Source organism: Delftia sp. DLF01 (assembly GCF_014852125.1).
GTDB lineage: Bacteria > Pseudomonadota > Gammaproteobacteria > Burkholderiales > Burkholderiaceae_C > Comamonas > Comamonas acidovorans.
In genome coordinates this window covers 794,045-848,264 of record NZ_JACVAZ010000003.1, presented here as the reverse complement: position 1 = coordinate 848,264, position 54,220 = coordinate 794,045, and the positions used below count along the sequence as shown (strand labels likewise).

The following is a 54,220-nucleotide window of genomic DNA, read 5'->3' as shown; positions in this document are numbered from 1 at the left end:
CCAGCCGGCCGCGCCTGAAGTCGGCACGGCAGCCAAGCCTGCGCGCGGCCGCAAGATGGTGCAGGTGGGGGACGATGGTCCCTTTGGCCGCACGATCTGATTGCCTGGCCGGCTGACGGCCCATCAAAAAGGCGCGGGTCCCGAAAGGGGCTCCGCGCCTTTTTCATTGCGCCGCTGCGGCGTTGTTATTCCGTGGTCACTCCAGGCGTATCTTTGCGTCGCGGATCAGCGCGGCCCAGTCCGTCTGTTCCTTGAGCAGGTATTGGGCCGCGTCCTGGATGCTGCCGCCCAGGGCCGTGCTGCCCTCGGCCTGCAGTTGCTGCTGCACGGCGGGCTGCTGCAGGGCTGCGTTCACGGCGGTGTTCATCTTCTGCACGATGGCAGCCGGCGTGCCCTTGGGCGCGACGATGAGCTTCCAGTCCACGGCCTCGAAGCCTGCATAGCCCGATTCGGCCACGGTGGGCACCTCGGGCAGGATGGGCAGGCGCTTGGCCGAGGTCACGGCCAGGGCGCGCAGCTTGCCGCCCTTGAGCAGCGGATAGACGGCCTGGGGCGTGCCGAACATGTAGTGCGTCTGCTTGCCCAGCAGGTCGGTCACGGCCGGCGCTGCACCCTTGTAGGGCACGTTGAGCACCTGGATGCCGGCCTTGAAGGCCAGCATCTCGCCGGCCAGGTGGCCTACCGTGCCCGTCGATGCCAGGCCCTGGCGGATGCCGCCCGGGTCGGCCTTGGCGGCCTTGACCAGGTCCTGCACCGACTTCCATGGCGAGTCCTGCGGCACGACCAGCACCGTGGGCTGGGCAGCGACCAGGGCCACGGGGATCAGGTCGGTGCGCGGGTTGAAGGGCATGCTGGGCAGCAGGGCGGGGTTGATGGCGAGGTTGGCGGTCTGGCCCATGCCGAAGGTATAGCCATCCGGCGCGGACTTGGCCACTGCATCCAGGCCGATGTTGCCGCCCGCGCCGGGCTTGTTGTCCACGACCACGGTCCATTTGTTCAGCGTGCCCACGCGCTCGCTGATCTGGCGCGCGACCGCGTCCGTGCCGCCGCCCGGCGTGTAGGGCACGACCATGCGCACGGCGCGTGAGGGCCAGTGGTCAGGCTGGGCCTGGGCCGCCAGCGGGAGCAGGGCGGCAGCCAATGCGGGCAGGGCGCACAGCAGCAACTGGCGGCGCGGGGCGGAACAAGGGCGGGCCTGGGTCTGTGTCAGTGCCTGTGTCCGGTTTTGGGCGGCCGGGTTGCGGTGGATGGCGGGCATGGTGTTGTCTCCGGGAATTTTTGGGAAAAGGCCTCCCCGCCGGGCGCGCGGCAAGCGTCGTCCGGTGTGGGGTGGATGGGGTGCAAGGTTGCAGGGGCGCCGCGCGCCGGGTGGACGGCGGCGCCTTCAGCGGCTCAGCCTGGCTTCAGTGGGAAGCCTTGGCGTGGCTGTCGGTGGCGTCGCCCCGGGCCAGGGCCAGGGCCTGCTCGCTGCTGTAGCCCAGGGCGGTGAGGATCTCCAGGCTGTGCTCGCCCAGGCGCGGTGGCGACAGGCGCACGTCCAGGCGCTTGCCGTCCAGCGTGAAGGGCAGCAGCACGGTCTTGGTCTCGCGGCCATCGGGCAGGGTGATGGGAGCCAGCGCGCCCGTGGCGTTCAGGTGCGGGTCTTCCAGCAGGTCCTGCGGGCGTGCGATGGGCGCGAAGGGCAGGCCGTTCTTCTCGAAGATCTCCGCAATGTGGGCGGCGCTGTGCGGGGCCATCTTCTCGCGCAGCAGCGGCATCAGCCAGCTGCGCGCCAGCACGCGGTCGTTGTTGCTGCCAAGGCGCGGATCGTCGCGCAGCTCGCCCAGGCCGAAGGCGTCGCAGAACAGGCGCCAGGCGCCATCGCTGACCACGGCCAGGAAGATCTGCTCGCCGTCCCGGACTTCGAACACGTCGTAGATGGCCCAGGCCGAGATGCGTGCCGGCATGGGCGCGGCCGGCTTGCCGGTGACGGCGAACTGCATCATGTGCTGGGCGACCAGGAAGATGTTGTTCTCGAACAGCGCGCTTTGCACTTCCTGGCCGCGCCCGGTCTTCTCGCGCTGGGCCAGGGCGGCCATCGCGCCCATGGCGCCGAACATGCCGCCCATGATGTCGTTGACGCTGGCGCCCGCGCGCAGCGGGTCGCCGGGGCGGCCCGTCATGTAGGCCAGGCCGCCCATCATCTGCACCACTTCGTCCAGCGCCGTGCGGTGCTCGTAGGGGCCGGGCAGAAAGCCCTTGTGGCTCACGTAGATGAGACGCTCGAAGCGGTCCTTGAGGCTGTCGTAGTCCAGGCCCAGCTTGCGCATGGTGCCGGGCTTGAAGTTCTCGCAGACCACGTCGGCCGTGGCGATCAGGCGCAGCGCGGCCTGCTTGCCTTCCTCGGTCTGCAGGTCCAGCGTCAGGCTTTTCTTGTTGCGGTTGAACAGCGGGAAAAAGCCCGAGCCCGAGCCCAGCAGCTTGCGCGTGGCATCGCCGTCGCGGCCGTGGCCCACGGGCTCGATCTTGATGACTTCGGCGCCCAGGTCGGCCAGCATCATGCCGCAGGACGGGCCCATGACCATGTGGGTGAACTCGACCACGCGGATGCCTGCGTAGGGCAGTGGCGTGGCCTGGCCTGCGGCCGTGTCGGGGGAGGTGGGTTGGCTCATGGAAAAACGGTGAATGAATATGTGGGTTGTCGCTGCGGCTCAGGCCGGTGCGTAGATGCGGGGCACAAAGCCCTTGGGCAGGCCGGCCAGCGGCGTCATGCCGTGCAGCTCCTCGCCGGGCAGGCCTGCGGCCAGCGGCTGGCGGGCAGCGATCAGGCGATCGATGTCCACGCCGGTGCGGATGCCCATGGCCTCGAACATGAAGACCAGGTCTTCGGTGACCACGTTGCCCGAGGCGCCGGGTGCATAGGGGCAGCCGCCCAGGCCGGCCAGCGAGGCGTCAAAGGTGCGCACGCCTGCCTCGTAGGCGGCCAGGCAGTTGGCCAGGCCCAGGCCGCGCGTATTGTGCATGTGGGCCGCGCCTGCATGTTCGCCCAGCTCGGCGCGCAGCCGTGTGAACAGGCGCCGCACCTGGGCCGGGTTGGCCATGCCCGTGGTGTCGGACAGGCCCGATTCATCGGCGCCCGCCGCCACGCAGGCCAGGGCCAGTGCAATCACTTCGTCCTCCGGCACCAGCCCCTGCAGCGTGCAGCCGAATGCCGTGGAGATGCCCGCCTCGATCAGGGCCTGCGGCGCGATCTCGTCGCGCAGCGCGGCAATGGCCCGCACCTCGTCCACCATCTGCATGGGCGTCTTGCGCACATTGGCCATGGAGTGCGCGGGGCTGGCCGAGACGGGCAGCGTGACCTTGTGGGCGCCGGCGCGCAGCGCGGCCTCGGCGCCGCGCAGATTGGGGGCCAGTGCCATCACGGTGACGCCGGGCAGGGTGATGGCCTGGGCGACCACCTCGGCCGCGTCGGCCATCTGCGGCAGCAGCTTGGGCGAGACGAAGGAGCCGACCTCGATCTCCTGCAGGCCTGCATGGGCCAGCGCGGCGATCCAGGCCAGCTTGTGCGCCGTGGACATGGTGGAGGCCACGGACTGCAGGCCATCGCGCGGGCCGACTTCGCTGATGAGTACGTCAAAACGGTGGGAGGACATGGGCAGTTGCATCCGGTGGTGGGTGTCGATGGTGGCGGATTCACCTGTTGACATCGGGGTTCTGTGTGGTTCTAATAGATAGAACTATATTCTCTCTATTGAAATATTCCCTGCTGCACGCGCCATCGTCAAGCCTGCGTGCCTGGGGTTTTCCCTTGGGTGCCTTTTTATGCCTCGCAAATCAGTGACGGAATCGGTGGCCGACGAGAATGCCGCGCCGGGCGGCGTGGCGGCCGTGGACAGGGCCTTGAGCCTGCTGGCAGCGTTTCGCGACGGCGACGACGGGCTGACGCTGGCCCAGTTGTCGGAGCGCACGCGCCTGTACAAGAGCACCGTGCTGCGGCTGCTGGCCTCGCTGGAGCATGGCGGCTGGGTGCTGCGCATGGATGACGGCCGCTACGCCGTGGGCCCGGCCGTGGCGCGGCTGAACACCGTCTATGCCCGGCATTTCTCGCTGGACAGCGTGGTCATGCCCGTGCTGCGCACCCTGGTGCAGGCCACGGGCGAAAGTGCGGCCTACCACGTGCGCCAGGGCCAGGACCGGCTGTGCCTGTACCGCGTGGATTCGCCCCATCCCGTGCGCGACCATGCGCGCACGGGCGATCTGCTGCCGCTGGGCCAGGGCGCAGGCGGGCGCGTGCTGTCGGCTTTCGATGCCGAGCTGTACGCCGCATCGCGCGGCGGCAGCCGCACGCAACTGGCCCGTGTGCGTGCCGATGGCTACTGCGCCATGGTGGGAGACAGGCACCGCGAGATCGCCGGGATTTCGGCCCCTGTGTTCAAGCGCGATGGGGAATTGGCAGCGGCGCTGACACTGACCATGCCAGCCCACCGCTATGAAGAGCGCCACGCCCGCCATGTGCTGGCGGCGGCGCGGGAACTGGGGCTTTTGCTGCCCTGAGCCAGGCGTGCGCGGTGCGCTGGCTCAGCCCAGGGCCGTGTCCAGCACCATCATCAGCACGAAGCCCAGCATGAGGCCGCCCGTGGCAAAGGCTTCATGGCCCTTGCGGTGCGACTCGGGAATGATTTCGTGGCTGATCACGAACAGCATGGCGCCCGCTGCAAAGCCCAGTCCCCAGGGCAGCATGGCTGCCGAGCCGCTCACGATGGCTGCCCCCAGCACGGCGCCCACGGGCTCCACCAGGCCGGAGGCCATGCCCAGCAACACGGCAAAGCTGCGCTTGTAGCCTGCGGCCAGCAGGGCCACGGCCACCACCAGGCCTTCGGGCACATCCTGTATGGCAATGCCCGTGGCCAGCGCATTGGCGCGCAATCCGTCGTTGCCCGCATAGCCCACGCCGATGGCCAGGCCTTCGGGCAGGTTGTGCAGGGTGATGGCGAAGACGAACAGCCAGGTGCGCTGCAGCTTGCGCGCGCCTTGCGGGTCCAAGCCTTCGCGGCCCTTAATGAAGTGCTCATGGGGCAGGAGCCTGTCCATGAGCATGAGGGCGGCACCGCCCATCAGGATGGCCGAACCTATGACCCCGCCAGCCGCCCAGCTGCCGCCACCGAACAGTTCCTGGGTGCGCACGGCCTCCAGTCCCGGCAGGATCAGCGAGAAGGCGCAGGCGGCCAGCATGACCCCGGCGCCAAAGCCGAACAGGGTGTCCTGCGTGCGTTCGGACAGGCGCTGGGACAGCATCACGGGCACGGTGCCCAGTGCGGTCGCCAGCGCGGCGGCCGAGCCTCCGGCCAGGGCCTGGAAGACCACCGGATGGTTCTGGGCGTAGGCCCAGAACTGGCTGGTGAGCGCCCAGGCGCCGGCCATCATGATGGCCAGGCCTATCCACAGGCGGATGTTGGACCGTACGCTGGTCTTGGAGCGGAAGCGTTGTGGCAGATCCATGCTGGTCGAGGTCAGAGGTTGGCGTTGCGGACCGTTCAGCCGCGTGCGGCGGCGTAGCGGCGGGCCACTTCGGCCCAGTTGACTACGTTGTAGAACGCCGCGATGTATTCAGGGCGGCGGTTCTGGTACTTGAGGTAGTAGGCGTGTTCCCACACGTCCAGGCCCAGGATGGGGGTGGCGCCGGAGCCGATGCCTGCCATCAGCGGGCTGTCCTGGTTGCCGCTGCTTTCCACGGCCAGCTTGCCGTCCTTGCCCACCACCAGCCAGGCCCAGCCGCTGCCAAAGCGTGTGAGCGCGGCCTGGGTGAAGGCGGCCTTGAAGGCATCGAAGCCGCCCAGCTCCCGGTCAATGGCCTGTGCCAGTTCGCCCGAGGGAGCACCGCCGCCGCCCTGGTCCACCGGGGCCATCACGGTCCAGAACAGGCTGTGGTTGGCGTGCCCGCCGCCGTTGTTGCGCACGGCCCCGCGAACGCCTTCGGGCAGCAGGGACAGGTCGGCGATCAGCTGCTCCACGGGCTGGCTGCCGTGCGGCGTGTCCTTGAGCGCGGCATTCAGGTTGTTCACATAGGCCTGATGGTGCTTGGTGTAGTGGATCTCCATGGTCTGCGCATCGATATGGGGCTCCAGCGCGTCGTAGGCGTAGTTCAGGGGAGGCAGGGTGTAGTTGCTCATGTGGTTTCTTTCAGGGACTACGGGGAAAAAATCGGTGCGTTGCGATGTCTGTGCGGCTGCAATCAATGCGCCAGCCGGGGTGGCAGGGCGGTGGCTGTGCAGTCGAAGACGCGGGCCGAGGCCTGAAGCGCCGCATCGATGCGGGGCTGGCTGCCGTGCTGGCGCTGCCACTGCAGCAGGGCTGAATGGGTTTCGCGCATATGGCGCCAGGCGGCGCTGCACACGGCGGCCGCATGGTGGCGCGCATCACCCAGGGCCAGCAGGCCCTGGTGCGCCTCGCACAGGTATTCGATGGCCAGTGCGGGCTGCTGGCGCAATGCCAGCAACTCGGCCAGGTTGTGGTGGGAGACCACCCAGGCGGCCATGCAGTGATCGGCGTGTTCCGCCAGCAGCGGGCCGGCGATGAGGCGCTGCGCCACATGCAGGGCCTTCATCTGCATGGCGAGCGCGCTTTCGATCTGGCCTGCATGGAAATGCCCATGGGCGCGGCGCGCCAGCTGTTCCCATTGATTCAAGGATGCTTCGGAGGGTGCCGGGGCGGGAGAGGGCAGACTGAGGTCAGAGGTTGCTTGCATATCTGCTGGCTCCGAGGTTTTCAGAGGTTCTTTGATATTGATCTGAGAATTGTATTATTCATGAGAATCATTCTCATTCAAAACAAAAATGACCGTATGCAATCCGATGTGTATTTCCTTTCGCGCATCGGCAGGATGCGGATGCCTGGATTCCAGGCGAAAAAAAGCCCCGCAGGCGGCAATGCCTGCGGGGCGGGTCGCAGTCTGGCGGTGACTTAGACCTGGTCGGCCGACAGGCCTGCGGTCTGGCTGAAGCCGCCGTCCACGTAGGTGATCTCGGCCGTCACGCCCGAGGCGAGGTCCGACAGCAGGAAGGCGGCCACATTGCCCACGTCCTCGATGGTCACGTTGCGGCGCAGCGGCGATGCATCGGCCACGCGGCCCAGCAGCTTGCCGAAGTCCTTGATGCCCGAGGCGGCCAGGGTCTTGATGGGACCGGCCGAGATGCCGTTGGCGCGGATGGCGCGGCCGTCTGCCGTGCGGCCCACGGCCTCGGCCAGGTAGCGCACCGAGGCTTCCAGCGATGCCTTGGCCAGGCCCATGGTGTTGTAGTTGGGGATGGAGCGCAGGGCGCCCAGGTACGACAGGGTCAGCAGCGAGGACTTGTCGTTGAGGTAGGGCAGGGCCGCCTTGGCCATCGCGGGGAAGCTGTAGGCGCTGATGTCGTGCGCGATCTTGAAGCCTTCGCGCGACAGGCCGTCCAGGAAGTTGCCGGCGATGGCCTCGCGCGGCGCAAAGCCGATGCTGTGCACGAAGCCGTCGAACTTGCCCCAGGTCGCACCCAGGTCGGCGAACAGCTTGTCGATCTGGGCATCGTCTGCCACGTCGCAGTCAAAGATCAGCTTGGAGTCGAATTCGGCGGCGAACTCGGTGATGCGGTCCTTGAAGCGCTCGCCCACATAGCTGAAGGCCAGCTCCGCGCCCTGTGCATGGCAGGCCTTGGCGATGCCGTAGGCGATGGAGCGGTTGGACAGAACGCCCGTGATCAGCAGTTTTTTACCGGCGAGAAAGCCCATTGTTGTTCTCCAGAGAAAGTGAGTGGAAGTGCGCACCAGCTGGCGGCGACGGCCGGGGCCCGCGTCAGCGTTTGCCAGCGGAAGGGCTGGCTGCGTGGTGCAGAATTGTCGCATGCGCCATTGGATGATTTCTTCGCTGCTGCTGGCCTCGGCGTGTGTGCCGGCCTGGGGCTCGCATGCCTATGCCCTGTGGGGCGAGCCCCGCTATGCCGAGGGCTTCAGCCATTTCGACTATGTCAACGCCAAGGCTCCCAAGGGCGGCGAGCTGCGCCTGGTGAGCAATCTGCGCATCTCCACCTTTGACAAATACAACCCGTTCACCATCAAGGGGTCGTCGCCCGCCTATCTGGCGGAGCTGATGTTCGACACCTTGCTGTGGCCCTCGCTGGACGAGACCGCCACCGGCTACGGATTGCTGGCCGAGGATGTGCAGGCCGCGGCCGACGGCCTGTCCGCCACATTCCGGTTGCGGCCCCAGGCACGCTTTCACAACGGCAAGCCCGTGCTGGCCGCCGATGTCAAGTTCAGCTATGACACGCTGGTGGGCCCGCATGCACTGCCCGGCTATAGAACGCTGTTCTTCGATGTGGCGGGCGTCGACGTACTGGACGAACGCACCGTGCGCTTTCGCTTCAAGCAGCCGAACCGGGAATTGCCGCTGACCGTGGGGGCCATTCCAGTGTTCAGCCGCGACTGGGGCGTGGAAAACGGCAAGGCCAAGCCCTTCGACCAGGTGGTGACGGACACGCCCATCGGCAGCGGGCCCTACAAGATAGGTCCCGTGCGATTCGGCAAGGACATCACCTATGTGCGTGACCCGGACTACTGGGGCCGCGACCTGCCTGTGCGCGTTGGCACGGCCAATTTCGATCGCATCTCCGTCAAGATCTACCGCGACAACACGGCGAGGCTGGAGGCGCTGAAGGCCGGGGAGTTCGACCTCATGCGCTTTTACAGCGCCGGTGACTGGGCGCGGCGCCTGTACGGCAAGCGCTTCGACCGGGGCGAGCTGGTCAAGGGCGAGTTCAGCAACAAGCTGCCATCGGGATTCCAGAGCTATGTGCTCAACGTGCGCCGGCCTGTGCTGCAGGACGTTCGGGTGCGCCGCGCCCTGGGCCTGGCCATGGACTACGAGTGGATGAACCGGCAGATGTTCTACGGTTCCTACCAGCGCGTGCGCGGGTTGTTCGGCAACACGGCCTGCGAGACCCATGGCGAGCCCTCGCCCGAGGAGCTGGCGCTCATGGAGCCCTTGCGCAAGAGCATCCCGCCGGAGGCCTTCGGCCCCATGGCCGAGCCGCCGCGCACCGATGGCGACAGCTCGTTGCGCGGAAATCTGCGCCAGGCGCGGCAACTGCTGGCCGATGCCGGCTGGACCATTCAGGATGGCGTGCTGCGCAACGCGCGGGGCCAGGCCATGGAGCTGGAGTACCTGGACAGCAGCGAGTCGGGCATACGCCAGGTCTCGCCCTGGATACGCAATCTGGAAAAGCTGGGCATCCGGCTGCGCTTTCGCTCGGCGGACTTTGCGCTGTACCAGCAGCGCGTGGAGAAGTTCGACTACGACATCATTTCCATCGCCTACCAGGGCACGAACAATCCGGGCCAGGAATTCGCCGACCTGTTCGGCAGCCAGGCGGCGGCAACCGAGGGTTCCGGCAATTTCCCCGGCGTGAAGAACCCGGCGGTCGACGCCATGATCCGCCGCATGACCGAGGCCAAGACAGAGGCGCAACTGTTGCCTGCCTGCCACGCACTCGAACGCATCATCACGCATGGCCACTACCTGATTCCGCAGTGGAGCGCGGGCACGCACCGCATGGTCTACGACTCCTGGCGCCTGGTGCGGCCGGCCGTGGTTCCGGCCTATGCGAAGGGCGAGAGCTGGGCCATGGACACCTGGTGGGCCCGCATGCCGGTGCTGACCGCGCCGCCTCCATGAGCCGGCGTTGCGGCTGTGTCGTTGCGATCCGTTGCATGATGAGGGCGTCCCCCGGCCGGGGCCCCTCCCCGCAATGGACATAATGCAAGACTTCTTATGTGGGCCTACATATTCAAACGCTTGCTGCTGATGGTGCCGACCCTGCTGGGCGTACTGCTGCTGACCTTCGTGGTCGTGCAGTTCGTGCCCGGTGGCCCGGTCGAGCAGTATCTGGCCGAGGCCAAGGCCAGCGTGGGCCGTGGCGGCGAGGGCGGTGGCCTGGCCTACCGTGGCAACCAGGGGGTGGACCCCCAGCGCATAGAGCAGATCAAGGCCCTCTACGGCTTTGACAAGCCAGCCCATGAGCGCTTCTTCCAGATGCTCGGGCAGTTCGCGCGGTTCGACCTGGGGCGCAGTTTCTTTCAGAACAAGGATGTCTGGCAGCTGATCAAGGAGAAGCTGCCGGTCTCGGCCAGCCTGGGACTGTGGACCTTTTTCATCAGCTACCTCGTTGCCGTGCCGCTGGGCATTGCCAAGGCCGTGCGGGCCGGCTCGCGGTTCGACTTCGCCACCACGCTGCTGATCCTGGTCGGCTATGCGATTCCGGGTTTCGTGCTGGGCGTGGCGCTGTTGGTGATCTTTGGCGGCCAGTTGCAGTGGTTTCCGCTGCGCGGGCTGACTTCCTCCAACTGGGACGAGTTGTCCTGGGGCGCGCGCATCGTGGACTATCTCTGGCATATCGCGCTGCCGGTGACGGCCATGGTGGCGGGCAGCTTCGCCATCACGGCCATGCTGACCAAGAATGCCTTCCTGGAAGAGATTCGCAAGCAGTACGTGCTGACTGCGCGCGCCAAGGGCCTGTCCGAGCGGCAGGTGCTCTACCGCCATGTGCTGCGCAATGCGCTGATCCCCATCGTCACCGGATTTCCGGCCGCCTTCATCGGGGCCTTCTTCACGGGCTCGCTGCTGATAGAGACACTGTTCTCGCTGGACGGCCTGGGCCTGCTCAGCTATGACAGCGTGATTCGGCGCGACTATCCCGTGGTGCTGGGCACGCTGTATCTGTTCACGCTGATCGGCCTGGTGACCAAGCTGGTCAGTGACCTTTGTTATGTGTGGGTGGATCCGCGTGTACGGTTTGATTGAGCGCCCCCCGAACGGCTGCGCCGCTTCCCCCTCTTGCTTTGCGGGGGGAGCGTCCGGGCCATTGGCAGCTGGCGCAGGCCCTTGCCTGGTGTCCCTGACTTTGGGCGGTTGCGCCCCTGTGATGCAGCAACATGGAAACTGAGATGCACTCCCTTGCCGCTCCAGGCGCAGGGCTGCCCGGGGCAGCGCCTGTACCGCTGGCTGTGGTGGCAGTGTCGCCGGCGCGGCGGGCCTGGATGCGGTTCAGGCGCAATCGGCTGGGGTATTGGAGCCTGGTCGCTTTTTGCGTGATGGTGGTGCTGAGCCTGGGCGCCGAGCTGATCAGCAACGACCGGCCCTTGGTGGTGCGCTACGAGGGCCAGACCTACTGGCCGCTGTGGAACGATTATTCCGAGAAGACTTTCGGCGGCGACTTCGAGACGGCCACCGACTACCTGGACCCCTTCATCCGCGACCGCCTGCGCCAGGGCGACAACTGGGCGCTGTATACGCTCAATCCCTATGGGCCACAGGCGCTGAACTACTTTGCGACCTCGCCCAACCCGGCGCCGCCCTCGCGCGACAACCTGCTGGGTACCGATGACCGGGGGCGCGACCTGCTGGCCCAGCTGATCTACGGGTTTCGCGTCAGCGTGCTGTTTGCGCTGGCGCTGACGGCGTCGGGCGTGGTGCTGGGCGTGGTGACGGGGGCCGTCCAGGGTTTTTTCGGCGGCAGGACCGATCTGGCATTCCAGCGCTTCATCGAGATCTGGGGCTCCATGCCCGAGCTGTATCTGCTGATCATCTTCAGCGCGGTGCTGGCGCCCAGCGTCTCGCTGCTGCTGGTGCTGCTGTCGCTGTTCGGCTGGATGGGCTTGTCGGACTACGTGCGTGCCGAGTTCCTGCGCAACCGCCAGCTGGACTATGTGAAGTCGGCTCGGGCGCTGGGCGTGGGCAATGGCGCGCTGATCTGGCGCCATCTGCTGCCCAACAGCATGACGCCCGTGGTGACCTTTTTGCCGTTTCGCATGAGTGCGGCCATCCTGGCCCTGACCTCGCTGGACTTCCTGGGGCTGGGCGTGCCGCCTGACACCCCCAGCCTGGGTGAGCTGCTGAACCAGGGCAAGAACAGCATCGATGCCTGGTGGATCTCGCTGTCCACCTTTGCCGTGCTGGTGGTGACGCTGCTGCTGCTGACCTTCATGGGCGATGCGCTGCGCGATGCGCTGGACCCGCGCAAGGCCGCAGCCAGCGATGCCGCCCCCGGTGTCGATGCAAAGGACGCCGCATGAACGCAGAGCAGCCGGCAATGGAGCTACCTTCGCCCCCGGGCCGTGGCCGGACATTGCTGTCCGTGCGCAACCTGCGCGTGCGCTTCGGCAGCAAGGATGTGGTGCACGGCGTGAGCTTCGACCTGGCGGCAGGCGAGAAGCTGGCGCTGGTGGGCGAGTCCGGCTCGGGCAAGACCATCACCGCGCTGTCGCTGCTGCGGCTGGCTGGAGACGCTCAGCTGGGCGGCCAAGCCCTGTTCGACGGCCGCGACCTGCTGCGCCTGCCCGAGCGCGAGATGCGCGCCGTGCGCGGCGGCGACGTGGCCATGATTTTCCAGGAGCCCATGACGGCGCTCAACCCGCTGATGACCGTGGGCGAGCAGGTGGGCGAGGTGCTTCGCCTCAAGCAGGGGCTGACGCGAGCGCAATCCCTGGTCCAGGCCACCGAATTGCTGGCGACCACCGGCATTGCCGAGCCTGTGCGCCGCGCCCGCGCCTTTCCCCACCAGCTCAGTGGCGGGCAGCGCCAGCGCGCCATGATCGCCATGGCGCTGGCCAGCAGCCCGCGCCTGCTCCTGGCCGATGAGCCGACGACGGCACTCGATGTCACGCTGCGCGGCCAGATCCTGCAGTTGCTCGATGACCTGCAGCGCCAGACCGGCATGGCCGTGCTGATGATCACGCACGACCTGCACCTGGTGCGGCGCTTTGCCGACCGCGTGGCGGTGATGGAGCGCGGGCAACTGGTGGAGCAGGGCGGGGTGTCGGCGGTCATGGCGGCTCCGCGCCATGCCTATACGCGCAAGCTGCTGGCCAGCGTGCCGCGCCGCGACCTGATCGAGGTGGAGGCAGGCGCCCAGGCCACGGCTGGCGAGCCGCTGGTGCAGGCCCAGGGCCTCAAGGTCAGCTATCCGGTGCCGCTGGCAGGCATGCGCGGATGGTTCGGCCAGGGGCGCTTCGTCGCCGTGCAGTCCGCAGACCTGGCGCTGTTGCCCGGGCGCACCGTGGGTGTGGTCGGTGAATCGGGATCGGGCAAATCCACGCTGGCGCAGGCCGTGCTGGGGCTGCTGCCCCATGAAGGCCGGCTGCGCATTGCCGGCCATGCCTGGCAGCAGCCAGCCACGCGCAACTCGCCCGCCAACCGTGCGCTGCGGCGCAAGGTGCAGGTGGTGTTCCAGGACCCGTATTCATCGCTGTCGCCCCGGCTGACGCTGGAGCAGATCGTTGGCGAGGGCCTGCGCGTGCATGCGCCGTCGCTGACGGCGCCGCAGCAACGCGACCGCATCGTGGAGATGCTGTCGGCCGTGGGCCTGACGCAGGAACAGTTTCCCGGCCTGCTTGACCGCTATCCCCACGAATTCTCGGGAGGCCAGCGCCAGCGCATCGCCATTGCACGCGCCCTGGTGCTGGAGCCCGAGGTGCTGGTGCTCGACGAGCCCACCAGCGCGCTGGATGTGACCATTCAGCAGCAGGTGCTGGGCCTGCTGCAGCGGCTGCAGCGCGAGCGGGGACTGGCCTATCTGCTGATCACGCATGACGTGGACGTGATCCGCGCCATGGCCCATGACGTGGTGGTCATGAAGGACGGCGCCATCGTCGAATCCGGCCCCGTCGCCCAGGTGCTGGGCGCGCCGCGCCAGGCGTACACGCAGCGGCTGGTGGAGGCGGCCGGCTTCTCGGGCGACGGCATGCCCGAGGGGTTCTGAGGCAGTTGCCGGTCCGCGCTACCAGCTGCCCGTGGGATTGACTCCGTCCTGCAGGATCCACTGGACCTTGTCCACGGGCACGCCCAGCAGCCGGGCCTGCGCCAGCAGGCGTGCCGCCACGCCCTCGGCCAGTTCGGGCGTGCGCGAAAGAATCCAGAAATAGCGCAGGTCCGATCCCACCACCATGGCCCAGCGGTACTCGGCATCAAGAGCCACCACGTTGTAGCCGCCGTAGAACGGGCCGAAGAAAGAGACCTTGAGCGCCGCAACGTCCGGGCCGTGCACCGTGCGGGCCTTGCCCTCGGAGGATTTCCAGCGCCGGTGGCGGGCGTCGTAGCCCCGGTTCAGCACGTGCACCGTGCCGTCGGGAAGCTGTGTGTACTCGGCCTGGGTGCGCTCCAGGCCTTTTTCGAAACTGTGGTCGATGCGGGCCACTTCATACCAGCGGCCCATGTAGCGCTGGATGTCCCAGCCGCGCACCGGCTCCACGGTAGGGGGGATGGGCGGGTTGCGCAGGCCCTTCCACAGCAACGCTGCTGCGGCGGCGCCTACGGCAAGCCCCGCCAGACCGGCCGTGGGCAGCACCCAGGCGGGGCGGGAAGTGGATGGGGTGGTTGACTCTGTATTGGGGTGGCGGGGTGACATGGTGCGGAACTCCGTGTTCAGGCAGACGTGCATGCCAGGGTCTTGCGCGCTTGGCAGCGTGCTCCTACTTTAGGACAGAAAACCGGGCCGCAGTGTAGGCCGGCGCTGCCTGCGCCGGTGCTGTGCGGGCCGCGCAACGCTGGAACTTTCCCTATGCCAGAGCAGGCCATGTGTTTTTTTGTGCGCGGTCATGCAGGTCTATGGCCTAATTGCGCGTTCTCATTTTTTTGAAGAAGGAAATGCCATGGGCAACAAGATCGTTACCGAAGCCGACCGCAAGTTCACTCCCCAGCCCCCCCTGCCCAACGGCGTCACCCTGCCGACGCCCGGCCGTGGCCAGCGCGTGAGCCGCGCCCGTGGCGCCCACACCCACACCAAGAAGAACCCCGGCAAGCGTCACCGCTGAGCACGGCGGGCCGCATGCGCGCCTGCTGCGGCCACGTTCTGAAAGCAAAAGCCCTCTTACGAGGGCTTTTGCTTTTGAGGCGGTGTTCTCAATGCTGCAGTGCCTGAAGCTTGCGGCGCAGCATCTGCACTTCCTCGATCAGGTCCGCCGTCAGCGCGGCCAGCTGAGGGTCGGCATCGAAGCTGTGCTCCAGATGGGCTATGCGGCGCGCGCGCACCAGGGTCTGGCTGCTGAAGCGCCACTGCGCCTGTGGCGCGGCCGCTTCGCCGGACGGCTCGTTTTCGCAGTACAGCACGCCGGTCTGCACACGCTCCACCACCCAGGCGGTGTTGCGCTGGCAGTGGCGGGCCAGATCCTGCAGATCCAGAGCGCCTTCGTCCAGCAGTTCTGCGGGCTCGTAGAAGGGGTACAGCGGCGTGCTCATCGCGTGGCTCCTTGGCCCGCTGCGTGCTGGCGGGCATCGAACGAGGGAAAGGCCTGGGCCAGTGCCGCATAGGCCTGGCGCTGGGCGTCGGTCTGGGGCTCGGGCAGGGCGATGCCCAGCACCAGGTACAGGTCGCCCGGCGTGGCGGCGGGCAAGCCCTTGCCCTTGATGCGCAGCTTGCGGCCAGCGCGGCTGCCTGCGGGCACGCTGACCTCGAATTCACCGGCAATGGTGGCCACGCGGACCGGGCCGCCCAGTGCGGCTTCCCAGGGGGCCAGGGACACGGGCTGGTAGACATCCTTGCCCTCGGCCCACCAGCGCGGGTCGTGGCGCAGGTGCACTTCCAGCAGCAGATCGCCTGCCGGGCCGTTGCCCAGGCCCGGGCCCCCCTGGCCGGCCAGGCGGATCATCTGGCCTTCGCGCACGCCCTTGGGAATGCTGACCTGCAATTCCTTGTCGCGCGCCACGGGGTGTCCGTCCTCATCCAGCACCGTGGTGCGCAGGTGCAGGCTGCGCTGCGCGCCCTGGTAGCTGTCCAGCAGGTCCAGCTCGATGCTGGCGTGCTGGTCCTGCCCGCGCAGGTCAGGCGGAGCGCGATGCTGGCCGCCTCCGCCCGCATGGCGGGCACGCGCGCCCTGGCCGAACATCTGTGAGAAGAACTCGCTGAAGTCCGCGTCGCCCTCCGGCATGGCGCCGTCGCTGCTGCGAAAGTGAAAGTCCTGCCCTTCCCAGTCGGGCGGTGGCTGGAAGCCGCCGGCGCCGGGCCCGCTGCGGCGCGGCGCATCGGCCAGGGCGTCATAGGCTGCGCGCTTTTCGGGGTCCGACAGCACGGCATTGGCTTCGTTGACTTCGGCCATGCGCTCGGAGGCGTCCGCCTCCTTGCTGACATCGGGGTGGTACTTGCGCGCCAGCTTGCGGTAGGCCTTCTTGATGTCATCGGCACTGGCCTGCCTGTCCACGGCCAGGATGCGGTAGTAGTCCTTGTAATCCATGAATTTCCGTCCTCCGGCCCTTGCGGGCGATGTTCTGGACAAACCCGAAGGCAGCATAGCCCGGTCATGGCAGGGTCTCAACCGATGGGCCTTTTCCTGCTTGACTGGCATCTTGTGACGGGTTCATTACATTCGCGCGTCGGCAGGACGGAACAGGAGGCGTCGGACATGGCACATGGCAGTCGGTGGCGGGCTGGGCGGGGGCGTCCAGGCTCCAGGGGATGGAGGGCCCTGCTGGGCGCATGGCTGGTGGCCGGCGCGTGTGGAACCTGCGGGGTGATGGCGCAGACCGCGCAGACCATGCAGCCAGCACCGGGCGTGCCCATGGCAGACCTGCCGCCGGCCGTGGTCAGCGCCCCGCTGCCCGATGTGGGCTCCATGGCCTCCAGGGTGCTGGCCTGCACGGCCTGCCATGGTCCCGAGGGCCGGGCCACGCCCAGCGGCTACTTTCCGCGCATTGCGGGCAAGCCCGCAGGCTATCTGTACCGCCAGCTCAAGAACTTCCAGCAAGGGCGCCGCAGCTATCCCGCCATGAACCGGCTGATCGAATTCATGTCGGACGACTATCTGCGCCAGATCGCCACGCACTTCGCAGGCCTGGAGCTCCCCTATGCCCCGCCTGTACCGGCGCAACTGCCGCCCGCTGAACTCGCCCGTGGCGAGCAGCTGGCCTTGCGGGGCGACACGCAGCGCGGCCTGCCCGCCTGCGCTGCCTGCCATGGTGAGCGGCTCATGGGTGCGGGTGACGATGTTCCGGGCCTGCTGGGCCTGTCGCGCGACTATCTGAACAGCCAGATCGGTGCCTGGCGCTCCGGCCAGCGCAAGGCGGCAGCGCCCGACTGCATGGACCAGGTGGCCAAGGCGCTGACGGCGCAGGAGGTCGTGGCCGTCACGGCCTGGCTGTCATCGCGCCCTGCACTGGCGGCGCCGGGCGGACATGAAGCCCTGGCCCTGCCCATGCCGCTGCGCTGCGGCGCCGTGGCCGCCATTGCTGGCCAGGAGGGCAAGCCATGAATACCCTGACAGAAAACGCGGCAAGCGGGAACACACGCAGGCGGCGGCTGGCGAGGGTGGCAGGGCTGGCGTTGCTGATCATCGCCCTGCTGGGCGCGCTCCTGGTCTGGCTCAACCTGCGGGGCGAGCAGGGCGTGCACGCCTATGGCCATGGCGGCTGGTCAGGCGCGCGCGAAACGCCAACTGCCTTGATAGAGCGCGGTGCCTACCTGGCCCGCGTGGGCAGTTGCGCAGGCTGCCATACGGCGGCTGGCGGCGCCGAGTATGCGGGCGGGCGGGGCCTGCCCACCTCGTTCGGCACGCTGTACACCAGCAATCTCACGCCTGACAAGGAAAGTGGCCTGGGGCTGTGGACGGCCCAGGACTTCTGGCGTGCAATGCATAACGGGCGGTCACGGGAAGGGCGCCTGCTGTATCCGGCCTTTCCATATGACAGCTACACCCATGTGACGCGCGCCGACTCGGACGCATTGTTTGCCTATCTGCAAAGCCTGCCTGCCGTGCGCGCGCAGGTGCCCCGGCATGCGCTGGACTTTCCCTATGGCTGGCAGGGCTCGCTGGCTGTCTGGCGCGCGCTGTTCTTCACCCCGCAGGATTGGCAGGACCGGCCGCAGAAGGCGGCTGCCTGGAATCGCGGTGCCTATCTTGCCCAGGGCCTGGGGCACTGCGCGGCCTGCCATGCACCGCGCAACGGCATGGGCGCCTCGTCCCAGGCCATGTCCGGTGGTTTTGTGGCAGGGCAGGCCTGGTATGCGCCGTCGCTGCTTGATCCGGGCGAAGCCGGCGTGCGCGCGGGCCAGGAGTCCGCCTGGGTGCAGTTGCTGCAGACGGGTTCGGGTCCTTCGGGATCGGCGCTGGGCCCCATGGCCGAAGTCGTGGCGCGCAGCACCCAGCACTGGCAGCCGCAGGATCTGCAGGCCCTCGCTTCCTACCTGCAGGAGCAGGGCGCGGCAGCAGGCCCGCCCAGGAGCAGGCCTGCTGCCGCGCCCGTGCCATCCGGGCAAATGGCCTTGGGGCGGGCCATCTACGAGCGGCAATGCGCGGTTTGCCACGGTGCCGAGGGCCAGGGAACGCCGGGCGCGTTTCCCGCGCTTGCGGGCAATGCCTCCGTGACCCTGGCCGAGCCGCGCAACCTGTTGCTGGTGTTGCTGGAGGGGGGCTACCCACCCTCCACCCGGCAGCAGCCGCAGCCGCACGGCATGCCACCTTTCGGTCATGTGCTGTCCGACGCACAGGTGGCCGCCGTGGCCAGCTATGTGCGCAACGCCTGGGGCAACAAGGCGGCGGAAATCGGTAACATGGAGGTTTATCGTGCCCGGGAAGGGCGTGGTTTCTGAGAGGCTTTCATGGATTCAATGGCCGGCAAGCTGCCGGACGACAGCGACGCCACCCGCCCCTGGTGGGTGGTTTGCCTGTGCGCGCAATGGTGCGGCGTTTGCAACCAATACCGAAGCACGTTTGCGGAACTGGCAAGCCAGTTCCCGCAGATGCGCTTTGTCTGGCTTGATGTCGAGGACCGCGAGGACGTGGCCGGAGACCTGGACATCGAAACCTTCCCCTCGCTGCTGGTGGCCGATGGCGAGCGCGCACGTTTTCTGGGGCCGGTGCTGCCCCAGGCGGGGGTTGTGGCGCGCATGCTGCAGTCATTGTCCCAGGACCCGGGCGCGGCCCCTGCCGACCCCGCCGAGGCGCAGGCCCTCTTGCGGCGGCTCCAGTCGGCACAGGCGCTGGAGCGCGTTGGCGTCTGAGCCTCGGGCAAGGGCGGGTGGGCCGGCATGAGGCGCCTCGTCCTGTCCCCGCTTTTGTGCGGGGCGGGCTTGGCCTGAAGGTCGTTTGCGGATACAATGGCATATTCACGACCAAACGGGCGGGTACCAACCGCCCTTTTTTTTGGGCGATCTTCGGGCGACCTTCGGGATTGCCATGGGGCTCGGCGCTGTTGGGACATGGCTGCTGCCAATGTTTCAGGGGCGTTCCGGGTCTTTTGTGTTTGCAGGACTGAATTTAAATACACGTGGCACTACAGCAAATCGTTGAACAAACCGTGACAGGTCTGGGCTATGACCTGGTGGAAATAGAACGCTCGGCGGGCGGGCTGTTGCGCGTCACAATTGATTTGCCTTGGCAGCCCCCGGTGGAGGGCGGGCCGGTGGTGCCGGAGCAGTTCGTGACAGTCGAGGACTGCGAGAAGATCACGCGCCAGCTGCAGTTCGCGCTTGAGGTTGATGGCGCAGATTACACGCGCCTTGAGGTCTCCTCCCCTGGTATCGACCGCCCCCTGCGGCACGAGCAGGACTTCACCCGCTTTGTCGGTGAAGTCATCGACCTGACCCTCAAGGAGCCCATCGGCGCCGCCGCTGAAGGGCAGGTCAGCGCCAATCGCAAGAAATTCCGCGGCACGCTGGAGCGTGCCGAAGATGGTGGCTGGCAGATCGTCTGGAGCGACGAGCCACCCGTCAAGCCTGGCCAGAAGGTCAGCAAAAAGCGTGTTCCCGCGCCCCTGCAGGCGCTGGGCTTCACTCTGGAGGAGCTGCGCGAGGCGCGTCTGGCTCCCATCGTGGATTTCAAGGGGCGTTCTGCCAAGCCGGTCTGATCGGAGCAGGCAGGGTACGTCGAATCATTGGGGCAGGAAGGGCACTGCCATCCCCTTCCTGTGTGATTGAAATAGGAGAGTCGTCGCATGAATCGCGAATTGTTGATGTTGGTAGAAGCCATTTCGCGCGAAAAGAACGTGGAGCGCGATCTGGTGTTCGGTGCAGTGGAATCGGCCCTGGCCCAGGCCACCAAGAAGCTGTACCAAGGTGAGGTGGACATCCGCGTGGCCATCGATCGCGATAGCGGTAACTACGACACCTTCCGCCGCTGGCTGGTGGTGCCCGATGATGCGGGCCTGCAAAACCCCGATGCCGAAGAAATGCTGATGGACGCACAGGACCGCGTCCCCGGTATCTCCGAAGGCGAGTACATCGAGGAAGAGATCGAGTCGGTTCCCATCGGCCGCATCGGCGCCATGGCGGCCAAGCAGGTCATCCTGCAGAAGATCCGTGACGCCGAGCGCGAAATGCTGCTCAACGAGTTCCTGTCGCGCGGCGACCGGATCTTCACGGGCACCGTCAAGCGCATGGACAAGGGCGACATCATCGTCGAGGCCGGCCGTGTCGAAGGACGCCTGCGCCGCAACGAGATGATCCCCAAGGAAAACCTGCGCAACGGCGACCGCGTGCGGGCCATGATCATGGAAGTGGACGCCACGCTGCGCGGCGCGCCCATCATCCTGTCGCGCTCGGCGCCCGAGTTCATGGTCGAGTTGTTCCGCAACGAAGTGCCCGAGATCGAGCAGGGCCTGCTGGAGATCAAGAGCTGCGCTCGCGATTCCGGCAGCCGCGCCAAGATCGCCGTGCTCAGCCATGACAAGCGTGTCGATCCCATCGGCACCTGCGTCGGCGTGCGAGGCACCCGTGTCAACGCCGTCACCAATGAACTGGCTGGCGAGCGCGTGGACATCGTGCTGTGGTCCGAAGACCCTGCACAGTTCGTGATCGGCGCGCTGGCTCCGGCCAATGTGTCGTCCATCGTTGTGGACGAGGAAAAGCATGCCATGGACGTGGTGGTTGACGAGGAAAACCTCGCCATCGCCATCGGCCGCGGCGGTCAGAATGTTCGCCTGGCTTCCGAGCTCACCGGCTGGAAGATCAACATCATGGACGCGGCTGAGTCTGCGCAAAAGCAGGCGGACGAGTCCGCTGTTGCGCGCCAGCTGTTCATGGAAAAGCTCGATGTGGACGAGGAAATCGCCAACATCCTCATCGAGGAAGGTTTCGAGACCCTGGAAGAAGTGGCCTATGTGCCGCTGCAGGAAATGCTCGAAATCGAGGCGTTCGACGAAGAGACGGTGAACGAGTTGCGCACCCGGGCGAAAGATGCACTGCTGACGCAGGAAATCGCGCACGAGGAAAACGTGGGCAAAGTGTCGCAGGATCTGCTGACGCTCGAGGGAATGACTCCGGAGATCGTGGACAAGCTGGCCGAGGCCGATGTGCACACCCGAGACGATCTGGCCGATCTGGCCATCGACGAGTTGACCGAGCTGACCGGGCAGACCGAGGAAGAAGCGAAGGCTTTGATCATGAAGGCGCGTGAACACTGGTTCACCGAAGGGCAAGAGTAAGGTCAGGGAGGTTCAGAGCATATATGTCCAGTAATACGGTTGCCGAGTTTGCAAGAGAGCTCAACAAGACCCCTGACACGTTGCTGCAGCAGCTCAAGGCTGCAGGCGTCGCCAAGGACAACGCATCGGATGCGTTGACCGACGGCGACAAGCAGCAACTGCTCAGCCATCTGCAGGCCAGCCACGGAAGTGGCGCCAAGAAGATCACGCTGACCAAACGGTCCACAAGCGAGATCAAGCAGGCCGATTCGTCGGGCCGCGCCCGCACCATCCAGGTGGAAGTGCGCAAGAAGCGCACCTTCGTCAAGCGTGACGAGGTCGCCGAGGGCGCCTCCGATCCCGCTGTCGTTGCCGCTGCCCAGGAGCAGCGCGCGGCATCGGAGCGCGAGTCCCAGGATCTGGTGCGCCGCGAAGGGGAAGCACGTCGCCAGGCCGAAATGATCGGCCGCGAGGAGGAAGAATTGGCACAGCAACGCCGTGAGCGCGAAGAGCGCGAACTAGTTCAACAACGCGAACGAGAAGCCGAAGAGCGCGCAAGCGCCTATGCGGCTGCAGAAGCCGCAAAGATCCTCGAGGCCAACCGCGCGAAGCAGGAAGCTTCGCGTGAGCAGGCTGCAGGCCAGGCCGCGCGCGCCGAAGCCCAGGTTGCGGCTCGCGTCAAGGCCGAGGAAGAATCCAAGGCCCGCGCGGCCGAGGAAGCCGAACGCGCCAAGGATCTGGAAGACCGCCGCCGCAAGGCGCTGGCCGAGGCCGAAGCCATTCGCGCCATGATGGCTGCGCCCAAGAAGGTGCTCGTGGCCAAGAAGCCTGAAGAGCCCAAGCCCGTGGCCAAGCCTGCAGCGCCCGCTGCCGGCGATGCCAAGAAGACCACGCTGCACAAGCCCGCTGGCACGACCGCCGGTGGAGCCGGTGCGCGTGCGGGTGCGCCTGCCGGTGCCGGCAAGGAAGTCAAGTCCGCCAAGCTCTCGTCGAGCTGGGCTGGCGATGGCAAGAAGAAGGAAATCAAGACCCGTGGCGACAGCTCCGGTGGCGTGGGTGGCCGTTCCAACTGGCGCGGCGGCCCGCGTGGCGGCCGTCGTGGCAATGACCGTCATGACGGTCAGCACCAGAGCGCGGCAGCGGAATTCCGCGCCATCGAAGTGCACGTGCCCGAGACCATCACCGTGGCCGAGCTGGCGCACAAGATGTCGGTCAAGGCGTCCGAGCTGATCAAGGTGCTGATGAAGATGGGCCAGATGGTCACCATCAACCAGCCTCTGGACCAGGACACGGCCATGATCGTGGTCGAGGAAATGGGCCACACGGCCAAGGTCGCCGCGCTGGACGATCCCGAAGCCTTCACGGCCGAGGAAGTGTCCCAGCAGGAAGCTGCCCAGGAGTCGCGTGCTCCCGTGGTCACCGTCATGGGCCACGTGGACCACGGCAAGACCTCGCTGCTGGACTACATCCGCCGCACCAAGGTTGCGTCGGGCGAAGCCGGTGGCATTACCCAGCACATCGGTGCCTACCATGTGACGACGCCCCGCGGCATCGTCACCTTCCTGGATACCCCGGGCCACGAGGCCTTCACGGCCATGCGTGCCCGTGGTGCCCAGGCCACCGACATCGTCATCCTGGTGTGTGCGGCCGACGACGGCGTGATGCCCCAGACCAAGGAAGCCATCAAGCACGCGAAGGCGGCTGGTGTGCCCATCGTGGTTGCCATCACCAAGGCCGACAAGCCCGATGCCAACCTCGACCGCGTCAAGCAAGGCCTGGTGGCGGAGCAGGTGGTGCCTGAAGAGTACGGCGGCGAGTCCCCGTTCATCGCCGTGTCCTCCAAGACCGGCCAGGGCATCGACGAGCTGCTGGAGCAGGTTCTGCTGCAGGCCGAAGTGCTGGAGCTGACCGCTCCCGTGGAAGCCGCTGCCAAGGGCCTGGTCATCGAAGCCCAGCTGGACAAGGGCCGCGGCCCTGTGGCCACGGTGCTGGTGCAGTCCGGTACGCTGAAGGTGGGCGACGTGGTGCTGGCAGGCCAGACCTACGGCCGCGTGCGCGCCATGCTGGACGAAGACGGCAAGCAGACCAAGTCTGCCGGCCCCTCCATCCCGGTGGAAATCCAGGGTCTGTCCGACGTGCCCCAGGCCGGCGACGACTTCATGGTGCTGCAGGACGAGCGTCGTGCCCGCGAAATCGCGACCTACCGCGCCGGCAAGTTCCGCCACACCAAGCTGGCCCGCCAGCAGGCTGCCAAGCTCGAGAACATGTTTGCCGAAATGGGTGCAGGCGAGGTCCAGACCCTGCCCATCATCATCAAGGCCGACATGCAGGGCTCGCAGGAAGCGCTGGGCACATCGCTGCTCAAGCTCTCGACCGACGAGATCCGCGTTCAACTGGTCTACTCGGGCGTGGGCGGCATCAGCGAGTCCGACGTGAACCTGGCGCTGGCCTCCAAGGCCATCATCATCGGCTTCAACGTCCGGGCCGATGCCCAGGCGCGCAAGACGGCCGAGAGCAACGATGTGGACCTGCGCTACTACAACATCATCTACGACGCAGTCGAAGAGGTGAAGGCGGCCATGTCCGGCATGCTGGCTCCCGAGCGCAAGGAAGAGATCATCGGCATGGCCGAGATCCGCACCGTGTTCGTGGCTTCGAAGATCGGCACCGTGGCCGGCTCGTACATTACGCAAGGCCAGGTCACGCGCAATGCGCATTTCCGCCTGCTGCGCGAGAACGTGGTCATCTACACGGGCGAGATCGAATCGCTCAAGCGCCTGAAGGACGACGTCAAGGAAGTCAAGGAAGGCTTCGAGTGCGGTATCAAGCTCAAGAACTACAACGACATTCGCGAAGGCGACGTGCTCGAAGTGTTCGAGATCAAGGAAATCGCGCGCTCGCTGTAATTCGCCATGGCAACACGCAAGTCCGCTGCGCCGAATCGCAGCTTCAAAGTCTCTGACCAGATCCAGCGTGATCTGGCAGAGCTGATCGCGCGCGAGTTGAAGGACCCGCGCGTGGGCATGGTCACGCTGCAAAGCGTGGAGGTGACTCCGGACTATGCCCACGCCAAGGTCTACTTCAGCCTGCTCGTGGGTGATCCACAGGCGACGCAGGAAGCGTTGAACCAGGCCGCAGGCTTCCTGCGCAATGGCCTGTTCAAGCGCCTGCACATCCACACAGTGCCCACGCTGCACTTCATCTACGACCGCACCTCCGAGCGTGCGGCCGACATGAACGCCTTGATCGCCAAGGCCGTTTCTTCGCGCGGAAAGGAAGAGTAGCCCCATGAACGCGCCACGCACAAGGGTGCAGCGGCGCCCTGTGCATGGGGTGTTGCTACTCGACAAACCGCTGGAGCTGTCCAGCAACGACGCCTTGCAAAAGGTCAAGTGGTTGCTGCGCGCCGAAAAGGCCGGACACACCGGCACGCTGGACCCGTTGGCCACCGGCGTGCTGCCGCTGTGCTTCGGTGCGGCGACCAAGTTCAGCCAGTTGCAGCTTGAAGCTGCCAAGACCTATGAGGCGATTGCGCGCCTGGGCCAGACCACGACCACGGCCGATGCCGAGGGCGAGGTGCTGCGCGAGCGCGCCGTTGACCTCGCCGCCCTCACGGTCGAGCGATTGGCCGCCGTGCAGGCGCAGTTCACGGGTGCGATCCGCCAGGTGCCACCCATGTACAGCGCCCTCAAGAAGGATGGCAAGGCTCTCTATGAATATGCGCGTGCCGGCATCGAAGTCGAGCGCCCGGCGCGCGAAGTGACAATCCACGCACTGGAGCTTTCGCTGACGCAAGACAGCGAAGGCCTGCCTGCGATCCGGATGCTGGTGACCTGCAGCAAGGGCACCTACATCCGCACGCTGGCCGAGGACGTGGGCGAGGCCCTGGGCTGCGGCGCGCACCTGCGCGCGCTGCGCCGTATCGACACCGGGGGGCTGGGTGTCGAGCGCTGTATCTCGCTGGAGGCGCTGGCCGCCATGGGCGAGGGCGAGCGTCTGCAGCAGTTGCAGCCTGTCGACGCCCTGCTGGCCAGCCACACGGCTGTCACGCTGGGCGAGCAAGATGCGGCCCGTTTTCTCACGGGCCTGCCCCGCAAGGGCGCTTGGGCCGATGCCGAGGCGGTGGCTGTGTATGGCGAGAACCCACAGGCTCTGCTGGGAGTGGGGCGCGTGGTGCGTGGGGAACTCATCCCCGGGCGCCTGCTCAGTTCACTGGAAATTCAACAGATTTTGGAAGACACGCCGCGCCCATGACGCAGCGGCAATGGGAAAACACTATGAGCAAACAAATCCGCAATATCGCGATCATCGCCCACGTGGACCACGGCAAAACCACCATGGTGGACCAGCTGCTGCGCCAATCCGGAACCTTCGCCGAACACGAGAAAGTCGTGGACACGGTGATGGACAACAACGCCATCGAACGCGAGCGTGGCATCACCATCCTGGCCAAGAACTGCGCCGTGAGCTGGAACGAGACGCACATCAACATCCTCGACACACCCGGCCACGCGGACTTCGGCGGTGAAGTGGAGCGTGCCCTGTCCATGGTGGACGGCGTGGTGCTGCTGATCGACGCGCAGGAAGGCCCCATGCCCCAGACGCGCTTCGTGACCAAGAAGGCACTGGCCCTGGGCCTGAAGCCCATCCTCGTGGTCAACAAGGTGGACAAGCCCGGTGCGCGTCCCGACTACGTGGTCAACGCCGCCTTCGACCTGTTCGACAAGCTGGGTGCCACCGACGAGCAGCTGGACTTCCCCGTGGTGTACGCCTCGGGCATCAACGGCTGGACCTCGCTGGAAGAAGGCGCTCCTGGCGAACAGTGGGGCCCCGACATGTCGGCCCTGTTCGACACCATCCTGAAGCACGTTCCCGCCGTCAAGGGCGATCCTGCCGCTCCGCTGCAAATGCAGATCTCGGCGCTGGACTACTCCACCTTCGTGGGCCGTATCGGCGTGGGCCGCATCACCTCCGGCACGCTCAAGCCTTCGACCGACGTGCTGGTCATGGAAGGTCCTGACGGCAAGAGCTACAAGGGCCGCATCAACCAGGTTCTGAAGTTCCAGGGCATTGACCGCGTGCAGGTGACCGAAGCCGGTCCCAGCGACATCGTGCTGGTCAACGGCATTGCCGACCTGGGCATGGGCGTCACGCTGACCGACCCGCTGAACCCCCAGCCGCTGCCGATGCTCAAGATCGACGAGCCCACGCTGACCATGAACTTCTGCGTCAACACCTCGCCGCTGGCAGGTCGTGAAGGCAAGTTCGTGACCAGCCGCCAGATCTGGGACCGCCTGCAAAAGGAACTGCGTTCCAACGTGGCCCTGCGCGTCAAGGAAACCGACGAAGACGGCATCTTCGAAGTGTCGGGCCGCGGCGAACTGCACCTGACCATCCTGCTGGAAGAAATGCGCCGTGAAGGCTACGAGCTGGCCGTGTCCAAGCCCCGCGTGGTCTACCGCGACGTGGACGGCGTGCGCCACGAGCCTATCGAGCTGGTGACGGCCGACATCGAAGAAGGCCACCAGGGTGGCGTGATGCAGGCCCTGGGCGAGCGCAAGGGCGAGCTGGTCAACATGGAACCCGATGGCCGCGGCCGCGTGCGCCTGGAGTACCGCATTCCTGCGCGTGGCCTGATCGGCTTCACCAACGAATTCCTGAACCTGACCCGTGGTTCCGGCCTGATCTCCAACATCTTCGACAGCTACGAGCCGCACAAGGGCGAAATCGGCGGCCGCAAGAACGGTGTGCTGATCTCCATGGACGAAGGCGAAATCTTCACCTACGCCCTGGGCAAGCTGGATGACCGTGGCCGCATGTTCGTCAAGGCCAACGATCCCGTGTACGAAGGCATGATCATCGGCATCCACAGCCGTGACAACGACCTGGTGGTCAACGCCACGCGTACCAAGCAGCTGACCAACTTCCGCGTGTCCGGCAAGGAAGATGCCATCAAGATCACGCCCCCGATCGACCTGTCGCTGGAATACGCGGTGGAATTCATCGAGGACGACGAGCTGGTGGAAATCACCCCCAAGAGCATCCGCGTTCGCAAGCGCCACCTGTCCGAGAACGAGCGCAAGCGCGCTTCGCGCGGCGCATAAGCGCTGTTGCGCCAAGGGTGCACGCAAGCCGCACGGCTTCACCGCCCTGACTGTCAAAGGCCGCATCTGCGGCCTTTGTCTTTTGTGGCGCGCCGTTCAGGCGTGCGGGCGCCACGGCAAAGTAACTGCTGCTGCTGCTTGCAACTGCTTGCTACTGCAGCTGCAGCAGCAACTCGCGCAGTCGCTGCCCGGCCGCTGCGCTTTGCTGCGGATTGAGCGCCAGGGCCAGGCCGATGGAGGGCAGGTTCTCGGTATCTGCCAGCGCGCGGAACACCACCCCCGGCGTGCTGCCCTTGGCCACCACGGCTGGCACCAGCGCCACGCCCAGGCCCGCACCCACCAGGCTGACCAGGGTCTGCGCCTGCACGGCATGCTGCTTGACCTGGGGCATGAAGCCCGCGGTCTGGCAGGCCAGCACCACCAGCGCGTGCAGGCCGGGCACCTCGCTGGGGCGGTAGTTGATGAAGGGCTGGTCCGCCAGGTCCCGCAGCCGCAAGGCGGGCCGCTGCAGCAGCGGGTTGCCTTCGGGCAGCACGGCCACCAGCTCGTCCTTTTCCACGGGCGTGATGGACAGGTCGGTGGCCTGCGTCACCGGGTAGCGCAGCAGGCCGGCATCGAAATCGCCGCTGGCCACCTGCGCGCAGATCTCGCGCGTGGTCGATTCGGTCAGCACCAGGTCGATCAGCGGATATTCGCTGCGAAAGGCCTGCACCAGCCGCGGTATCAGCGAGAACGTGGCCGAGCCTATGAAGCCTATGTGCAGCCGCCCGCGCTCGCCGCCGGCCGTGGCGCGCGAGACCTCCTGCATCTGGCGCGCATGGTGCAGGGCCAGCTCGGCACTTTCCAGGGCCGCCTGGCCTGCCTCGGTCAGCGCCGTGCCCCGGCGGTCGCGCTGAAAGAGCTGCACGCCCAGGCTGTCTTCCAGCCGGCGTATGGATTGGGACAGTGGCGGCTGCGACATGTGCAGCTGCTCGGCCGCCTGCCGGTAGTTGAGCGTGCGGGCCAGGGTGACGAAGTGACGCAGTTGGCGCAGGTCCATTGATATCCACCGTGTATCAGCGATGCTGAATTAAGTCTTAGACGCAACTTCAAAGATATCAAATACTGGCTCCCTGAAGCAACATGGAGACCACAGTGCAGGCTGCGTTGACAGGGATTCGGGTGCTGGATCTGTCCAGCGTGGTGTTCGGGCCGCTGGCCAGCCAAGTGCTGGCCGACTACGGCGCCGAAGTCATCAAGATCGAGCCGCCGGCCGGCGACTCCACGCGCCATACCGGCCCGGCCGTGGAGCCCGGCATGGCAGCCATGTTCATGGGCACCAACCGCAGCAAGAAGAGCGTGGTGCTGGACCTCAAGCGGGAAGAGTCGCGCCAGGCCCTGCATGCGCTGCTGGCCACGGCCGATGTGTTCATGCACAGCATGCGGCCGCAAAAGCTGGCCCCGCTGGGCCTGGACCCCGCAACGCTGCGCGAGCGCTATCCGCGCCTGGTCTATGCAGGCCTGCATGGCTTTGGCGAGGACGGCCCCTATGCAGGCATGCCCGCCTATGACGACGTCATCCAGGGCATGAGCGGCCTGGCCGACCTGATGGAGCGCCAGACGGGCGAGGCGCGCTACCTGCCCACCATTGCGGCCGACAAGACCTGCGCCCTGGTGGCCGCGCATGCCGTGCTGGCGGCGCTGTTCCAGCGCGAGCGCAGCGGCCATGGCTGCTTTGTGGAAGTGCCCATGTACGAGACCATGGTGGGCTTCAACCTGGTCGAGCATTTCTACGGCATGCACTTCAGCCCGGCGCTCAGCGGCGCAGGCTACCCGCGCGTGATGGCGCCCTGGCGCAAGCCCTACCGAACGCTGGACGGCCACGTCTGCATGATGCCGTACACCGACGCGCACTGGCAGCGCTTCTTCGCCGCCGTGGGCCAGCCGCAGCTGGCCCTGGACGCGCGCTTTGCCAGCCAGGCCAGCCGCACGGCCCACATTGCCGAGCTGCTGGAGACCGCAGGCGAGCATGTGGCGCTGCACGGCACCCAGTACTGGCTGGACACCTGCCAGCGCCTGGAGATTCCTGCCGCCCCGGTGGCGCGCATGGACGATCTGCCCGCCGATCCGCATCTGCAGGCCACGGAGTTCTTCGTGCCGCTGCACGACGCCGCCATGGGCACCGTGCACCTGCCGCGTTCATCCGTGCGCATGGATGGCCGGCAGGCCCCCATGGGCTTGCCACCGCGCCTGGGCGAGCACACGGCGGCGCTGCTGGCCCAGGCGGGCTGGAGCGCCGAGCGCATCGCCGGCCTGCAGATCACGCAACAGGAGACATGAGATGACAGTGAACACCCCGCAGCCCCATCCTGGCGCCGCCTGGAACGCCGTGCCCCGCATGGGCCAAGGCTTTTTCTGGCAGGACCTGCAGGTTGGCCAGCAGCTGCGCACCTTCCGCCGCACCGTGACCGAGTCCGACCTGGTCGCCTTCATCAATGCCACGGGCATGCTGGAGGCCATCTTCATCGAGGAGGGCTACGACGGCGGCGCCATTGCCGGCCGCCCCGTGCCGGGCGCCATGACCTATGCGCTGATCGAAGGCTTCATCCTGCAAAGCATGATCCAGGGCACGGGCCTGGCCATGCTGGAGCTGCACCAGAAGATCCTCGGCCCCGTGCTGGTGGGCGACACCATCGAGGCGCTGGTCGAAGTCACCGCCATCAAGCCCACCTCCAAGGGCAACCGCGCCGTCGTCACCTCGCGCATCGAGGTCTTCAACCAGGGCCACCAGAAGGTCATGGAATACACGGCCGTGCGCCTGCTGGCCGGGCGCAGCTAGGCGGCCACAAGCATTCCCATAACGACATCAGGAGACAAAAGCATGGACAAGCAGATCGACAAGGCGGCCCGCAATAGAAGGCGCCGCATGGCGCTGGTCACCCTGGCGGCCCCCATTGCGGTGGCTGCGGCGGTGGCAGTGGGTGCTGCACTGCCCGGCGCCGCGCTGGCGCAGCAGCCCTGGCCCAGCAAGCCCATCACGATGGTCGTGCCCTTCCCGCCGGGCGGGCCCACCGACCTGGTGGCGCGCGTGCTGGCCCAGCAGGTCGGCCAGCAACTGGGCCAGACCGTGATCGTGGACAACCGGCCCGGAGCCAATGGCAACATCGGCAATGCCCTGGTGGCCAAGGCCGCGCCCGATGGCTATACCGTGCTCTACAACACCTCGTCCATTGCGCTGAGCCCGTCGCTCTACAAGAAGATGAGCTACGACGTGGGCAAGGACCTGATGCCCGTGGCGCTGACGGCCGTGGTGCCGCTGGGCCTGGTGGTCAACCCCAAGCTGCCGGTGAAGAACGTGCAGGAGTTCGTGCGCCATGCCAGGGACAAGACCGGCCAGCTGTCCTATGGCTCGGCCGGCAACGGCAACGTCACCCACCTGGCGGCCTTCCAGGTCGTGCAGCACTACCAGATCGAGGCCAGCCACGTGCCCTACAAGGGCAGCGCGCCGGCCGACGTGGATCTGGTCGCCGGGCAGATCGACTTCATGACCGACACCATCAATTCCGTCGCACCCTTCATCAAGGAGGGGCGGCTCAAGCTGCTGGCCGTGAGTTCCTCCAAGCGCCTGCCCAACTTCCCCGATGCACCCACGCTGGCCGAAAGCGGCATGTCCGGCTTCGAGGCCGGGGCCTGGCAGGGCGTGATGGTGCCGGCCAAAACGCCGGCCGCCATCATCCAGCGGCTCAACCAGGAGCTGATGCGCGCGCTCAAGGACCCGGGCGTGGTCGAGAAGCTGCAGCTGCAAGGCGCCGAAGGCCTGGGCTCCACGCCCGAGGAATACGGCGCCTACATCCGCAGCGAGATCAAGCGCTGGGCCGGCGTGGTCAAGAGCACGGGCGTCTCTCTGGACTGAGTGCGGGGCGTTGCGGCACCTGTCGCGCAGTTGCGCATATTGGCACCTGTTTGTCAGGGGCGGGCGCGGTTTTTCAGCTATGGTTGCGGCTCATTGCCCCGGGCTGCCGGGGCAGGGCATGCATAGCAACAAGGAGCAAAATATGACGGGAGCTGCCGGCGAAGTCCTCAGCGAAGTGCGGGGCCGCATGGGCATGATCACCTTGAACCGGGCCAAGGCGCTGAATGCGCTGTCGCTGGGCATGGTGCGCGATCTGCTGGCCACCCTGCTGGCCTGGCAAAAGGATGAGCAGGTGCTGGCCGTGGCCATCCGAGGCATGGGCAAGGAAGGGGTCTTCGGCGCCTTCTGCGCGGGCGGGGACATCCGCTTCCTGCATGGCGCGGGCAGCACGGGCAATCCGCAACTGGAGGACTTCTTCACCGAGGAGTACGCGCTCAACCACCTGATCCACACCTTTGGCAAGCCCTACATCGCCTTCATGGACGGCATCGTCATGGGCGGCGGCATGGGCATCAGCCAGGGCGGCACGCTGCGCATCGTCACCGAACGCACCAAGATGGCCATGCCCGAGACGGCCATCGGCCTGTTCCCCGATGTGGGTGGCGGCTACTTTCTCTCGCGCTGCCCGGGTCACGCGGGTGAGTGGCTGGCGCTGACGGGCGATGTGATCGGCGCGGCCGATGCGCTGGACTTCGGCCTGGCCGATGGCTACCTGCCCTCGGACCAGCAGCCTGCCCTGTGGGACGCGCTGGCCGCCGGCAGCTTTGCCGATGCAGCGGCCATCGAGGCCCTGGTGAAGTCGAAGTTCACGGCCCCGGCCAAGCCAGCGGCCCAGCCCCGCGCCGAGATCGACCGCGTGTTTGCCCTGCCTACGGTGGCTGTCATGGTGCAGGCGCTGGAAGCGGCAGATGGCGAGTGGGCGCAGCACACGGCAGCCACGCTGCGCAAGCGCTCGCCGCTGATGCTGCATGTGGTGCTGGAGCAGATTCGCCGCGCGCGCGGCATGACGCTGGCCCAGGACCTGCGCATGGAGCGCGACATGGTGCGTCACTGCTTCTACCTGCGCCCGGGCCAGAGCGAGACCATCGAAGGCATACGCGCACTGGCCGTGGACAAGGACCACCAACCGCGCTGGAACCCCGCGCGCATCGAGGATGTGCAGGAAGCGCAGTGGTGCGCCTTCTTCGACAGCCCCTGGCCTGCGCATTCGCATCCGCTGGCGGCGCTGGACTGATCGCGGCGCAGAGCGTGCAGCGTTCAAGCTTCCAAAAGGCCATCCGGCGCCATGCCGGGTGGCCTTTTTCATTCAACGATCCGCAGGCTCCATGCTGCAGGCCTGGCCGGCAAGCAGCCGGACCGCATGTTCTATGCGCGGCCCCGGGTCCCATTCGGGCACGGGCGGCGTCAGGCCCAGGGCCATCTGCCGCAGCGGCTCGGCAATGGCCATGGACAGCAGCAGGTCGCAGACGACTTCGGGCTGTTCGGCCCGCAGCAACCCCTTGCCGCACTGGCGCCGCAGCCAGTCCACCAGCATGCCGCGGCCGCGCTCTATGCCGTTGCGCTGGTAGACCTCCAGCAGCTCCGGCTTGGCGGGGAAATCGGTGGTGAGCAGGCGGAACATGCCCACTGCCTCGGCCGACAGCACGCGCGCGGCAATCACGCGCAGGATCTCGGCCAGCGCTGGCGCCACCTCTGCGGCCGATTGCGCATCGGCCGACAGGGCAGGGCGGAAACCGTCGGTCCAGCCGCGCACCACCAGGGCCACCAGATCCTCGCGGTTGGCGGCAAAGCGGTAGAGCGTCTTCTTGGCCAGCCCCGCGCGCCTGGCCACGGCTTCCATGGTGGTGGCGGCATAGCCTTCGTTGAGCAAGAGCCAGGTGGCGGCGGCCAGGGCGGCGTCGTTGGCCTCGTGCTCGGGCCGGGCCGGCCGCCCGCGCGGCCTGGGGGGCGCAGGAGTGATTTCGGATTCCATTGGATTTCTTGTCGTTCCGTTCGGTGTTGTGCAGGGTCGTGCCTGGTTGTGCAGCATTTTGTTACCCGGCAGGGATTATCCGATTGTTTGGAAACGTTGTTCGTTTCTTTAATATAAGATGGCTTTTCCTCATCAACCCAGGAACGGAAAACACCCATGAACCCCCATGCCTTCGAGCCCGACATTTCCCGCATCGACGAGCTGCTGCACATCACGCCGCTGCGGCTGGAGACGGGAATCCAGCGCCTGCCCAGCGGCTGCCTGGTGGTGGCCTGCCGCACCGACCTGCATGGCTGCAGCGGCCGCATGCTGGACTGGTGGTTCAAGTTCTTCGAGACCACGCAGCACATCAAGTGGTGGCATCCGCACGACCACATCGCGCATCGCGGCTGGGATGCGCAATGGAAGAAGGGCGAGAGCTACATCGGCGCGTCCATCGAGGCCGTGGAGTCCCTGGCCGATATTCCGCCCGTGGCGGCCAGGCTCAAGTTCCACGACCCGCGCGAGCTGTTCGACCCTGCGCAGCTGGAGCTGGCCTTTGCCGAAAAACGCGCATCGGCCGCCGTGTATGCGCGCATCGGCTTCGGTGAGCATGTGCAGCTGGACGCCAGCGGGGACCCCATGGACGGGCAGATGGTGCATCTGGCGCGTGACACGCCTTTTGGCTGCGTGCTGCGCAGCCGCTTTTTGCTGGGCCAGTCCTGCGCCGACCCGGCGACCGAGCTGCCTGACGCGCTGGGCCTGGGCCTGCTGCGCCATTGCTACACGGAGTTCACCTACCTGTCGCGCTTCCTGCCCTCGCTGTACTACGGCGAGCATGGCAACGGCGAGGCGGCGCCGCTGCCCTGGTAGACGTGGCCCCAGGCTTCAAAGCTGCTGGTGCACGGCCGTGGCCAGCTGCAGCAGCCGGTTGCGCGGCAGGGCGCCGCTGAGCGCATAGCCAAAGCCCTGGTCCACCCAGTAGAAGCTGGGCACGGGGCCGTCGCTGCTGAAGTGAAAGGCGGTCTCGCCGCGCGTGGCCGGGTCCTGCAGCGCGCCCAGGTAGAGGGTGATGCGCTCGCCCGCCGCGTCCTGGTACATGAACTGGGCGCGTGCGCCGCTGTCGCCGGGCAGCAATCGGCCGCCCACCAGCTCATAGCCCAGGTCCGTGAGTGCCGGCAGCTTCAGCGGCCGGCCCAGGCGCTTGGACAGCCACTGCAGCAGATGGGCCTGCTGCGCGGCCTCCACCTCGACCGGGTGGCGTTGCTCGGGCTGGTAGACCGCGTGGGCGACGGCCGCCTGGTGGGCGAAGCGGGCCGGGGTGGCGGCGGCCAGCGTGGCCGCCGTTGATGGCGCGGCGGCGGGCGCCGCCTGCTGCCCATGCACCAGCCAGCCCAGGCCGAAGGCCAGCATCCAGCCCGCGGCCATGCCACCCCAGCGCCACCACTGCTGCTGGCGCTGGTGCAGGCCCTGCAACTGTTCGGCGGCGGCGCGCATTTCGTCGGGCATGCCGGGTTCATCCCGGGCGGCATGCAGGGCGCGCAGCAACTGGCGCTGGCGTTGCCATTGCTCCACGCGCGCGGCACTGTCTTCGTCCAGCTGGTCGCGCAGCGCCTGCGCCTGCTGCGCGGGAAGGCGGCCATCGACCAGGGCGTGCAACTGCTCGTCGGAAATGGGCGGGGGCAAGGGCGAGGAAGATGAAAGAGGGGTGGGGGCGGATGCGGTCATGGCGGCCTCGTCATTTGAGCCGGCGCAGCGCGGGGGCTGCGGCTTGGGGTGTTGCGGCCTTGGCAGTCGGTGCTGACTGTGCAGGCGCTGCAGAGGTGGCCGAGGTGGTCGATGGGGCCTCCATCAATTCGCGCAGCCGTGACCGTGCGCGCGACAGGCGCGACATCACGGTGCCCAGGGGCAGCTGCAGCACGCGCGCCGTGTCGGCGTAGCTCATGTCCTCCACGCTGACCAGCAGCAGCACGGCCCGCTGCTCGGCGGGCAGGCGCTGCAGGCAGCGCTCCAGGTCCAGGGCCGCATCGCTGCTGTCCTCGGGTGCGGCCAGGGTCTCGGACAGGCTGTCTATGTCCAGCCACTGCCCGCGCGCGGCAGAGCGCCGCTGGTTCAGGTAGAGGTTGTGCATCAGCGTGAACAGCCAGGCGCGCAGATCGCCGTCGGGGCGCCACAGCAGCCATTTGCGGCAGGCACGCTCCAGCGTGTCCTGCACCAGGTCGTCGGCGGCCCAGGCATCGCCTGCCAGCAGCCGCGCGTAGCGGCGCAGGCCGGGCAGGTGCTCCAGGATCTGGCTGCGGTCCATGGGCAGGTCCGAAGGCGGATGCGGCTGGAATCAGGGGCGTGCGGTATGCCAGACGCCCATGACGCCGTCGCCCGTGGTGTCACCGGCCTTGCCGTCCTTCACCCAGTAGTACAGCGGCTTGCCCTTGTAGGCGATCTGGCTGCTGCCATCGTCGCGCTGGATCACGCTGTAGTTGCCGCCGGACGGCGCCTGCTTGCCCATCAGCGGCGGCCAGTTGGTCGCGCAGGGGCCGTTGCAGACGGACTTGCCGCTGCCGGCCGTGTCCTTGTCGAAGGTGTAGAGCGTCATGCCGTTGGCGCCGACCAGCATGCCGTTTTGCACGCTGACCGCGCTGGGCGGGGTCTGGCCAGAGGCGTTGGCCGCAGGCGCGGAATAGCAGCCTGCCAGGGCCAATGTCAGGGCTGCCGTGAAGGCACAGGTACCAAGTTTCATGCCGAGCTTCTTCATCGCTGTCTCCGGTGCTTGCCGGCGCGCGAAATTGCGGCCGGACACTGCAATGAACACTGGGCCGTGCCGGTTTATTCCGCAGCAGTGCAAAAAAAGCTGCGGATGCCCGTCAACGGTTGAAGCTCTTCATGGCGCGCTCGACCTCGCGCTTGCCTTCGCGGTCCTTGATCACGTCGCGCTTGTCGTGCTCGGCCTTGCCCTTGGCAAGGGCGATGTCGCACTTGACGAAGCCGTTCTTCCAGTGAAGGTTGATGGGTACCAGCGTGAAGCCCTTTTGCTCGACCTTGCCGATCAGGCGCAGGATGTCGTCCTTCTTGAGCAGCAGCTTCTTGATGCGCGCCGCGTCGGGGTTGACGTGGGTGGAGGCGGTCTTGAGCGGGTTGATCTGGCAGCCGAGCAGGAACAGCTCGCCGTCCTTGACGATGACGTAGCCGTCGGTCAGCTGCACCTTGCCGCTGCGCAGTGCCTTCACTTCCCAGCCGTGCAGCACGATGCCGGCCTCGAAGCGTTCCTCGAAGAAGTAGTTGAACGCGGCTTTTTTGTTGTCGGCGATGCGCGACTGTGTTTCAGGTTTCTTGGCCATGGAGTAATAGATGCGGCGAAAACCTGGAGATGAAAGCTCTCCATACAATACTGGATTGCCGTCTCGCCTCCGTGCGGGATTTTAGTTTCGCCTTGCCGTCATTGTGACAGCCGTATGCGCCATGACCGCGCAGCCGGTGTTTTGCATGCCGTGCAGCCCGCCCCATTCATGAAAAAAGTCAACAAGTCCGTCCTGATCTGGTACAGCCCCCAAGAAATGTTTGCCCTGGTGACGGACGTGGCCCACTATGCCGACTTCCTCCCCTGGTGCGACCAGGCCAGGGTGCTGGAGCAGGACGAGCAGGGCATGACGGCCGAGGTGGGCATTGCATTCGGCGGCATGCGCAAGTCCTTCGTCACGCGCAACACGCACAGCGTGCTCGACGATGGCGGGCGCCAAGTCAGCATCCGCCTGATCAAGGGACCGTTCTCGCGGCTGGAGGGCAACTGGATGTTCCGTCCCGTGGGCGACGGCTCGCAGCGTGCCTGCCGCGTGGAACTGCAACTGGACTATGGCTTTGACAACATGGCGCTGGCCGCCGTGGTCGGCCCGGTGTTCGACCGCATCGCGGGCTCCATGGTCGATGCCTTCGTCAAGCGCGCCGAGCAGGTCTATGGCTGAACCCCAGCCGTTTCTGTGCATCACGCTGGCATGCAGCCCGCGTGCCGGTGAAGTCGTTGAGCTGACCCTGCAATTGCCGGCCGGTGCCTCGATTGCCGACGCAGTCGAGGCCGCTGGTGGCTGGCAGGCGCTGGGCTTTGCACAGGAGGGGCCCGCTGGCCTTTGGGGCCGCAGCGCACCATTGACGCAAGGCTTGCGCGACGGCGATCGCGTGGAGCTGTACCGGCCCTTGACCGTGGACCCCAAGGTGGCGCGCCGCGAGCGCTTTGCGCGCCAGGGAGCCCGCGCCACGGGCCTGTTCCAGCGCCAACGGCCCGGGGCCAAGGCCGGCTACTGAAGGAGGAAGGCGCTCAGCGCACCGGGCCGCAGTCCGAGGCGATGGTGGCGTCGGCGCGCTTGAGTTCGCTGTTGCGCGTGGCTTCGTCCATGAAGCCGCGTTCGCCCTGTGCATTGGTGTGTGCCAGCAGGCCGCCCGATGACAGTGCCGTCTTGGCCTGTTTTGCCCGCGCACAGTTTTCCTGGCGATCCTTGGCAATGCGGTCCTTTTCTGCCTTGGCCTTGGCGGCCTCCTGGGCCTCGGCCTTGCGCTTTTGCTCTTCCAGGGCCTTGTCGGTGCCTGCGGGCTTGGCGTCCTTGGCGGCGGCGGCAGGCGCTGCCTGTGCCGTTGCATCTGCAGCGGGCTGCGCGGCCGCATCTGTAGCCGCCGGTGCAGTGGATGGCGCCGCCGCTGCTGGAGCGGGCGCGCTGCCGCCAGGCTGGCGCAGGATGTTCTTGGCCGGAATGTCAGGGGGTGGCGCGCGGTCGCTGAAGACCTTGCGGCCTGTGGCGTCGACCCATTGCCACTGGGCGGCTGCGGACAGCGAACAGGCGGCAAGCGCGGCTAGCAAAACAAGCTTGGTGGCATGCATGGTGATTGGGGTGATCGGGCCGGTTGCAGGTAGCAATAGCAGGAAATGATGGCGGGCAGCGATAGCGGGGAACAATGGCCTACAGCATACATTGTGATCCGGCGCACGGGTACAATCCTTCTTTTGGAGCTCTCACATGCGCCTTCTCGGTAAAGCCCTGACCTTCGACGACGTCCTCCTGGTCCCCGCTTTCTCCCAGGTCCTGCCCAAGGACACCTCGCTCAAGACGCGCTTTTCGCGCAACATTTCCCTGAACATCCCCCTTGTGTCCGCCGCCATGGACACCGTGACCGAAGCGCGTCTGGCCATTGCCATCGCGCAAGAGGGCGGTATCGGCGTCATCCACAAGAACATGACGGCAGAGCAACAGGCTGCCGAAGTGTCCAAGGTCAAGCGCCACGAATCCGGCGTGGTGCACGACCCCGTGGTCATCACCCCCGAGCACACCGTGCTGCAGGTGCTACAGCTGTCCGAGAACCTCGGCATCTCCGGCTTTCCCGTGTGCGACGGCGGCAAGGTGGTCGGCATCGTCACCAGCCGCGACCTGCGCTTCGAGACCCGCTACGACGTCAAGGTCAGCCAGATCATGACGCCGCGCGAGCGCCTGATCACCGTCAACGAGAAGGACGGCACCACGCCCGTGGAAGCCAAGGCCCTGCTCAACAAGCACAAGCTCGAGCGCATCCTGGTCGTGAACGACGCCTTTGAACTCAAGGGCCTGATCACCGTCAAGGACATCACCAAGCAGACCACCTTCCCCAACGCAGCGCGTGACAGCGCAGGCCGCCTGCGCGTGGCCGCCGCCGTGGGCGTGGGCGAGGGCACCGAGCAGCGCGTGGAGCTGCTGGTCAAGGCCGGCGTCGATGCACTGGTGGTGGACACGGCCCACGGCCACAGCAAGGGCGTGATCGACCGCGTGCGCTGGGTCAAGCAGAACTACCCGCAGGTCGATGTCATCGGCGGCAACATTGCCACCGGCGCCGCTGCGCTGGCACTGGCCGAGGCAGGCGCCGACGCCGTCAAGGTCGGCATCGGCCCTGGCTCCATCTGCACCACGCGCATCGTCGCCGGTGTGGGCGTGCCCCAGATCATGGCCATCGACAGCGTGGCCCAGGCCCTGCAGGGCACGGGCGTGCCGCTGATCGCCGACGGCGGCATCCGCTTCTCGGGCGACATCGCCAAGGCACTGGCCGCTGGCGCCTCGACCATCATGATGGGCGGCATGTTCGCCGGCACCGAAGAGGCTCCGGGCGAAGTCATCCTCTACCAGGGTCGTTCGTACAAGAGCTATCGCGGCATGGGCTCCATCGGCGCCATGCAGCAGGGCTCGGCCGACCGCTACTTCCAGGAATCGAGCACCGGCAATCCCAACGCTGACAAGCTCGTGCCCGAAGGCATCGAAGGCCGCGTGCCCTACAAGGGCTCCATGGTCTCCATCGTCTACCAGATGGCCGGCGGCGTGCGCGCTGCCATGGGCTACTGCGGCTGCGCCACCATCGAAGAGATGAACAACACGGCCGAGTTCGTGGAGATCACCGCCGCAGGCATCCGTGAATCGCACGTGCATGACGTGCAGATCACCAAGGAAGCGCCCAACTACCGCGCCGACTGATCCAGATCCAGCGCCTTGGCGCGTGATGGAAAAGAGGTCCGGGCAGCCACTGCCCGGACCTCTTTTTTTCGTGCGCTCACGAAGCTCAGATGACGACGCTCAGATGGCGAAGTTGTCCAGCACCGCGCCCGAGCTGGCGCTCGATGCGTTGAACGCGAACTTGGCCTGCACGCCCCGCGTGTAGCGGGGCGCGGGGGCCTTCCATGCCGCGCGGCGCTGGGCGAGCACGTCTTCGGGCACGTTCAGTTGCAGCTGCAATGCGTGCGCGTCGATGGTGATCGAGTCGCCCTCGTGCACCAGCGCGATGGTGCCGCCCACGGCCGCTTCCGGCGCCACGTGGCCGACCACCATGCCCCAGGTGCCGCCGGAGAAGCGGCCATCGGTGATCAGGCCCACGCTCTCGCCCAGGCCGGCGCCGATCAGGGCGCCCGTGGGGGCCAGCATTTCCGGCATGCCGGGGCCGCCCTTGGGGCCCAGGTAGCGCAGCACCATCACATCGCCGGCCTGGATCCTGCCGTCGAGGATGGCCGCCAGTGCCGATTGCTCATCGTCGAACACGCGTGCCGGGCCGGTGATGACCGGGTTCTTCAGGCCCGTGATCTTGGCCACCGCGCCTTCCGGGCTCAGGTTGCCCTTGAGGATGGCCAGGTGGCCCTGCGGATAGAGCGCGTCCGAGAGGGGGCGGATGACCTGGGGGGTGGGCGGTTCGTCAGGCACGCCGGCCAGGGTCTGCGCGACGGTCTGGCCCGAGATGGTGATGCAGTCGCCGTGCAGCAGGCCCGCATTCAGCAGGATCTTCATGACCTGCGGGATGCCGCCCGCCTGGTGCAGGTCCACCGCCAGGTATCTGCCGCTGGGCTTGAGATCGCACAGCACCGGCACCCGCTGGCGGATGCGCTCGAAGTCGTCGATGGACCAGGGCACGCCGGCCGCATGGGCGATCGCAAGAAAGTGCAGCACGGCATTGGTGGAGCCCCCGGTCGCCATGATCACCGAGACCGCGTTCTCGATGGACTTGCGCGTCACGATATCGCGCGGCTTGAGGTCCATCTTGATGGCCTCGATCAGCACCCTGGCGGATTCCTTGGCCGAGTTTTCCTTTTCATCATGGGGATTGGCCATGGTGGAGGAGTAGGGCAGGCTCATGCCCAGCGCCTCGAACGCGCTGGACATGGTGTTGGCGGTGTACATGCCGCCGCACGAGCCCGTGCCGGGAATGGCGTGCTGCTCGATGTCCTTGAGCTCCTGGTCGCTGATCTTGCCCGCGGCGTTTTCGCCGACGGCCTCGAACACGCTGACGATGTTCAGGTCCCGGCCTTTCCACCTGCCGGGCAGGATGGTGCCGCCGTAGACATAGATGGCCGGCACATTGGCGCGCAGCATGCCCATCATGCCGCCCGGCATGTTCTTGTCGCAGCCGCCGACCACCAGCACGCCATCCATCCACTGGCCGCCCACGCAGGTCTCTATGCAGTCGGCGATCACCTCGCGGCTGACCAGCGAGTACTTCATGCCTTCCGTGCCCATGGACATGCCGTCCGAGATGGTCGGCGTGCCGAACACCTGCGCGTTGCCGCCGGCTTCCTCGATGCCTGCGATGGCCGCGTCCGCCAGCCTTTGCAGGCCGGAGTTGCACGGCGTGATCGTGCTGTGGCCGTTGGCCACGCCGACCATGGGCTTCTTGAAATCCTCTTCCTTGTAGCCCATGCCGTAGAACATGGAGCGGTTGGCTGCGCGCGCCTTGCCTTCGGTGATGTGGGCGCTTCGGCGGTTGATCTGGTTCGGCGGGGTCATGGCATGTCTCTCGTTGTGGGGGTTGGATGAGTATGGGCCGACTGATTCATCTGATCCAATCCTATTCATCGGCATGATTGATATGCTGCGCATATGAATGAGCCCCCCATTGATCTGCGCGTCTGGCGGCAATTCCTGGCCGTGGCGGACGAGCTGCACTTCGGCCGCGCCGCATCGCGCCTGCACATGACGCAGCCGCCGCTCACCCAGGCCATCGCCCAGCTGGAGCGCAGCCTGGACGTGGCGCTGTTCGAGCGCTCAAGCCGCCACGTCGCGCTGACGCCCGCTGGCGAGGCGCTTGTGCCGCAGGTGCGTGAGCTTCTGGCGCAGGCGGCAGCGCTGCCCGGGATTGCGCGGGCTGCGGCAGCGGGAGAAGTGGGGCGCGTGCGGCTGGCCTTTGTCTCCACCATCGGCTTCACCCGGTTGCCGCTGTGGGTGCGGGACTTCGTTGCAGGCACGCCCGGTGTGGCGCTGGAGCTGGTCGAGGCCACCAGCGATGTGCAGATGGAAGCCTTCGAGCGCGGGCAGATCGATGCCGGGCTGATGCTGCATGCCCCCGGGCATGCGCCGGCCGGCCTGGAGCGCCTGGCCGTGGGGCGGGAAGCCATGGTGCTGGCCCTGCCTCAGCAGCATGCGCTTGCCGGTGCGGACCGGCTGATGCTCGACGAAGTGCTGGAGCAGCCGCTGGTGATCTTTCCGCGCCGCATCATGCCCTCGCTCCATGACGCGGTGACGGATCTGTACCGACGGCACGGACATGTGCCCCGCATCGCGCAGCAGGCGATACAGATGCAGACCATCGTGAACCTGGTCTGGGGCGGCATCGGCCTGGCCTGGGTGCCCGCCAGCGTGATGCAGTTCTGCAGGCCCGGCGTGGTCTACCGCGAGGTGGTTTTCGCCAGCGCCCGTGCAGGCAGCAAACCCGTTGCCCTGCCGGTCTGCGAGACCAGCCTGGCCTGGCCTGCCGGAGCCATGTCGCCCGCGCTGGCGCGGTTTGTCGGCTTCGTGCGCGAACAGCGCTGAGTGGCGTCCACCGACAGCCCCCGAGGCAAGGCCCGCGAATATCCGCATGGTTCTGGTCTGAATTTTTGAAAATTCTGGCCAGAATGATAGAATTCGGGCCAGGCCGGACACCAGGCCTGTTTTTGTTTTCAGCCCCGCCATGCAATCTGTCGGCATCTACGAAGCCAAGACCCGTTTCTCCGCCCTGATCGAACTTGTCGAGCAGGGCGAGGAAGTGCGCATCACCCGCCACGGCAAGGAAGTGGTGCGCATGCTGCCGGTGCGCCGCCGCCCCGTGATCACCGACGAGCAGATCGCCCGGGAGCTGGAGCAGATGCAGGCGCTGCAGGCCACGGTGCGCCCGGCCCAGCCGGCACAGTCGGCACAGGCGCCGGACGCCACCACCCGACTGCGCCACGCAGGCCGGAGCCAGGCATGACCTCCTTCGTGCTCGATGCCTCCGTCACCGCCGCCTGGCTGCTGCCCGATGCCGCCAGCGTGCACACCCAGCGCCTGTATACCCGCATCCGCCGCCACGAAGTGGACCCGCAGGCGCCCAACCTCTGGCAGTGGGAATGCGGCAACCTGATCGCCTCGGGCGTGCACGGCGGCCGCATTCCGCACAGCTCGGTCGAAGGCCTGTGGGGCGTGCTCGAGGCCATCCGCCACCGCGTGGAACTGCACGAGCTGGCGCCCGCCCAGCACAAGGCCGTGCTCGACGTGGCGCTGGACACCCGCCTGCCGGTCTATGACGCGGCCTACCTGTGGCTGGCGCAGTCGCTGCGCCTGCCGCTGGCCACCTTTGACGCGGCCCAGGCCGCCGCCGCGCGCAAGCGCGGGCTGGCGCTGCTGGCCCCTGAAGATTTCTGATCCCCTCCCATCACCTTTGCCTGAGATGACCATGCAACACGACAAGATCCTCATTCTTGACTTCGGCTCCCAAGTCACCCAGCTGATCGCCCGCCGCGTGCGCGAAGCCCATGTCTACTGCGAAGTCCACCCCTGCGACGTGAGCAGCGACTGGGTGCGCGAATTCGCCGCCGACGGCCGCCTCAAGGGTGTGATCCTGTCGGGCAGCCACGCCAGCGTCTACGAAGTGGACGACCGCGCCCCCGACGCCGTGTTCGAGCTGGGCATTCCCGTGCTGGGCATCTGCTACGGCATGCAGACCATGGCCACCCAGCTGGGCGGCAAGGTCGAAGGCTCGCACACCCGCGAATTCGGCTACGCCGAAGTGCGCGCCCATGGCCACACCGAACTGCTCAAGGGCATCGAGGACTTCGCCACGGCCGAAGGCCACGGCATGCTCAAGGTCTGGATGAGCCACGGCGACAAGGTCACCGAGCTGCCCCCGGGCTTCAAGGTCATGGCCTCCACGCCGTCCTGCCCCATCGCCGGCATGGCCGACGAGGCGCGCCGCTTCTACGCTGTCCAGTTCCACCCCGAAGTCACGCACACCGTGCAGGGCGCGGCCCTGCTCAACCGCTTCGTGCGCGAGATCTGCGCGGCGAATGCCGACTGGATCATGGGCGACTACATCGAGGAAGCCGTCGCCAAGATCCGCGAGCAGGTGGGTGACGAGGAAGTCATCCTCGGCCTGTCGGGCGGCGTGGATTCGTCCGTGGCCGCGGCCCTGATCCACCGCGCCATCGGCGACCAGCTGACCTGCGTCTTCGTGGACCACGGCCTGCTGCGCCTGAACGAAGGCGACATGGTCATGGAAATGTTCGAGGGCAAGCTGCACGCCAAGGTCATCCGCGTGGACGCAAGCGACCTGTTCCTGGGCAAGCTGGCCGGCGTCAGCGAACCTGAGGCCAAGCGCAAGATCATCGGCGGCCTGTTCGTGGACGTGTTCAAGGCCGAGGCCGCCAAGCTCAAGGCGGGCGACGGTGGCCACAAGGGCGCCACCTTCCTGGCCCAGGGCACCATCTACCCCGACGTCATCGAGTCGGGCGGAGCCAAGAGCAAGAAGGCCGTCACCATCAAGAGCCACCACAACGTCGGCGGCCTGCCCGAACAACTGGGCCTGAAGCTGCTCGAGCCCCTGCGTGACCTGTTCAAGGACGAAGTGCGCGAACTCGGCGTGGCCCTGGGCCTGCCGCGTGAAATGGTCTACCGTCACCCCTTCCCGGGCCCGGGCCTGGGCGTTCGCATCCTGGGTGAAGTCAAGAAGGAATACGCCGACCTGCTGCGCCGCGCCGACGCCATCTTCATCGAGGAACTGCGCAACTGGACCGACGAAGCCACCGGCAAGAACTGGTACGACCTTACCAGCCAGGCCTTCACCGTCTTCCTGCCCGTCAAGAGCGTGGGCGTCATGGGCGACGGTCGCACCTACGACTACGTCGTGGCCCTGCGCGCCGTGCAGACCAGCGACTTCATGACCGCCGACTGGGCCGAGCTGCCCTACGGCCTGCTCAAGAAGGTGTCTGGCCGGATCATCAATGAAGTGCGCGGGATCAACCGCGTGACCTACGACGTTTCGACCAAGCCGCCGGCGACGATCGAGTGGGAGTGATTGCGCAATAGGAAACTGCTGGAACTGTCTGGCAGTGTTTCCACCTCAAGCCCGCATCAATGCGGGCTTTTTTGTTTCTGACTTTGGCAAGGCTGGAATTATCTGGGCCCAATGCATTAAATTTTGTGATTGTGCTGAGCTCTGGGCAAGTTGTGCTATCGACTATTAAAGGCTGCGGAATTCCAGCAATTCATCCAGATCACGAATCCATTCGGGAAGGAAGCTCTGATCCAATCCGAACGAGCCTTTGAGCTCGGGGCCGTCCGGGGAGTCCTTCATGGTGTATTGCACGAACAGGTGGCCCCATGCGTTCGCCATCCCGATGGCAAGCAGAAATTGAGGCTCGATCCCCGAGAGTTGGACAGGGTCAATATCAAAATTGCCCGCTATCAATGATTCATAGGCCTGTGAAAGGTCTTGCTGGAATTTTTTGATTTCGGCTGGCATTGTCAACCACTGAACACTGCCCGAAAAATTGCCGTCCGTGATTTTTACATTGAGAGTCAACCAGTCCCGATAAGGGACGCCATCTTCCTCGATGGAACGAGAAGTCGGCACGATATCGAATTTGAAGTCATCGAAATCAATGGTCAGCATGTTTGTTTGTATGGAAATGAGAAATGGTTCCATCGTGCCTGGCGACAGAGATCCAGCTAGTTTGAGGGGTAACGCGCAGGGTCCCAGACCTTGTCCGCCTTGCTGTCTGCTGGTGGCGCATGGGCTGCGGCCGAGCTCCCCGCAGCTTTGATCACAGGCACATGAAAGAGGGCTGAAGAGGGCTGCCCTGCGCATCCTCTGGAGCGCGACGACAATAGCCCATGATTCAAGAAAAGCCCCTGGCGGCAACCGAACTGGAGCGGCCTGCCATGGCCTTGCGCACTCTTGCGAATGGGGTCCGGCTGCTGGCTCTGCCCATGCCGCATTTGCAGAGCGTCAGCGTGGGTGTGTTCCTGCGCGTGGGCTCCCGCGACGAGACCTCCACCAGCAATGGCATCAGCCATGTGCTGGAACACATGGCGTTCAAGGGCACGCATACGCGTTCCGTGCAGGAGATCAACCTGGATGCGGAGCGGCTGGGCGCGGAGGTCAACGCCTTCACCGGCAAGGACATCACCGGCTATTTCATGACCGGCCTGGGCTGGCATGCGCAGGCCTTGCTGGGAATGATTGCGGACATCGTCCTGAACAGCGTGTTTCCCGAGCATGAATTGCAAAGGGAGCTGCAGGTGATCCGGCAGGAGGCCATCGAGTACGAAGAGGACCCGGAGGACAGCGCTGGCGATCTGCTGGACCGCGCCATCTGGGGCGATGACCCCATGGGCATGCCGGTGATCGGCACGGTGGCCAATATCGAAGGCTTCACCCGGCAGGATCTGGTGCGCCATGTGCAGTCCCATTACGTGGGAGAAAAGACCGTCGTCGTCGCGGCCGGAAACTTCGATGTGCCGGCCTGGCTGGAGCAGGCGGCGCAGCTGTTCGCCGGCATGCCTGCGTCGGCCGATCCCGCTGTGGCGTTGCCCCCTCAGCCCGCAAAGTATGTGGGGCAGGCCCTGGCGCAACGTTTCACGCAGGTGTCCCAGGTGTTCGTGAACCTGGCCTATCCCCTGGTGTTCGAGCAGTTGCAGGGCGAGCATCCGCAGCGTGCGCGTCTCGTGGCCTCGCTGGCGGCCCATCTGCTGGGCGAGGGGATGTCGTCGCCCCTGGTCGATACCGTGCGTGAACGGCTCGGACTGGCCTATACGGCCTATGCGGCGATGGAGGGCGGTGACGTCTGGGCCAACTTCATCGTGCATGCCGTCACGACGCCGGACAAGCTCGAAGCGCTGGTGGCCGCGACAGGCGGCCTGCTGCGCGCCCAGGCGGCCGGCATCGATCCCGTGCATCTGGAGCGGGCCAAGAACCAGCTGGCGGTCTCGCGGGTGCGCGCCGGCGAGCGGACCTACGCCACCATGGAGCGGGCTGTCGAGGACCTCTTTGCCCATGGCAGCGTGACGTCCGTGGCCGAAACGCTGGCGATGATCGATGGCATCGGGGGCGAGGAAGTGCGCAAGGTCTTCGAGCGCATGCTGGCCCATCCTCCGGCGGTGGCCATCACCGGCAAGGGCGCCAGTGCCCGGACCGTGCGGCAACTGGCTGCAGGCCTGGCGGCCTGAGCCGGCAGCGCGCGATCAGCGGCCAGCGGCCAGCGGCCAGCCGCCAGTCGCAACACATGGCGCTTTTCCCGTTGTCATGGAGTTGAGGGAGGGGGCGGCGGCGCGTTCCATTGCCGCTTGAGGTAGTGCGACTTCGGGTGCTCCTGCAGGAACACGCAGCACTGCACCCACGCCGCTGACTCCAGGGGCGCACCGATCGCGCGCGAGAGATGCTCGAACACGACCTCGGCCATGGCCGAGCACATCTGCGGCGGGCGCGGGTTGGTCAGCGTCAGGGTGGCGATGAGTTGCTGCGCGTGGGTGTCCTCGCCGCACAGTCCGACGGCGATGGGTGCCACGCGCGACTTCAGGTCCGCGAGCCGTGCCCATCCGCGCTCGGCCAGCGCAAGGTGCATGGCGTGCAGGACCGGCTCCCACTGGATCGACGGGAGCAAGGATGGCGATACCTCGATGGCGATGTGCGGCATGGGGCGGCGCCTTCAGTCGAGCTTGATGCCGACTTCGCGGATCAGCGTCTGCCAGCGTGCCCGCTCGCTGTCCAGCAGGCGTGCGAATGCCTGGGGCGAGTTGTCGATGGGAACCGAACCGAGTTCGGCCAGCCTGTCCTGTGTGGCCTTGGCCGCCAGCGCCGCGCCCATGTGCTTGACCAGCCAGGCCTTGCGGTCGGCCGGGGTCGCGGCGGGCGCGAGGAAGCCGTACCAGCCGCTGATCTCGGCGTCCACGCCCGATTCCTTGAGCGTGGGCACGCCGGGCAGCGCGGGAATGCGCCTGGCGGACGTCACCGCCAGCGCCTTCAGGCGCCCGCTTTGCACATGCTGCAGGATGGCCGGCGTGGCTTCGAACACCATCTGCACCGTGCCGCCCAGCACGTCGTTGAGTGCAGGCGCGGAGCCGCGGTAGGGAATGTGCAGGATCGAGGTGCCGGTCTGGCGCTTGACGAGTTCTCCCGCCAGGTGCTGCGGCGTGCCGTTGCCGGCGGATGCGTAGGAGAACTTGCCCGGGTTCTTGCGCAGCCATTCGAGCGCCTCCTTGGCCGTGGCCGCCGGGAAGGAGGGATGCACGGCCCAGATCAACGGCACCGAGGCGGCCCATGCCAGCGGTGTGAAGTCCTTGGCCGGATCGAAGTTGAGCCTGGAGTACAGCGCCGGGTTCGCGGCCATGGGGCCGAGTGCGCCCAGCAGCAGCGTGTAGCCGTCGGCCTCGGCGCGTGCTGCTGCCTCCGTGCCGATGTTGCCGCCCGCACCGCTGCGGTTGTCGACGATCACCGTGCTGCCGCTGTCCGACTGCAAGGCGTTCGCCATCAGGCGGGAGACGGCATCGGTGGTCGCACCTGCCGGATAGGGGCAGATGATGCGGATGGGCTTGGAAGGGAATGCCTGTGCGCGCGCCGAGGGGCTTGCGCCCAAGGCTGAAATGGCCGTCGCCGTGCTGGCGTACTGAAGGAAGTTGCGTCGTTTCATCGGTGCTCTCGTGACCAGAGTTGTCTCGTGGCCGTAGTGTCGGCAGGCCCTTGTTTCTTCGCAATTCGCATTTTCTGGCCGCGCCTATCGGATAATCCGATGGCCATGTCCGCACGCAGCCGCGACCCCCTCGATCTCGTCTCATTGCGCCAGTTGCGCTACTTCGTGTCGGCGATGCGGGCGCACAGCTTCAGTGCGGCATCGCGCGATGCCTCGATCTCGCAGGCGGCGCTGTCGGAGCAGATCGCCTTGCTGGAATCGACCCTGGACGTGCATCTGTTCGACCGTGCGAGCGGGCGCGCCGTTGCCACGGCCTCCGGACATGAGCTCGACCGCCGGGTGTCGGCCTGCCTCAGGGAGCTGCAGGCGGCGCTGCGCGACGTGCAGGCGCGTGCGAGCACCGTGGCGGGCCTGGTGCGCATCGGCCTGGTGCAGTCCTACGCGGGATGCTGGGTACTGCCCGTCGTGCGCAGGGCCCAGGCGCAGTGGCCGCAGCTGGCGATCGCACTGCGCAGACGCACCGCACAGGCCTTGGTGGAGGGCGTGTTGCGCGGCGATTTCGATCTCGCCGTCAGCTTCGACCCGGAGCCGCATGCCGATCTGGAGATCCTGGCCTGCTTCGACGAGCCCGTGGTGGCCGTCGGATTGAAGCCCCGCCGGCGGCGACGCCTGCTGGAGCTCAGCGAGGTCGCGAACCACCCCCTGGCCTTGCTGCCAAGCGAATACGCAATGCGGCGCCAGCTCGACAACGCCTTTGCGGCGCAGGGGCTGAAGCCGGGCGTGCATCTGGAGTCCGATACGCTGGAGGACCTGGTGCATGCCGCCCGTGAAAACGGCATGGTCGCGCTGCTCAACGGTGCCGCGGCAATGAGCCTGGACGTGCAGGACGCAGTCCCGTTGGCCGAAAGAAATCTGGGCCGGCAAGCCTGCCTGGTGCGCTCACGCAGCCGTCACCACGGCTTTGCCGCCCAGTACGTATGGGACCAGCTGTCGGCGGCAACCCCCACGCTGCCGCCAGCGTGGGGGCGGCGCGTTGCAGCCGCGCGCTAGTCGTCGGCCGGACCCGTACCGCCCGTCAGTGCACTTCCTTCAGGCCCACCAGTTGCAGGGGGCGTGCCAGCAGTTCGTCGAAGCGTTTCTCGAACGCCTTGAAGTACGGCATGCTGAAGTGCGCATCCAGCGCTGCCTGGTCCCTGAATGACTCCCGCATGTAGAAGGTGCCGGGTTTGTCCGCCAGCTCGAACAGCGTGTAGTCCAGGCATCCGGCCTCCTGCCGGGTGAATGGCACCAGCGCGCGCAGGGCGTCGCGCAGCTGGTCGTGCTGGCCGGCCTTCGCTTCAAGGATGGCCAGGTTGAAAATGGTCTCTGTCTTCATGGCTCAGCCCCAGTTCTCCAGCACCACCTTGCCGCGCGCCTTGCCCGACTCGATCAGGGCATGGGCGCGCTTGAGGTTGTCTGCGTTGATGCTGCCAAAGCGCTCGGCCAGCGTGGTGCGGATCAGGCCGGCATCGACCAGTGCGGCAACCTCGTTGAGCAGGCGGTGCTGGCCGATCATGTCGTCGGTGCCGAACAGGGCGCGGGTGAACATCAATTCCCAGTGCACCGATACCGACTTGCGCTTGAGCTTGGTGATGTCCAGCGACGCGGGATCGTCGATCAGGCCGAATTTTCCCTGGGGCGCGATCGCCTCGACGATCTGTGCGAAGTGCAGGTCGGTCTGCGTGAGACTCACGATGAGGTCCACCGTGGGAAAGCCGATGCGCTTGAGTTCGTCGGCAATCGGCTGGCTGTGATCGACCACGTGGTGGGCGCCGAGCTCCTTGACCCAGGCCTGCGTCTCGGGCCGCGATGCGGTGCCGATGACGGTAAGGCTGGTCAGCCGCGTGGCCAGCTGCGTGAGGATGGAGCCCACGCCGCCGGAGGCGCCGATGATGAGCAGTGTCTTGTGGCTGGGGTGCTTGCCCGGTGCGATGCCCAGGCGGTCGAACAGCATCTCCCACGCGGTGATGGCGGTCAGGGGCAGGGCCGCCGCCTGTGCGAAGTCCAGCGACCTGGGCGCGTGGCCCACGATGCGCTCGTCCACCAGGTGCAGTTCGCTGTTCGTGCCAGGACGCGCAATGGAGCCGGCGTACCAGACGCGGTCGCCCGGCTTGAACAGCGTGACTTCGGGGCCCACGGCCTTGACGATGCCGCTGGCATCCCAGCCCAGCACCTTGTGCGTCTGCCCCTCGGCGGGCGCGCCGCTGGCGCGTACCTTGGTGTCCACCGGATTGACGGACACGGCCCTGACTTCGACCAGCAGGTCGCGGCCGCTGGCTACGGGATCGGGCAGGGTGATGTCGATCAGCGATTCGGGTTGGCTGATGGCCTGGGGTTTCTGGTATCCAACGGCTTTCATGGTCGTGCTTTCAAAGGTTGAGGAAGAGGGGGGAGCAAGGAGGGAGAGCAGGGAGGGCGAGCAAGGAGGGTTTCAGGCAGTGGCGAGGGCTGCGTAGTCCGAGTAGCCGCGCGCGTCGCCGCCAAACAGGGCCTTCGGATCGAATGCGGCCAGCGGCGCCTGGGCGGCGTAGCGCGCCGGCAGGTCCGGGTTGGCGATGAAGGGGCGGCCGAAGGCGACGAGGTCTGCCAGGCCCTCGTGCAGGATGGCTTGGGCGCGCTCCGCGTCGTACTTGCCCGCAACGATCACCTTGCCCTGGTAGGCGCGGCGCAGCGCGTGGCGGAAGTCCTGCGGAATCTCGGGCGCATCGTCCCAATCGGCTTCGGACAGGTGGATGTAGGCCAGGCCGATCTCGTCGAGCCTGCTGGCCAGATGCAGGATGGTCTCGATGATCTGCGGGCAGTTCATGTTGCGCTGCGTGATGAAGGGCGCCAGGCGGATGCCGGTGCGCTCGGCCCCGACCTCGCCCGCCACGGCGGCCGCGACCTCTTCGGCGAAGCGCGTGCGCTGGGCGATGCCGCCGCCGTAGGCGTCAGTGCGGTGGTTGGAGGTGGTGCGCAGGAACTGATCGATCAGGTAGCCGTTGCCGCCGTGGATTTCCACGCCATCGAAACCGGCACGCATCGCATTGGCCGCGCCCCTGCGGAAGTCGCCGATCACGTCCTGGATGTCCTGTGCGCTCAGTGCGCGCGGCACGGGGCAGTCGACCATGCGGCCGACACCGTCGTCGCCGACCACCCAGACCTGCGCTTGGGGCGACAGCGCCGAAGGCGCGACCGGCAGGCCATCGGCGTGAAAGCTGGCATGCGACATGCGGCCAACGTGCCACAGCTGCAGCACCATGCGCCCGCCGGCGGCGTGCACCGCGTCCGTGACGCGGCGCCAACCGTCCACCTGCGCCTCTGAATAGATGCCGGGGGTGAAGCTGTAGCCTTGGCCCTGGCGGGAGATCTGGGTGGCTTCCGAGACGATCAGGCCGGCGCTGGCGCGTTGTGCGTAGTAGGTGGCCATCAATGCATTGGGCACGTCGCCTGGCTGGCTGGTGCGGCTGCGCGTCATGGGGGCCATCACCATGCGGTTGGGCAGGCTGAGCGGGCCGAGCTGCAGGGGGCTAAACAGGGGCGTGGAGGCGGTGGTCATTCGGTTTCTTGGCGGAGCTGTAGAGGTGTTGGGGCGGTGGCGGAAGTCCGGTTCGCAAGTCGTCTGGGCATGGAGCGATGTTGACCTGGGCGTTTCAATTGAAAAAGTCCCGCAAGACTGAAGGCGGCTTCAAAAGAAATTTGACGATGAGGTCAGGGCGCGGCCCGCACAACAGCCGGGCGGATGGCCGTGCCGCGCCTGCCTGGCTACCATCTCCCCCATGAAGACCCAATACTTCGCCGCCACCTCACTCGACGGATTCCTGGCCACCGAGGACGACTCCCTGGACTGGCTGTTCCCGCTGGGCGACATGCAGGCCACGGGCTACCCGGAGTTCATTGCCGGCGTGGGCGCGCTGGCCATGGGTTCCGCCACCTACGAATGGATGCTGCGCCACGCGGACACGGTGGCCAGGGAGACCGGGGCGGCGTGGCCCTATACGCAGCCTGCCTGGGTGTTTTCCAGCCGCACGCTGCCTGGCATTGCAGGTGCGGACATCCGGTTTGTCAGCGGTGATGTGCGTGCCGTGCATGCGCAGATGCAGGCTGCGGCCGGTGGGCGCAATCTCTGGATCATGGGAGGCGGAGACCTGGCAGGCCAGTTCTACGACGCGGGCCTGCTGGACGAGATGATCCTGAGCGTGGGCTCGGCCACGCTGGGCCGGGGCAAGCCGCTATTCCCGCGCCGGGTGCTGCATCCGGTGTTGCGTTTATTGTCCGTGCGGCAGATCGGCGAGGGCATGGCGGTGCTGCATTACGAGGTGCGCAAGAGCACGGCCTGACAGGCTCCCTGATTCGGTCTGCGCGCCGCTCAGTTCGCCTCCCCGCGCCCAGGCGCCGTCATCCCCGGAATGTATTCATTGGAGATGAAGCTGCGGCAGCGGTGCATGAAGGCTTCCACCACATGGCGGGGCTTTTGTTCGCGGGCCCAGGCCAGGCCCAGTTTCATGGGGCGGTGGTTGCCGTTCAGGTGCAGGTTGACGATCTTCTTGCCGTCCAGCGCGTGGGAGTTGCGCGGGCGCACGTTGACCAGGGAGTAGCCCACGTCGTTGGCGACCAGGGAGCGCACCACGTCGGGGCTGGCGCTGCGGGCCGCGATCAGGGGTGAGACGCCGGCTTCGCGGAACAGCGACATGAAGTATTCGCGGCTCAGGGGCAGGTCCAGCAGGACCATGGGGAGCTGGGCCAGCGCCTCCAGCGTGGTGGAGCGGTGGTTGGCCAGCGGATTGAGTTCGCTGACGATGACCATGGGCGGCAGCTGGGCCAGCGGCTCGAAGCAGATGTCCGATTCGGCCACCAGCAGGTCGTAGGTGATGGCGACATCGATCTGCGCGGTGCGCAGCTTGTGGATCAGGCCTTCCTGGTGGTCCTCGATCTGGGTGACCGTGGCCTTGGGGTGGGCGCGCGCGAATCCCTGGCACAGCTCGGGGGCGACCATGGCCGCCAGCGTGGTGAAGCAGCCCACGCGCACGGGGCCGCGCACCTGGCTTTGCGCGCTGCTGGCCACGTCGTACAAGGCCATGGCCTGGTCGAGCAGGCCGCGGATTTCCCGCAGGACTTCGGCGCCTGCGGGCGTCACGGACAGGCCTTGCGCATGGTGGCGCACGAACAGCGGCACCTGCAGCTCGGCCTCCACCTGGGTGATGGCCGATGAGATGGACGAGGGCGAGACGTGGATGCGGTTGGCAGCCTCGGCAATGCTGCCGAATTCGCCCGCTGCCACGCAGTATTCCAATTGTCTGAAGGTCAGTCGTGTCAGCACGGTGTGCAAGAGGTGGAGAGGGGGAGGGCGGCCAGGGTGATCCGCCGCGTAGTTGACCAAGCGGCGGACCGCGCTGCAAGAGGTCCTTCCCGCAAGGCGCCTGCATTGTGCGGCGGTCGGGACCCGGCAGCCTTCAGTCGC

General features: G+C 66.6%; 58 protein-coding genes (2 of these 58 cut by a window edge). 32 read left to right on the top strand and 26 right to left on the bottom strand.

Annotation, left to right across the window (positions count from 1 at the left end):
* Positions 1-100, top strand: partial view of an arginine/lysine/ornithine decarboxylase gene (locus tag IB269_RS19070; RefSeq protein ID WP_192367988.1) — the final stretch only. It extends 2,513 nt beyond the left edge of the window; only the last 100 of its 2,613 coding nucleotides appear in the window; its start codon lies beyond the left edge, outside the window; its stop codon occupies positions 98-100.
* 96 nt (positions 101-196) lie between these two features.
* Here the strand turns inward: IB269_RS19070 and IB269_RS19065 are convergent, their stop codons facing one another.
* The 3 genes from IB269_RS19065 to IB269_RS19055 all read right to left on the bottom strand — a co-directional run bounded on the left by IB269_RS19065 (position 197) and on the right by IB269_RS19055 (position 3,644).
* Entirely contained in the window at positions 197-1,258 is a 1,062-nt protein-coding gene (locus IB269_RS19065) for a Bug family tripartite tricarboxylate transporter substrate binding protein (protein WP_192367987.1), read from the bottom strand.
* 145 nt (positions 1,259-1,403) lie between these two features.
* Positions 1,404-2,651 (bottom strand): CaiB/BaiF CoA transferase family protein, encoded by a 1,248-nt coding sequence (locus IB269_RS19060; RefSeq protein ID WP_192367986.1) that lies wholly within the window; start codon positions 2,649-2,651, stop codon positions 1,404-1,406.
* 39 nt (positions 2,652-2,690) lie between these two features.
* Positions 2,691-3,644 carry a hydroxymethylglutaryl-CoA lyase gene (locus IB269_RS19055; RefSeq protein WP_043781550.1) on the bottom strand — a complete coding sequence of 318 codons (954 nt, stop codon included), beginning with the start codon at positions 3,642-3,644 and terminating at the stop codon, positions 2,691-2,693.
* 157 nt (positions 3,645-3,801) lie between these two features.
* Here IB269_RS19055 and IB269_RS19050 point away from each other — a divergent pair, with 157 nt between their 5' ends.
* On the top strand, positions 3,802-4,533 hold the full coding sequence (locus tag IB269_RS19050) for an IclR family transcriptional regulator (protein WP_012204816.1): 732 nt from the start codon (positions 3,802-3,804) through the stop codon (positions 4,531-4,533).
* 24 nt (positions 4,534-4,557) lie between these two features.
* Here IB269_RS19050 and IB269_RS19045 read toward each other — a convergent pair whose 3' ends face one another.
* From IB269_RS19045 to IB269_RS19035, 3 genes are all read right to left on the bottom strand, one after another.
* Positions 4,558-5,478: a ZIP family metal transporter gene (locus IB269_RS19045; protein ID WP_012204817.1), complete on the bottom strand. Its 921-nt coding sequence runs from the start codon at positions 5,476-5,478 to the stop codon at positions 4,558-4,560.
* Positions 5,479-5,513: 35 nt separating this feature from the next.
* Positions 5,514-6,149 carry a superoxide dismutase gene (locus IB269_RS19040; protein WP_012204818.1) on the bottom strand — a complete coding sequence of 212 codons (636 nt, stop codon included), beginning with the start codon at positions 6,147-6,149 and terminating at the stop codon, positions 5,514-5,516.
* Between the two features lie 62 nt (positions 6,150-6,211).
* Positions 6,212-6,664: a hypothetical protein gene (locus IB269_RS19035; RefSeq protein ID WP_225614194.1), complete on the bottom strand. Its 453-nt coding sequence runs from the start codon at positions 6,662-6,664 to the stop codon at positions 6,212-6,214.
* A gap of 120 nt (positions 6,665-6,784) precedes the next feature.
* Here IB269_RS19035 and IB269_RS19030 point away from each other — a divergent pair, with 120 nt between their 5' ends.
* A complete protein-coding gene (locus IB269_RS19030) occupies positions 6,785-6,943 on the top strand; it encodes a hypothetical protein (RefSeq protein ID WP_157158299.1) in 159 nt (52 codons plus the stop codon).
* On the opposite strand, the gene fabI is transcribed toward IB269_RS19030, so the two are convergent.
* Positions 6,940-7,740, bottom strand: a complete 801-nt coding sequence (gene fabI / locus IB269_RS19025) for an enoyl-ACP reductase FabI (protein WP_012204820.1) — start codon at positions 7,738-7,740, stop codon at positions 6,940-6,942. The two genes, IB269_RS19030 and fabI, sit on opposite strands and share 4 nt — an antisense overlap.
* A gap of 112 nt (positions 7,741-7,852) precedes the next feature.
* On the opposite strand from fabI, the gene IB269_RS19020 reads away from it, so the two are divergent.
* The 4 genes from IB269_RS19020 (at position 7,853) to IB269_RS19005 (ending at position 13,763) form a co-directional block, all read left to right on the top strand.
* Complete coding sequence (locus IB269_RS19020) at positions 7,853-9,682, top strand: extracellular solute-binding protein (protein WP_043796336.1); 1,830 nt, start codon at positions 7,853-7,855, stop codon at positions 9,680-9,682.
* Between the two features lie 96 nt (positions 9,683-9,778).
* On the top strand, positions 9,779-10,807 hold the full coding sequence (locus tag IB269_RS19015; protein WP_013803046.1) for a microcin C ABC transporter permease YejB: 1,029 nt from the start codon (positions 9,779-9,781) through the stop codon (positions 10,805-10,807).
* 143 nt (positions 10,808-10,950) lie between these two features.
* Positions 10,951-12,078 (top strand): ABC transporter permease, encoded by a 1,128-nt coding sequence (locus tag IB269_RS19010; RefSeq protein WP_225614193.1) that lies wholly within the window; start codon positions 10,951-10,953, stop codon positions 12,076-12,078.
* Positions 12,075-13,763 (top strand): ABC transporter ATP-binding protein, encoded by a 1,689-nt coding sequence (locus IB269_RS19005; protein WP_043823549.1) that lies wholly within the window; start codon positions 12,075-12,077, stop codon positions 13,761-13,763. The genes IB269_RS19010 and IB269_RS19005 overlap by 4 nt, the downstream gene beginning before the upstream one ends.
* Positions 13,764-13,781: 18 nt before the next feature.
* On the opposite strand, the gene IB269_RS19000 is transcribed toward IB269_RS19005, so the two are convergent.
* Positions 13,782-14,408 carry a lipocalin family protein gene (locus tag IB269_RS19000; protein ID WP_071957100.1) on the bottom strand — a complete coding sequence of 209 codons (627 nt, stop codon included), beginning with the start codon at positions 14,406-14,408 and terminating at the stop codon, positions 13,782-13,784.
* Between the two features lie 244 nt (positions 14,409-14,652).
* Between IB269_RS19000 and IB269_RS18995 the strand changes: the two genes are divergently transcribed.
* Positions 14,653-14,814, top strand: a complete 162-nt coding sequence (locus tag IB269_RS18995; RefSeq protein WP_012204826.1) for a hypothetical protein — start codon at positions 14,653-14,655, stop codon at positions 14,812-14,814.
* Between the two features lie 88 nt (positions 14,815-14,902).
* Here IB269_RS18995 and IB269_RS18990 read toward each other — a convergent pair whose 3' ends face one another.
* Positions 14,903-15,238 (bottom strand): chaperone modulator CbpM, encoded by a 336-nt coding sequence (locus tag IB269_RS18990; RefSeq protein ID WP_034392145.1) that lies wholly within the window; start codon positions 15,236-15,238, stop codon positions 14,903-14,905.
* The gene (locus IB269_RS18985; RefSeq protein ID WP_192367984.1) at positions 15,235-16,230 is read right to left on the bottom strand and encodes a DnaJ C-terminal domain-containing protein; all 996 of its coding nucleotides are present in this window, start codon (positions 16,228-16,230) and stop codon (positions 15,235-15,237) included. The genes IB269_RS18990 and IB269_RS18985 overlap by 4 nt, the downstream gene beginning before the upstream one ends.
* A gap of 168 nt (positions 16,231-16,398) precedes the next feature.
* On the opposite strand from IB269_RS18985, the gene IB269_RS18980 reads away from it, so the two are divergent.
* The 9 genes from IB269_RS18980 to typA all read left to right on the top strand — a co-directional run bounded on the left by IB269_RS18980 (position 16,399) and on the right by typA (position 27,495).
* Entirely contained in the window at positions 16,399-17,244 is an 846-nt protein-coding gene (locus IB269_RS18980) for a c-type cytochrome (protein WP_192367983.1), read from the top strand.
* Complete coding sequence (locus IB269_RS18975; RefSeq protein WP_192367982.1) at positions 17,241-18,581, top strand: c-type cytochrome; 1,341 nt, start codon at positions 17,241-17,243, stop codon at positions 18,579-18,581. The genes IB269_RS18980 and IB269_RS18975 overlap by 4 nt, the downstream gene beginning before the upstream one ends.
* A 9-nt stretch (positions 18,582-18,590) precedes the next feature.
* Positions 18,591-18,992: a thioredoxin family protein gene (locus IB269_RS18970; protein WP_192367981.1), complete on the top strand. Its 402-nt coding sequence runs from the start codon at positions 18,591-18,593 to the stop codon at positions 18,990-18,992.
* Between the two features lie 266 nt (positions 18,993-19,258).
* Positions 19,259-19,837 (top strand): ribosome maturation factor RimP, encoded by a 579-nt coding sequence (gene rimP / locus IB269_RS18965; RefSeq protein WP_012204832.1) that lies wholly within the window; start codon positions 19,259-19,261, stop codon positions 19,835-19,837.
* Between the two features lie 87 nt (positions 19,838-19,924).
* Positions 19,925-21,412, top strand: coding sequence for a transcription termination factor NusA (nusA, locus tag IB269_RS18960; protein ID WP_012204833.1), 1,488 nt, complete (start codon positions 19,925-19,927; stop codon positions 21,410-21,412).
* Between the two features lie 23 nt (positions 21,413-21,435).
* Positions 21,436-24,297: a translation initiation factor IF-2 gene (gene infB, locus IB269_RS18955; RefSeq protein ID WP_013803037.1), complete on the top strand. Its 2,862-nt coding sequence runs from the start codon at positions 21,436-21,438 to the stop codon at positions 24,295-24,297.
* 6 nt (positions 24,298-24,303) lie between these two features.
* On the top strand, positions 24,304-24,675 hold the full coding sequence (gene rbfA, locus IB269_RS18950; RefSeq protein WP_012204835.1) for a 30S ribosome-binding factor RbfA: 372 nt from the start codon (positions 24,304-24,306) through the stop codon (positions 24,673-24,675).
* A gap of 4 nt (positions 24,676-24,679) precedes the next feature.
* The gene (gene truB, locus IB269_RS18945) at positions 24,680-25,645 is read left to right on the top strand and encodes a tRNA pseudouridine(55) synthase TruB (protein ID WP_192367980.1); all 966 of its coding nucleotides are present in this window, start codon (positions 24,680-24,682) and stop codon (positions 25,643-25,645) included.
* Between the two features lie 23 nt (positions 25,646-25,668).
* Positions 25,669-27,495, top strand: a complete 1,827-nt coding sequence (gene typA / locus IB269_RS18940; protein ID WP_034398352.1) for a translational GTPase TypA — start codon at positions 25,669-25,671, stop codon at positions 27,493-27,495.
* Positions 27,496-27,646: 151 nt separating this feature from the next.
* Here the strand turns inward: typA and IB269_RS18935 are convergent, their stop codons facing one another.
* Positions 27,647-28,534 carry a LysR family transcriptional regulator gene (locus IB269_RS18935; RefSeq protein WP_192367979.1) on the bottom strand — a complete coding sequence of 296 codons (888 nt, stop codon included), beginning with the start codon at positions 28,532-28,534 and terminating at the stop codon, positions 27,647-27,649.
* 83 nt (positions 28,535-28,617) lie between these two features.
* Here IB269_RS18935 and IB269_RS18930 point away from each other — a divergent pair, with 83 nt between their 5' ends.
* The 4 genes from IB269_RS18930 to IB269_RS18915 all read left to right on the top strand — a co-directional run bounded on the left by IB269_RS18930 (position 28,618) and on the right by IB269_RS18915 (position 32,621).
* Positions 28,618-29,814, top strand: coding sequence for a CaiB/BaiF CoA transferase family protein (locus IB269_RS18930; RefSeq protein WP_192367978.1), 1,197 nt, complete (start codon positions 28,618-28,620; stop codon positions 29,812-29,814).
* 1 nt (position 29,815) lies between these two features.
* Positions 29,816-30,313 carry a MaoC family dehydratase gene (locus IB269_RS18925; RefSeq protein ID WP_013803034.1) on the top strand — a complete coding sequence of 166 codons (498 nt, stop codon included), beginning with the start codon at positions 29,816-29,818 and terminating at the stop codon, positions 30,311-30,313.
* A 42-nt stretch (positions 30,314-30,355) separates the two neighbouring features.
* The gene (locus tag IB269_RS18920; protein ID WP_192367977.1) at positions 30,356-31,387 is read left to right on the top strand and encodes a Bug family tripartite tricarboxylate transporter substrate binding protein; all 1,032 of its coding nucleotides are present in this window, start codon (positions 30,356-30,358) and stop codon (positions 31,385-31,387) included.
* A 142-nt stretch (positions 31,388-31,529) separates the two neighbouring features.
* The gene (locus IB269_RS18915; protein WP_192367976.1) at positions 31,530-32,621 is read left to right on the top strand and encodes an enoyl-CoA hydratase/isomerase family protein; all 1,092 of its coding nucleotides are present in this window, start codon (positions 31,530-31,532) and stop codon (positions 32,619-32,621) included.
* A 72-nt stretch (positions 32,622-32,693) separates the two neighbouring features.
* Here the strand turns inward: IB269_RS18915 and IB269_RS18910 are convergent, their stop codons facing one another.
* Positions 32,694-33,359 carry a TetR/AcrR family transcriptional regulator gene (locus tag IB269_RS18910; protein ID WP_192367975.1) on the bottom strand — a complete coding sequence of 222 codons (666 nt, stop codon included), beginning with the start codon at positions 33,357-33,359 and terminating at the stop codon, positions 32,694-32,696.
* Between the two features lie 156 nt (positions 33,360-33,515).
* Between IB269_RS18910 and IB269_RS18905 the strand changes: the two genes are divergently transcribed.
* On the top strand, positions 33,516-34,211 hold the full coding sequence (locus tag IB269_RS18905; RefSeq protein ID WP_192367974.1) for a DAPG hydrolase family protein: 696 nt from the start codon (positions 33,516-33,518) through the stop codon (positions 34,209-34,211).
* 15 nt (positions 34,212-34,226) lie between these two features.
* On the opposite strand, the gene IB269_RS18900 is transcribed toward IB269_RS18905, so the two are convergent.
* From IB269_RS18900 to smpB, 4 genes are all read right to left on the bottom strand, one after another.
* Positions 34,227-35,066: an anti-sigma factor family protein gene (locus IB269_RS18900; RefSeq protein ID WP_192367973.1), complete on the bottom strand. Its 840-nt coding sequence runs from the start codon at positions 35,064-35,066 to the stop codon at positions 34,227-34,229.
* A gap of 10 nt (positions 35,067-35,076) precedes the next feature.
* Positions 35,077-35,643 (bottom strand): RNA polymerase sigma factor, encoded by a 567-nt coding sequence (locus tag IB269_RS18895; RefSeq protein WP_141833584.1) that lies wholly within the window; start codon positions 35,641-35,643, stop codon positions 35,077-35,079.
* Positions 35,644-35,673: 30 nt separating this feature from the next.
* Positions 35,674-36,090 (bottom strand): hypothetical protein, encoded by a 417-nt coding sequence (locus IB269_RS18890; RefSeq protein WP_017403808.1) that lies wholly within the window; start codon positions 36,088-36,090, stop codon positions 35,674-35,676.
* 109 nt (positions 36,091-36,199) lie between these two features.
* Complete coding sequence (smpB, locus tag IB269_RS18885) at positions 36,200-36,673, bottom strand: SsrA-binding protein SmpB (RefSeq protein WP_013803027.1); 474 nt, start codon at positions 36,671-36,673, stop codon at positions 36,200-36,202.
* A 168-nt stretch (positions 36,674-36,841) separates the two neighbouring features.
* Between smpB and IB269_RS18880 the strand changes: the two genes are divergently transcribed.
* Complete coding sequence (locus IB269_RS18880; protein WP_034398355.1) at positions 36,842-37,294, top strand: type II toxin-antitoxin system RatA family toxin; 453 nt, start codon at positions 36,842-36,844, stop codon at positions 37,292-37,294.
* On the top strand, positions 37,287-37,631 hold the full coding sequence (locus IB269_RS18875) for an RnfH family protein (RefSeq protein WP_192367972.1): 345 nt from the start codon (positions 37,287-37,289) through the stop codon (positions 37,629-37,631). The genes IB269_RS18880 and IB269_RS18875 overlap by 8 nt, the downstream gene beginning before the upstream one ends.
* A 13-nt stretch (positions 37,632-37,644) precedes the next feature.
* Here IB269_RS18875 and IB269_RS18870 read toward each other — a convergent pair whose 3' ends face one another.
* Positions 37,645-38,202, bottom strand: a complete 558-nt coding sequence (locus IB269_RS18870; protein ID WP_192367971.1) for a DUF4124 domain-containing protein — start codon at positions 38,200-38,202, stop codon at positions 37,645-37,647.
* A gap of 136 nt (positions 38,203-38,338) precedes the next feature.
* Between IB269_RS18870 and guaB the strand changes: the two genes are divergently transcribed.
* Complete coding sequence (gene guaB / locus IB269_RS18865) at positions 38,339-39,814, top strand: IMP dehydrogenase (protein ID WP_013803023.1); 1,476 nt, start codon at positions 38,339-38,341, stop codon at positions 39,812-39,814.
* Between the two features lie 99 nt (positions 39,815-39,913).
* On the opposite strand, the gene ilvD is transcribed toward guaB, so the two are convergent.
* A complete protein-coding gene (gene ilvD / locus IB269_RS18860; RefSeq protein ID WP_192367970.1) occupies positions 39,914-41,608 on the bottom strand; it encodes a dihydroxy-acid dehydratase in 1,695 nt (564 codons plus the stop codon).
* Between the two features lie 93 nt (positions 41,609-41,701).
* Here ilvD and IB269_RS18855 point away from each other — a divergent pair, with 93 nt between their 5' ends.
* From IB269_RS18855 to guaA, 4 genes are all read left to right on the top strand, one after another.
* Positions 41,702-42,631, top strand: coding sequence for a LysR family transcriptional regulator (locus tag IB269_RS18855; protein ID WP_192367969.1), 930 nt, complete (start codon positions 41,702-41,704; stop codon positions 42,629-42,631).
* Between the two features lie 139 nt (positions 42,632-42,770).
* On the top strand, positions 42,771-43,049 hold the full coding sequence (locus tag IB269_RS18850; protein WP_099751399.1) for a type II toxin-antitoxin system Phd/YefM family antitoxin: 279 nt from the start codon (positions 42,771-42,773) through the stop codon (positions 43,047-43,049).
* On the top strand, positions 43,046-43,480 hold the full coding sequence (locus IB269_RS18845) for a type II toxin-antitoxin system VapC family toxin (protein ID WP_012204856.1): 435 nt from the start codon (positions 43,046-43,048) through the stop codon (positions 43,478-43,480). Before IB269_RS18850 ends, IB269_RS18845 begins: the two co-directional genes overlap by 4 nt.
* A gap of 31 nt (positions 43,481-43,511) precedes the next feature.
* Complete coding sequence (gene guaA / locus IB269_RS18840; RefSeq protein ID WP_034364424.1) at positions 43,512-45,128, top strand: glutamine-hydrolyzing GMP synthase; 1,617 nt, start codon at positions 43,512-43,514, stop codon at positions 45,126-45,128.
* Between the two features lie 165 nt (positions 45,129-45,293).
* On the opposite strand, the gene IB269_RS18835 is transcribed toward guaA, so the two are convergent.
* Positions 45,294-45,725 (bottom strand): hypothetical protein, encoded by a 432-nt coding sequence (locus IB269_RS18835; RefSeq protein WP_192367968.1) that lies wholly within the window; start codon positions 45,723-45,725, stop codon positions 45,294-45,296.
* A 269-nt stretch (positions 45,726-45,994) separates the two neighbouring features.
* Between IB269_RS18835 and IB269_RS18830 the strand changes: the two genes are divergently transcribed.
* Positions 45,995-47,281, top strand: coding sequence for a M16 family metallopeptidase (locus IB269_RS18830; protein WP_097205257.1), 1,287 nt, complete (start codon positions 45,995-45,997; stop codon positions 47,279-47,281).
* A 74-nt stretch (positions 47,282-47,355) separates the two neighbouring features.
* Here the strand turns inward: IB269_RS18830 and IB269_RS18825 are convergent, their stop codons facing one another.
* Together IB269_RS18825 and IB269_RS18820 are read right to left on the bottom strand one after the other, a co-directional pair.
* Positions 47,356-47,715, bottom strand: a complete 360-nt coding sequence (locus tag IB269_RS18825; protein ID WP_225614192.1) for a hypothetical protein — start codon at positions 47,713-47,715, stop codon at positions 47,356-47,358.
* A 45-nt stretch (positions 47,716-47,760) separates the two neighbouring features.
* Positions 47,761-48,741 (bottom strand): Bug family tripartite tricarboxylate transporter substrate binding protein, encoded by a 981-nt coding sequence (locus IB269_RS18820; RefSeq protein ID WP_192367966.1) that lies wholly within the window; start codon positions 48,739-48,741, stop codon positions 47,761-47,763.
* Between the two features lie 105 nt (positions 48,742-48,846).
* Between IB269_RS18820 and IB269_RS18815 the strand changes: the two genes are divergently transcribed.
* The gene (locus IB269_RS18815; RefSeq protein WP_225614191.1) at positions 48,847-49,791 is read left to right on the top strand and encodes a LysR family transcriptional regulator; all 945 of its coding nucleotides are present in this window, start codon (positions 48,847-48,849) and stop codon (positions 49,789-49,791) included.
* A gap of 25 nt (positions 49,792-49,816) precedes the next feature.
* Here IB269_RS18815 and IB269_RS18810 read toward each other — a convergent pair whose 3' ends face one another.
* From IB269_RS18810 to IB269_RS18800, 3 genes are all read right to left on the bottom strand, one after another.
* Positions 49,817-50,116 carry a putative quinol monooxygenase gene (locus IB269_RS18810; protein ID WP_192367964.1) on the bottom strand — a complete coding sequence of 100 codons (300 nt, stop codon included), beginning with the start codon at positions 50,114-50,116 and terminating at the stop codon, positions 49,817-49,819.
* Positions 50,117-50,119: 3 nt separating this feature from the next.
* Positions 50,120-51,139: a zinc-binding alcohol dehydrogenase family protein gene (locus IB269_RS18805; protein ID WP_192367963.1), complete on the bottom strand. Its 1,020-nt coding sequence runs from the start codon at positions 51,137-51,139 to the stop codon at positions 50,120-50,122.
* 72 nt (positions 51,140-51,211) lie between these two features.
* Complete coding sequence (locus IB269_RS18800; protein WP_192367962.1) at positions 51,212-52,318, bottom strand: alkene reductase; 1,107 nt, start codon at positions 52,316-52,318, stop codon at positions 51,212-51,214.
* A gap of 220 nt (positions 52,319-52,538) precedes the next feature.
* Here IB269_RS18800 and IB269_RS18795 point away from each other — a divergent pair, with 220 nt between their 5' ends.
* Positions 52,539-53,099, top strand: coding sequence for a dihydrofolate reductase family protein (locus IB269_RS18795; RefSeq protein ID WP_141833545.1), 561 nt, complete (start codon positions 52,539-52,541; stop codon positions 53,097-53,099).
* Between the two features lie 29 nt (positions 53,100-53,128).
* On the opposite strand, the gene IB269_RS18790 is transcribed toward IB269_RS18795, so the two are convergent.
* The gene (locus IB269_RS18790; protein ID WP_034398359.1) at positions 53,129-54,079 is read right to left on the bottom strand and encodes a LysR family transcriptional regulator; all 951 of its coding nucleotides are present in this window, start codon (positions 54,077-54,079) and stop codon (positions 53,129-53,131) included.
* 133 nt (positions 54,080-54,212) lie between these two features.
* Positions 54,213-54,220, bottom strand: the 3' portion of a protein-coding gene (locus IB269_RS18785; protein WP_192367961.1) for a 4-hydroxyphenylacetate 3-hydroxylase family protein. 1,507 nt of this gene lie beyond the right edge of the window; 8 of the gene's 1,515 nt are visible here — the last part of the coding sequence; its start codon lies off the right edge, out of view; it ends in the stop codon at positions 54,213-54,215.

Bases quoted from the DNA above. Each gene is read 5' to 3' on its own strand.
- IB269_RS18830 (WP_097205257.1), top strand. From the start codon at position 45,995: ATGGCCTTGCGCACTCTTGCGAATGGGGTCCGGCTGCTGGCTCTGCCC.
- IB269_RS18920 (WP_192367977.1), top strand. From the start codon at position 30,356: ATGGACAAGCAGATCGACAAGGCGGCCCGCAATAGAAGGCGCCGCATG.
- IB269_RS19055 (WP_043781550.1), bottom strand. From the start codon at position 3,644: ATGCAACTGCCCATGTCCTCCCACCGTTTTGACGTACTCATCAGCGAA.
- IB269_RS18845 (WP_012204856.1), top strand. From the start codon at position 43,046: ATGACCTCCTTCGTGCTCGATGCCTCCGTCACCGCCGCCTGGCTGCTG.
- IB269_RS19015 (WP_013803046.1), top strand. From the start codon at position 9,779: ATGTGGGCCTACATATTCAAACGCTTGCTGCTGATGGTGCCGACCCTG.
- IB269_RS19020 (WP_043796336.1), top strand. From the start codon at position 7,853: ATGCGCCATTGGATGATTTCTTCGCTGCTGCTGGCCTCGGCGTGTGTG.
- IB269_RS18820 (WP_192367966.1), bottom strand. From the start codon at position 48,741: ATGAAACGACGCAACTTCCTTCAGTACGCCAGCACGGCGACGGCCATT.
- IB269_RS18895 (WP_141833584.1), bottom strand. From the start codon at position 35,643: ATGGACCGCAGCCAGATCCTGGAGCACCTGCCCGGCCTGCGCCGCTAC.
- IB269_RS19065 (WP_192367987.1), bottom strand. From the start codon at position 1,258: ATGCCCGCCATCCACCGCAACCCGGCCGCCCAAAACCGGACACAGGCA.
- IB269_RS18915 (WP_192367976.1), top strand. From the start codon at position 31,530: ATGACGGGAGCTGCCGGCGAAGTCCTCAGCGAAGTGCGGGGCCGCATG.
- IB269_RS18875 (WP_192367972.1), top strand. From the start codon at position 37,287: ATGGCTGAACCCCAGCCGTTTCTGTGCATCACGCTGGCATGCAGCCCG.
- IB269_RS18935 (WP_192367979.1), bottom strand. From the start codon at position 28,534: ATGGACCTGCGCCAACTGCGTCACTTCGTCACCCTGGCCCGCACGCTC.
- IB269_RS19030 (WP_157158299.1), top strand. From the start codon at position 6,785: ATGAGAATCATTCTCATTCAAAACAAAAATGACCGTATGCAATCCGAT.
- IB269_RS19060 (WP_192367986.1), bottom strand. From the start codon at position 2,651: ATGAGCCAACCCACCTCCCCCGACACGGCCGCAGGCCAGGCCACGCCA.
- IB269_RS18835 (WP_192367968.1), bottom strand. From the start codon at position 45,725: ATGCTGACCATTGATTTCGATGACTTCAAATTCGATATCGTGCCGACT.
- IB269_RS19040 (WP_012204818.1), bottom strand. From the start codon at position 6,149: ATGAGCAACTACACCCTGCCTCCCCTGAACTACGCCTACGACGCGCTG.
- IB269_RS18980 (WP_192367983.1), top strand. From the start codon at position 16,399: ATGGCACATGGCAGTCGGTGGCGGGCTGGGCGGGGGCGTCCAGGCTCC.
- IB269_RS18975 (WP_192367982.1), top strand. From the start codon at position 17,241: ATGAATACCCTGACAGAAAACGCGGCAAGCGGGAACACACGCAGGCGG.
- IB269_RS18870 (WP_192367971.1), bottom strand. From the start codon at position 38,202: ATGCATGCCACCAAGCTTGTTTTGCTAGCCGCGCTTGCCGCCTGTTCG.
- typA (WP_034398352.1), top strand. From the start codon at position 25,669: ATGAGCAAACAAATCCGCAATATCGCGATCATCGCCCACGTGGACCAC.
- smpB (WP_013803027.1), bottom strand. From the start codon at position 36,673: ATGGCCAAGAAACCTGAAACACAGTCGCGCATCGCCGACAACAAAAAA.
- IB269_RS18925 (WP_013803034.1), top strand. From the start codon at position 29,816: ATGACAGTGAACACCCCGCAGCCCCATCCTGGCGCCGCCTGGAACGCC.
- rbfA (WP_012204835.1), top strand. From the start codon at position 24,304: ATGGCAACACGCAAGTCCGCTGCGCCGAATCGCAGCTTCAAAGTCTCT.
- IB269_RS18905 (WP_192367974.1), top strand. From the start codon at position 33,516: ATGAACCCCCATGCCTTCGAGCCCGACATTTCCCGCATCGACGAGCTG.
- infB (WP_013803037.1), top strand. From the start codon at position 21,436: ATGTCCAGTAATACGGTTGCCGAGTTTGCAAGAGAGCTCAACAAGACC.
- truB (WP_192367980.1), top strand. From the start codon at position 24,680: ATGAACGCGCCACGCACAAGGGTGCAGCGGCGCCCTGTGCATGGGGTG.
- fabI (WP_012204820.1), bottom strand. From the start codon at position 7,740: ATGGGCTTTCTCGCCGGTAAAAAACTGCTGATCACGGGCGTTCTGTCC.
- IB269_RS18890 (WP_017403808.1), bottom strand. From the start codon at position 36,090: ATGAAGAAGCTCGGCATGAAACTTGGTACCTGTGCCTTCACGGCAGCC.
- IB269_RS18795 (WP_141833545.1), top strand. From the start codon at position 52,539: ATGAAGACCCAATACTTCGCCGCCACCTCACTCGACGGATTCCTGGCC.
- IB269_RS18930 (WP_192367978.1), top strand. From the start codon at position 28,618: ATGGAGACCACAGTGCAGGCTGCGTTGACAGGGATTCGGGTGCTGGAT.
- IB269_RS18855 (WP_192367969.1), top strand. From the start codon at position 41,702: ATGAATGAGCCCCCCATTGATCTGCGCGTCTGGCGGCAATTCCTGGCC.
- IB269_RS18910 (WP_192367975.1), bottom strand. From the start codon at position 33,359: ATGGAATCCGAAATCACTCCTGCGCCCCCCAGGCCGCGCGGGCGGCCG.
- IB269_RS19000 (WP_071957100.1), bottom strand. From the start codon at position 14,408: ATGTCACCCCGCCACCCCAATACAGAGTCAACCACCCCATCCACTTCC.
- guaA (WP_034364424.1), top strand. From the start codon at position 43,512: ATGCAACACGACAAGATCCTCATTCTTGACTTCGGCTCCCAAGTCACC.
- IB269_RS18900 (WP_192367973.1), bottom strand. From the start codon at position 35,066: ATGACCGCATCCGCCCCCACCCCTCTTTCATCTTCCTCGCCCTTGCCC.
- IB269_RS18810 (WP_192367964.1), bottom strand. From the start codon at position 50,116: ATGAAGACAGAGACCATTTTCAACCTGGCCATCCTTGAAGCGAAGGCC.
- IB269_RS19005 (WP_043823549.1), top strand. From the start codon at position 12,075: ATGAACGCAGAGCAGCCGGCAATGGAGCTACCTTCGCCCCCGGGCCGT.
- IB269_RS18815 (WP_225614191.1), top strand. From the start codon at position 48,847: ATGTCCGCACGCAGCCGCGACCCCCTCGATCTCGTCTCATTGCGCCAG.
- IB269_RS18970 (WP_192367981.1), top strand. From the start codon at position 18,591: ATGGATTCAATGGCCGGCAAGCTGCCGGACGACAGCGACGCCACCCGC.
- IB269_RS18850 (WP_099751399.1), top strand. From the start codon at position 42,771: ATGCAATCTGTCGGCATCTACGAAGCCAAGACCCGTTTCTCCGCCCTG.
- nusA (WP_012204833.1), top strand. From the start codon at position 19,925: ATGAATCGCGAATTGTTGATGTTGGTAGAAGCCATTTCGCGCGAAAAG.
- IB269_RS18985 (WP_192367984.1), bottom strand. From the start codon at position 16,230: ATGGATTACAAGGACTACTACCGCATCCTGGCCGTGGACAGGCAGGCC.
- IB269_RS18805 (WP_192367963.1), bottom strand. From the start codon at position 51,139: ATGAAAGCCGTTGGATACCAGAAACCCCAGGCCATCAGCCAACCCGAA.
- IB269_RS18880 (WP_034398355.1), top strand. From the start codon at position 36,842: ATGAAAAAAGTCAACAAGTCCGTCCTGATCTGGTACAGCCCCCAAGAA.
- IB269_RS18800 (WP_192367962.1), bottom strand. From the start codon at position 52,318: ATGACCACCGCCTCCACGCCCCTGTTTAGCCCCCTGCAGCTCGGCCCG.
- ilvD (WP_192367970.1), bottom strand. From the start codon at position 41,608: ATGACCCCGCCGAACCAGATCAACCGCCGAAGCGCCCACATCACCGAA.
- IB269_RS18995 (WP_012204826.1), top strand. From the start codon at position 14,653: ATGGGCAACAAGATCGTTACCGAAGCCGACCGCAAGTTCACTCCCCAG.
- IB269_RS19050 (WP_012204816.1), top strand. From the start codon at position 3,802: ATGCCTCGCAAATCAGTGACGGAATCGGTGGCCGACGAGAATGCCGCG.
- IB269_RS19045 (WP_012204817.1), bottom strand. From the start codon at position 5,478: ATGGATCTGCCACAACGCTTCCGCTCCAAGACCAGCGTACGGTCCAAC.
- IB269_RS19010 (WP_225614193.1), top strand. From the start codon at position 10,951: ATGCACTCCCTTGCCGCTCCAGGCGCAGGGCTGCCCGGGGCAGCGCCT.
- guaB (WP_013803023.1), top strand. From the start codon at position 38,339: ATGCGCCTTCTCGGTAAAGCCCTGACCTTCGACGACGTCCTCCTGGTC.
- IB269_RS18990 (WP_034392145.1), bottom strand. From the start codon at position 15,238: ATGAGCACGCCGCTGTACCCCTTCTACGAGCCCGCAGAACTGCTGGAC.